At 38.8% G+C, this 44,142-nt stretch carries 58 protein-coding genes, 3 tRNA genes, 1 rRNA gene and 1 pseudogene (1 of these 63 only partly in view); 58 read left to right on the top strand and 5 right to left on the bottom strand.

What is annotated here, in order from left to right; all coding sequences use genetic code 11:
• Positions 1-126 precede the first annotated feature (126 nt).
• From rrf to HMPREF0874_RS04120, 3 genes are all read left to right on the top strand, one after another.
• A 5S ribosomal RNA gene (gene rrf, locus HMPREF0874_RS04130) occupies positions 127-243 on the top strand.
• Between the two features lie 756 nt (positions 244-999).
• Positions 1,000-1,075 (top strand) — tRNA-Trp (locus tag HMPREF0874_RS04125).
• 112 nt (positions 1,076-1,187) lie between these two features.
• Positions 1,188-1,264 (top strand) — tRNA-Arg (locus HMPREF0874_RS04120).
• On the opposite strand, the gene HMPREF0874_RS09910 is transcribed toward HMPREF0874_RS04120, so the two are convergent.
• The 4 genes from HMPREF0874_RS09910 to HMPREF0874_RS09855 form a co-directional block, all read right to left on the bottom strand.
• Positions 1,227-2,735 carry a recombinase family protein gene (locus HMPREF0874_RS09910; RefSeq protein ID WP_071985080.1) on the bottom strand — a complete coding sequence of 503 codons (1,509 nt, stop codon included), beginning with the start codon at positions 2,733-2,735 and terminating at the stop codon, positions 1,227-1,229. The two genes, HMPREF0874_RS04120 and HMPREF0874_RS09910, sit on opposite strands and share 38 nt — an antisense overlap.
• 204 nt (positions 2,736-2,939) lie before the next feature.
• Positions 2,940-3,683, bottom strand: coding sequence for a type II toxin-antitoxin system PemK/MazF family toxin (locus HMPREF0874_RS04115; protein ID WP_008601744.1), 744 nt, complete (start codon positions 3,681-3,683; stop codon positions 2,940-2,942).
• A gap of 13 nt (positions 3,684-3,696) precedes the next feature.
• Positions 3,697-4,266, bottom strand: a complete 570-nt coding sequence (locus HMPREF0874_RS09860; RefSeq protein WP_008601741.1) for a zinc-ribbon domain-containing protein — start codon at positions 4,264-4,266, stop codon at positions 3,697-3,699.
• Positions 4,267-4,491: 225 nt separating this feature from the next.
• Positions 4,492-4,878: a helix-turn-helix domain-containing protein gene (locus tag HMPREF0874_RS09855; RefSeq protein WP_008601738.1), complete on the bottom strand. Its 387-nt coding sequence runs from the start codon at positions 4,876-4,878 to the stop codon at positions 4,492-4,494.
• A 122-nt stretch (positions 4,879-5,000) separates the two neighbouring features.
• Between HMPREF0874_RS09855 and HMPREF0874_RS04100 the strand changes: the two genes are divergently transcribed.
• The 51 genes from HMPREF0874_RS04100 (at position 5,001) to HMPREF0874_RS09835 (ending at position 39,913) form a co-directional block, all read left to right on the top strand.
• Complete coding sequence (locus tag HMPREF0874_RS04100; protein ID WP_039965104.1) at positions 5,001-5,243, top strand: helix-turn-helix transcriptional regulator; 243 nt, start codon at positions 5,001-5,003, stop codon at positions 5,241-5,243.
• A 36-nt stretch (positions 5,244-5,279) separates the two neighbouring features.
• Positions 5,280-5,546: a hypothetical protein gene (locus HMPREF0874_RS04095; RefSeq protein ID WP_039965102.1), complete on the top strand. Its 267-nt coding sequence runs from the start codon at positions 5,280-5,282 to the stop codon at positions 5,544-5,546.
• Between the two features lie 104 nt (positions 5,547-5,650).
• Positions 5,651-5,932 (top strand): hypothetical protein, encoded by a 282-nt coding sequence (locus HMPREF0874_RS04090; protein WP_008601734.1) that lies wholly within the window; start codon positions 5,651-5,653, stop codon positions 5,930-5,932.
• Positions 5,933-6,134: 202 nt separating this feature from the next.
• Entirely contained in the window at positions 6,135-6,341 is a 207-nt protein-coding gene (locus HMPREF0874_RS10020; RefSeq protein WP_156780608.1) for a hypothetical protein, read from the top strand.
• Between the two features lie 339 nt (positions 6,342-6,680).
• Positions 6,681-6,815 carry a hypothetical protein gene (locus HMPREF0874_RS10145; RefSeq protein WP_255324078.1) on the top strand — a complete coding sequence of 45 codons (135 nt, stop codon included), beginning with the start codon at positions 6,681-6,683 and terminating at the stop codon, positions 6,813-6,815.
• Between the two features lie 4 nt (positions 6,816-6,819).
• Complete coding sequence (locus tag HMPREF0874_RS04080) at positions 6,820-7,356, top strand: hypothetical protein (RefSeq protein ID WP_008601725.1); 537 nt, start codon at positions 6,820-6,822, stop codon at positions 7,354-7,356.
• 25 nt (positions 7,357-7,381) lie between these two features.
• Entirely contained in the window at positions 7,382-7,735 is a 354-nt protein-coding gene (locus tag HMPREF0874_RS04075; RefSeq protein WP_008601723.1) for a hypothetical protein, read from the top strand.
• Positions 7,736-7,739: 4 nt separating this feature from the next.
• Positions 7,740-9,350 (top strand): PcfJ domain-containing protein, encoded by a 1,611-nt coding sequence (locus HMPREF0874_RS04070; protein WP_008601722.1) that lies wholly within the window; start codon positions 7,740-7,742, stop codon positions 9,348-9,350.
• A 4-nt stretch (positions 9,351-9,354) separates the two neighbouring features.
• On the top strand, positions 9,355-10,296 hold the full coding sequence (locus tag HMPREF0874_RS04065; RefSeq protein ID WP_008601720.1) for a YqaJ viral recombinase family protein: 942 nt from the start codon (positions 9,355-9,357) through the stop codon (positions 10,294-10,296).
• A 16-nt stretch (positions 10,297-10,312) separates the two neighbouring features.
• Complete coding sequence (locus HMPREF0874_RS10015; protein WP_156780607.1) at positions 10,313-10,468, top strand: hypothetical protein; 156 nt, start codon at positions 10,313-10,315, stop codon at positions 10,466-10,468.
• Complete coding sequence (locus tag HMPREF0874_RS04060) at positions 10,468-11,352, top strand: recombinase RecT (protein ID WP_008601717.1); 885 nt, start codon at positions 10,468-10,470, stop codon at positions 11,350-11,352. Before HMPREF0874_RS10015 ends, HMPREF0874_RS04060 begins: the two co-directional genes overlap by 1 nt.
• A gap of 9 nt (positions 11,353-11,361) precedes the next feature.
• Positions 11,362-11,568: a hypothetical protein gene (locus HMPREF0874_RS04055; protein ID WP_039965096.1), complete on the top strand. Its 207-nt coding sequence runs from the start codon at positions 11,362-11,364 to the stop codon at positions 11,566-11,568.
• Positions 11,569-11,580: 12 nt separating this feature from the next.
• Positions 11,581-12,576: a Lin1244/Lin1753 domain-containing protein gene (locus tag HMPREF0874_RS04050; protein WP_008601715.1), complete on the top strand. Its 996-nt coding sequence runs from the start codon at positions 11,581-11,583 to the stop codon at positions 12,574-12,576.
• Positions 12,479-13,210 carry an ATP-binding protein gene (locus HMPREF0874_RS04045; protein WP_008601713.1) on the top strand — a complete coding sequence of 244 codons (732 nt, stop codon included), beginning with the start codon at positions 12,479-12,481 and terminating at the stop codon, positions 13,208-13,210. The genes HMPREF0874_RS04050 and HMPREF0874_RS04045 overlap by 98 nt, the downstream gene beginning before the upstream one ends.
• 11 nt (positions 13,211-13,221) lie before the next feature.
• Positions 13,222-13,458 carry a hypothetical protein gene (locus HMPREF0874_RS04040; protein ID WP_008601710.1) on the top strand — a complete coding sequence of 79 codons (237 nt, stop codon included), beginning with the start codon at positions 13,222-13,224 and terminating at the stop codon, positions 13,456-13,458.
• Positions 13,459-13,460: 2 nt separating this feature from the next.
• The gene (locus tag HMPREF0874_RS04035) at positions 13,461-13,892 is read left to right on the top strand and encodes a hypothetical protein (protein WP_008601701.1); all 432 of its coding nucleotides are present in this window, start codon (positions 13,461-13,463) and stop codon (positions 13,890-13,892) included.
• A gap of 42 nt (positions 13,893-13,934) precedes the next feature.
• Positions 13,935-14,162, top strand: coding sequence for a hypothetical protein (locus tag HMPREF0874_RS04030; RefSeq protein ID WP_008601699.1), 228 nt, complete (start codon positions 13,935-13,937; stop codon positions 14,160-14,162).
• A complete protein-coding gene (locus HMPREF0874_RS10010; RefSeq protein ID WP_008601697.1) occupies positions 14,159-14,308 on the top strand; it encodes a hypothetical protein in 150 nt (49 codons plus the stop codon). Before HMPREF0874_RS04030 ends, HMPREF0874_RS10010 begins: the two co-directional genes overlap by 4 nt.
• 4 nt (positions 14,309-14,312) lie before the next feature.
• Positions 14,313-14,732 carry a hypothetical protein gene (locus HMPREF0874_RS09850; RefSeq protein WP_050760768.1) on the top strand — a complete coding sequence of 140 codons (420 nt, stop codon included), beginning with the start codon at positions 14,313-14,315 and terminating at the stop codon, positions 14,730-14,732.
• Complete coding sequence (locus tag HMPREF0874_RS04020; RefSeq protein WP_008601694.1) at positions 14,732-15,160, top strand: hypothetical protein; 429 nt, start codon at positions 14,732-14,734, stop codon at positions 15,158-15,160. Before HMPREF0874_RS09850 ends, HMPREF0874_RS04020 begins: the two co-directional genes overlap by 1 nt.
• Entirely contained in the window at positions 15,157-15,444 is a 288-nt protein-coding gene (locus tag HMPREF0874_RS04015; RefSeq protein WP_008601691.1) for a hypothetical protein, read from the top strand. The genes HMPREF0874_RS04020 and HMPREF0874_RS04015 overlap by 4 nt, the downstream gene beginning before the upstream one ends.
• Before the next feature lie 19 nt (positions 15,445-15,463).
• Positions 15,464-15,985, top strand: a complete 522-nt coding sequence (locus HMPREF0874_RS04010) for a DUF1492 domain-containing protein (protein WP_039965093.1) — start codon at positions 15,464-15,466, stop codon at positions 15,983-15,985.
• A gap of 198 nt (positions 15,986-16,183) precedes the next feature.
• Positions 16,184-16,273: transfer RNA gene (locus tag HMPREF0874_RS04005), tRNA-Ser, on the top strand.
• Between the two features lie 28 nt (positions 16,274-16,301).
• Positions 16,302-17,039 carry a ParB N-terminal domain-containing protein gene (locus tag HMPREF0874_RS04000; protein ID WP_008601687.1) on the top strand — a complete coding sequence of 246 codons (738 nt, stop codon included), beginning with the start codon at positions 16,302-16,304 and terminating at the stop codon, positions 17,037-17,039.
• The gene (locus HMPREF0874_RS03995) at positions 17,026-17,889 is read left to right on the top strand and encodes a hypothetical protein (RefSeq protein WP_198001852.1); all 864 of its coding nucleotides are present in this window, start codon (positions 17,026-17,028) and stop codon (positions 17,887-17,889) included. Before HMPREF0874_RS04000 ends, HMPREF0874_RS03995 begins: the two co-directional genes overlap by 14 nt.
• Positions 17,890-17,892: 3 nt before the next feature.
• Positions 17,893-18,264, top strand: a complete 372-nt coding sequence (locus tag HMPREF0874_RS03990; RefSeq protein ID WP_008601678.1) for a hypothetical protein — start codon at positions 17,893-17,895, stop codon at positions 18,262-18,264.
• Complete coding sequence (gene terL / locus HMPREF0874_RS03985) at positions 18,257-19,681, top strand: phage terminase large subunit (protein ID WP_008601677.1); 1,425 nt, start codon at positions 18,257-18,259, stop codon at positions 19,679-19,681. The genes HMPREF0874_RS03990 and terL overlap by 8 nt, the downstream gene beginning before the upstream one ends.
• 15 nt (positions 19,682-19,696) lie before the next feature.
• Positions 19,697-21,055: a hypothetical protein gene (locus HMPREF0874_RS03980; RefSeq protein WP_008601676.1), complete on the top strand. Its 1,359-nt coding sequence runs from the start codon at positions 19,697-19,699 to the stop codon at positions 21,053-21,055.
• Positions 21,048-22,631 (top strand): polymorphic toxin type 50 domain-containing protein, encoded by a 1,584-nt coding sequence (locus tag HMPREF0874_RS03975; RefSeq protein ID WP_039965091.1) that lies wholly within the window; start codon positions 21,048-21,050, stop codon positions 22,629-22,631. The genes HMPREF0874_RS03980 and HMPREF0874_RS03975 overlap by 8 nt, the downstream gene beginning before the upstream one ends.
• Positions 22,628-22,828: a hypothetical protein gene (locus HMPREF0874_RS03970; protein ID WP_008601671.1), complete on the top strand. Its 201-nt coding sequence runs from the start codon at positions 22,628-22,630 to the stop codon at positions 22,826-22,828. Before HMPREF0874_RS03975 ends, HMPREF0874_RS03970 begins: the two co-directional genes overlap by 4 nt.
• A gap of 156 nt (positions 22,829-22,984) precedes the next feature.
• Entirely contained in the window at positions 22,985-23,620 is a 636-nt protein-coding gene (locus tag HMPREF0874_RS09845; RefSeq protein ID WP_008601669.1) for a hypothetical protein, read from the top strand.
• A 25-nt stretch (positions 23,621-23,645) separates the two neighbouring features.
• Positions 23,646-24,599 carry a major capsid protein gene (locus HMPREF0874_RS03960; protein ID WP_008601667.1) on the top strand — a complete coding sequence of 318 codons (954 nt, stop codon included), beginning with the start codon at positions 23,646-23,648 and terminating at the stop codon, positions 24,597-24,599.
• 11 nt (positions 24,600-24,610) lie between these two features.
• On the top strand, positions 24,611-24,928 hold the full coding sequence (locus HMPREF0874_RS03955; protein ID WP_008601664.1) for a hypothetical protein: 318 nt from the start codon (positions 24,611-24,613) through the stop codon (positions 24,926-24,928).
• A 5-nt stretch (positions 24,929-24,933) separates the two neighbouring features.
• Entirely contained in the window at positions 24,934-25,398 is a 465-nt protein-coding gene (locus HMPREF0874_RS03950) for an HK97-gp10 family putative phage morphogenesis protein (protein ID WP_008601662.1), read from the top strand.
• Positions 25,399-25,410: 12 nt separating this feature from the next.
• Complete coding sequence (locus HMPREF0874_RS03945; RefSeq protein ID WP_008601660.1) at positions 25,411-25,797, top strand: hypothetical protein; 387 nt, start codon at positions 25,411-25,413, stop codon at positions 25,795-25,797.
• Positions 25,798-25,800: 3 nt separating this feature from the next.
• Positions 25,801-26,262, top strand: coding sequence for a hypothetical protein (locus HMPREF0874_RS03940; RefSeq protein ID WP_008601659.1), 462 nt, complete (start codon positions 25,801-25,803; stop codon positions 26,260-26,262).
• Positions 26,262-26,732: a phage tail tube protein gene (locus tag HMPREF0874_RS03935; RefSeq protein ID WP_008601657.1), complete on the top strand. Its 471-nt coding sequence runs from the start codon at positions 26,262-26,264 to the stop codon at positions 26,730-26,732. Before HMPREF0874_RS03940 ends, HMPREF0874_RS03935 begins: the two co-directional genes overlap by 1 nt.
• Before the next feature lie 25 nt (positions 26,733-26,757).
• Positions 26,758-27,144 (top strand): hypothetical protein, encoded by a 387-nt coding sequence (locus tag HMPREF0874_RS03930; RefSeq protein ID WP_008601655.1) that lies wholly within the window; start codon positions 26,758-26,760, stop codon positions 27,142-27,144.
• A 107-nt stretch (positions 27,145-27,251) separates the two neighbouring features.
• On the top strand, positions 27,252-27,482 hold the full coding sequence (locus HMPREF0874_RS03925; protein ID WP_008601654.1) for a hypothetical protein: 231 nt from the start codon (positions 27,252-27,254) through the stop codon (positions 27,480-27,482).
• Positions 27,482-30,640 carry a tape measure protein gene (locus HMPREF0874_RS09840; protein ID WP_008601653.1) on the top strand — a complete coding sequence of 1,053 codons (3,159 nt, stop codon included), beginning with the start codon at positions 27,482-27,484 and terminating at the stop codon, positions 30,638-30,640. The genes HMPREF0874_RS03925 and HMPREF0874_RS09840 overlap by 1 nt, the downstream gene beginning before the upstream one ends.
• A 2-nt stretch (positions 30,641-30,642) precedes the next feature.
• Entirely contained in the window at positions 30,643-31,209 is a 567-nt protein-coding gene (locus HMPREF0874_RS03915; protein WP_039965085.1) for a DUF2460 domain-containing protein, read from the top strand.
• 11 nt (positions 31,210-31,220) lie between these two features.
• Positions 31,221-32,072 carry a DUF2163 domain-containing protein gene (locus HMPREF0874_RS03910; protein WP_008601651.1) on the top strand — a complete coding sequence of 284 codons (852 nt, stop codon included), beginning with the start codon at positions 31,221-31,223 and terminating at the stop codon, positions 32,070-32,072.
• Entirely contained in the window at positions 32,069-32,581 is a 513-nt protein-coding gene (locus HMPREF0874_RS03905; RefSeq protein WP_008601650.1) for an NlpC/P60 family protein, read from the top strand. The genes HMPREF0874_RS03910 and HMPREF0874_RS03905 overlap by 4 nt, the downstream gene beginning before the upstream one ends.
• 1 nt (position 32,582) lies before the next feature.
• On the top strand, positions 32,583-35,804 hold the full coding sequence (locus HMPREF0874_RS03900; protein WP_008601649.1) for a phage tail protein: 3,222 nt from the start codon (positions 32,583-32,585) through the stop codon (positions 35,802-35,804).
• Positions 35,805-35,824: 20 nt separating this feature from the next.
• Positions 35,825-36,130 (top strand): hypothetical protein, encoded by a 306-nt coding sequence (locus tag HMPREF0874_RS03895; protein WP_008601648.1) that lies wholly within the window; start codon positions 35,825-35,827, stop codon positions 36,128-36,130.
• Positions 36,117-37,109, top strand: a complete 993-nt coding sequence (locus HMPREF0874_RS03890; RefSeq protein WP_039965083.1) for a hypothetical protein — start codon at positions 36,117-36,119, stop codon at positions 37,107-37,109. Before HMPREF0874_RS03895 ends, HMPREF0874_RS03890 begins: the two co-directional genes overlap by 14 nt.
• 11 nt (positions 37,110-37,120) lie before the next feature.
• Positions 37,121-37,441, top strand: coding sequence for a hypothetical protein (locus tag HMPREF0874_RS03885; RefSeq protein ID WP_008601646.1), 321 nt, complete (start codon positions 37,121-37,123; stop codon positions 37,439-37,441).
• Positions 37,442-37,658: 217 nt separating this feature from the next.
• Positions 37,659-38,375: a lysyl-tRNA synthetase gene (locus tag HMPREF0874_RS03880; RefSeq protein ID WP_148528761.1), complete on the top strand. Its 717-nt coding sequence runs from the start codon at positions 37,659-37,661 to the stop codon at positions 38,373-38,375.
• 22 nt (positions 38,376-38,397) lie between these two features.
• On the top strand, positions 38,398-38,943 hold the full coding sequence (locus HMPREF0874_RS03875) for a phage holin family protein (protein ID WP_008601644.1): 546 nt from the start codon (positions 38,398-38,400) through the stop codon (positions 38,941-38,943).
• 21 nt (positions 38,944-38,964) lie between these two features.
• Positions 38,965-39,387 (top strand): D-Ala-D-Ala carboxypeptidase family metallohydrolase, encoded by a 423-nt coding sequence (locus HMPREF0874_RS03870; protein WP_050760766.1) that lies wholly within the window; start codon positions 38,965-38,967, stop codon positions 39,385-39,387.
• 133 nt (positions 39,388-39,520) lie between these two features.
• Entirely contained in the window at positions 39,521-39,913 is a 393-nt protein-coding gene (locus tag HMPREF0874_RS09835) for a hypothetical protein (protein ID WP_148528760.1), read from the top strand.
• 307 nt (positions 39,914-40,220) lie between these two features.
• Here HMPREF0874_RS09835 and HMPREF0874_RS03860 read toward each other — a convergent pair whose 3' ends face one another.
• Positions 40,221-40,499, bottom strand: a complete 279-nt coding sequence (locus tag HMPREF0874_RS03860) for a helix-turn-helix transcriptional regulator (protein ID WP_039965081.1) — start codon at positions 40,497-40,499, stop codon at positions 40,221-40,223.
• 168 nt (positions 40,500-40,667) lie between these two features.
• Here HMPREF0874_RS03860 and HMPREF0874_RS03855 point away from each other — a divergent pair, with 168 nt between their 5' ends.
• The 4 genes and pseudogenes from HMPREF0874_RS03855 to HMPREF0874_RS10165 all read left to right on the top strand — a co-directional run.
• Positions 40,668-42,368, top strand: coding sequence for an efflux transporter outer membrane subunit (locus tag HMPREF0874_RS03855; protein ID WP_008601633.1), 1,701 nt, complete (start codon positions 40,668-40,670; stop codon positions 42,366-42,368).
• 21 nt (positions 42,369-42,389) lie between these two features.
• The gene (locus tag HMPREF0874_RS03850) at positions 42,390-43,430 is read left to right on the top strand and encodes an efflux RND transporter periplasmic adaptor subunit (protein WP_039965135.1); all 1,041 of its coding nucleotides are present in this window, start codon (positions 42,390-42,392) and stop codon (positions 43,428-43,430) included.
• A gap of 111 nt (positions 43,431-43,541) precedes the next feature.
• Positions 43,542-44,027, top strand: a pseudogene (locus HMPREF0874_RS10170) (ABC transporter ATP-binding protein); the annotation flags it as partial.
• Positions 44,028-44,132: 105 nt separating this feature from the next.
• Positions 44,133-44,142 carry the 5' portion of an ABC transporter ATP-binding protein gene (locus HMPREF0874_RS10165; RefSeq protein WP_369759074.1) on the top strand. It continues 1,097 nt past the right edge of the window, so 10 of the gene's 1,107 nt are visible here — the first part of the coding sequence; it begins with the start codon at positions 44,133-44,135; its stop codon lies off the right edge, out of view.

Raw genomic sequence — 44,142 nt, 5'->3', positions numbered from 1 at the left:
GGCTTCGACGCAATCCTCCAGACGTGTACTTTGAGTATGGGACGCAACATATAATAAAACATTAAGCAGAATGTGCAACAAATATATATACTTCTATGTGGTTTTCAGAGTACAAACTCTGACAGATTCAGTGGCGATGGCTATGAGGATCCACCTGTTCCCATCTCGAACACAGTAGTTAAGCTCATAAACGCCGAAAGTACTTGGCTGGAGACGGCCTGGGAGGATAGGAAGCCGCTGATTGCTTAAAGGCACACCTGAGGGTGTGTCTTTTTTTGTATATGGCTTCCTATCCTCCCAGGGGGACCTGGTAAGCAGGGCAAGTTAAAGGTAAAAAGAATAAAACGACGACAGATTCACTGCATCGCTTAGTTCATTATTTTTTAATTATATTATCAATTAATTGATAATATAATTAATGAAGGTCTAATTATAAATTTTAATAATTACTATTTATTACATATTCTATTCATGCATAGAATTATCACTTTTTTATATAGGTCCCTATCTAGCCTAGTAAATACGTGCTTTATAGCTATCTTTCTGATATTTAATAATATACCAAAATGTACCAAAAATTACTCGTTTTGATTATATTTCATATCACTTTCACTATGTTTTCACGAACTATCTATATACTAGCTATAGTTGATTGAGATCAACTAAGGAAATGGAGGTCTACTACTAATAACTTTTACCTGTCCCTTTTACAAATAATACAAACAACACAAAACAATACAACACATAAAACAACACTTAAATACACAACAATACTCTCCCTGTGTATAAACAAAACAATACATATACAAAACTCTCTAATTATATATACCATCTCCCGTATATATAAAGGTAAAAGTTAGGTAGACATAAGAGCCCTTGAAAGAGGGCTCTTTTCCTTTAATATTTCTTATTATTTATTGATTAATAAGCCTATATTTCTTGACATAGTATGTAATATTTGTTAAACTAATCAAGTATCAAGCAAAGCTTGATGAATATAGGGGTATAGCTCAATTGGTAGAGTAGCGGTCTCCAAAACCGTTGGTTGTGGGTTCAAGTCCTACTGCCCCTGCCAAAATTTGGATGGCGGTCTTCGGGCCGCATGTCCATAAAATTACTCAAAAAATATTAAAAAATGCTTGCGTAGCCGCAATCATTATGTTAATATAAGTGAGTACCTTGTACATGACTCAGTAGCTCAGCTGGATAGAGCGTTTGACTACGAATCAAAAGGCCAGGGGTTCGAATCCCTTCTGGGTCACCAAATCATTTAAAAGCGAACTTTCAAGAGTTTTATCATGGAACTCTGAAAGTTCGTTTTTATAATTAAAGACAATTTCAATGTGATCTTCATATATAGTCACATGATGAACAAAAGCCTCTATAATCCTAGCACGCCCACGTAGGGTGCTAGGATTTTCTTTTGCCATTTTTAGCAAAAAGAAACGGATATGATCTTCTGTAAGTTCTACAGGGATAATGGTATTTTCGAGGTTCGTTTTTATCTCAATCTGGTCTTTTAACTCTTGTTCGGTAGACTCAATTCTGTGTTTTAATACATCAGAAATGAATCCATTTGCAATGGCGGTCATATAATTGTCTAATGATTTTTTCAAATCACGAATATGAGCGTCAATTATATCAATTTGTGCAACAGTTTCGCTTTGAAGATTTTTACCTGAGCTGGCAGCATATTTAGCTATTTTATTAACCACATTAGGTTTATTTAGTATCGCAAGGGTTTGGCTTATGACAATATCATCAAGGGCATCTCGTCTAATATTTTGAGCCTTACAGGCATTTTTGCGACGTCTATTGCTGCATACGTAATAATGGTGCAGGGCACCTGTTTTAGATGTACCCGTTGAGCCCACATAATTTCCTCCGCAACGTCCGCATTCTAGCTTTCCGCATAGTTGGTATAGCTCACTTCGATTGCCCTTCTTTTTAGCACGTAAATTTCGTTTGTGCTGTGCTTTTTCAAATATATTTTTATCTATGATAGGGGGAATAGCATTTTCTATGCGTTCTGATCCCCAAGAATAGACTCCTATATATTTTTCATTGCTAATAATGGCCTTAATGCTGTTTGTATTGAATGGCTTGCCTTTATGGGTTAGATGTCCATTTGCATTCATATAGGACGCCATTTCGCTAAGTGTATGACGTTGTAAATACATATCAAATAATTTACGTACAACATTGGCTTCATGTTCGTTGATTTCTAGCTGCCTATTATTAGATAATTTGTATCCATAGGGGACAACGGTGCCTACCCATTTACCCTGTAATACGTTGTCAGTCATTCCACGCATTACTTTTTGTGACAATTCTGCTGAATAATATTCGGACATGCCTTCTAATACCGATTCAAGGATGATACCACTAGGGTCATCTTTAATATTTTCTTTAACGGATATAACTCGTATCCCATTTTTTCGTAACTTTGCTTTATATATAGCGCTATCATATCGGTTTCGACTGAATCTATCTAATTGATATACCAGCACATAATTAAAGGCTTGCTTATTGCTATCTAGGATCATTTGGCGGAATTCGGGCCTATCATCTGTTTTAGCACTCAAAGCACGGTCTATGTATGTATTTGTTATTGTGATCCCTTCACGTTCTGCATAGGCCATGCATTCTCTTATTTGGCCGTCTATAGATTCATCACGTTGTTTGTCCGAGGAATATCGGGCATAAATAACACCTATCTGAGTAGTTTCGCTCATATGTTCGCTCCTTATGACAAATAAAAAAGATAAGGCCTTGAACGTATAAGAACAAGACCTTATCTTTTTTGCGGCTAAACCGCTTATAATAATTTTAGTTTGAGGCTTAACCTCTTTGTTCTTATATTATAGATTTTTTGTATAAAAAAATCAACAAATTTGTCAATTTTTCTGTAGAAAATTACAACTTTTATTGCATTTTTTCTATTTTATACCGTGAATTTCCTTAATTGCTTGGCGGATTTTGTCCGTTACATGCTTCTCCACTCGCATATTAAAAAGGGCATCTTGTTTACATGTAGGGTTTTGAATTCGTATTTTGCTAACTGTGCGAACTTGTGAGGCCACAGCTACTGTACCTGAATTTAATCGTGCCACTTCTTTCATAATTATTTCGTGTTTAATTAACATTTTATGTGCACTTTCAATCTGTTCAGTGAGAGTGTGTAATTGAGATTTGGATAATGTTCCAACTTCGATATTTTCTAATCGCCTTACTTCTGCACTACATGTATCTAGTAATTTCCCTGCTGTGGAAAATAAAACTGTAAATAATTCAGATCCCAAATAAATGTCTGTTTTATATAATGTAGTTGGTTTTTCTTTATGTGGTTTCAGTGATCTTAGAGGCACAACGGTAACCATACCACTCTTGTTTGTGCTCGGACTTAATACTATTGCATAATGAAGTCCACCAAATTCATTACCTATTCCAAAGCCAAAATCTACTTTTACAATATGACCGGGTTGAAATGTTGGAAAATACTTAGCGTCGAAAGCCTCCTCTTGTTTTATGTATTGTAAATAATTACGTAACCAATAGTACATTAGGGCCGCTTTATGGTGATCTTGATTTACTAAGACAATCAAAAAAGTACGTATATCATTTGCTAGAGTTTTAATTTTATCAATTAAGGTAACCTTGTTTTCTGGCCTCTTTAAATCCATATAAATCTCCCTTTTATATGCTCCACTTGTGCCCGCATTTTAAGCATACGCCTTTTCGTTTGTTTTTACCATGAAATCCGGCAACCAATCCTATACCACTTGTTAATAATCCGCCAACTAATGCTTTGGTTCCGCTAAAACCCTGTTTATCAATTTCGATTTGTGTTGAATGGCATTTCGGGCACCGTAATTGTCCGTCATCAACGTTAATATTTATAGATAGGGGCTGGCCGCTTTGATATGCCATGACAATGCTTTTTAATGATGGATCATTAAACATTTGGGTGGCTGCATTTGAGGATTTTAACATGCCCGCCCCCGTAATTTTCTTAATTTCATCAGCTGTTTCTATTGTGGCGGTAAATCCGGACTTTTCGAATAATCTAGTATCTAGTGTCACCTGTACTGCATTGAATGTTACCCCGTTAACCTCTTTTGGATACTCCGGCATAGATGGCATCTCATTCACTGGTTGTACATTCGGCAATGGAGCAGGTGGGGGATTACCCGTTACAGGTGTCCCACAATTAGAACAAAATTTTACATTATCATCTAGTTTAGAACCACAATTTGAACAATACATAAACATTTCCCCTTTATTAACGATGATGTCTTAATGATTCTATATGATTGACCTTATGCGGTGAATCATGATCTGCAAAATTAATATGGCTCAGTTCATGCAAATAAGTTTTTTGATTTTCTGCATGCGATAATTTTGCATTCAGTATTACTGTATAGGTATCATCTTCGTTTTTCCTAACATATCCCCCGCAGCCAGTCGGTAAATTTACTAGCTTAACTATAATCACTCGTAATCGTCCCCCCGCTCCCTTTGTAATAACGACTTCGTGATATTTATAATACTTTCCATCTCGCTTTTTGATAGGCTCCGTTTTGCGTCTAATAATAACCGCAAATCGGGGTCATTTTTTATTTCCTCCGCTAATTCCGCCACTTCCGGATCATAATAATACCCATCATCCGTAGTAGGGTGTTCACCCGTTAGGAGGTAATCGATAGAAACGTTGAAAACGTTGGCAATTAATTTAATCATTTCAGCAGAGGGCATTCTTGCATCTGTTTCCCAAAGTGAGATTGCTGAACGGCCTACATTTAATTTTTCACCAAGCTCATCGCCTGTTAAATGTTGAAATTTTCTTAATTGCTTGATGCGTTGGCCTAATGTTTTCATTTAGAACACCTCCTTAGGTTGATTGTAACAAATTGTAAACAAAAATAAAACTACTCATTGAAAACTTTTATAAAAAGTTTATTTGACTTGTTACTAATTGCAAACTATAATGAGGTCATAAGATGTTACAAAATGAAAACAAAAAAGGAGGTGAGATAATGTCATATAACAAGCTGGCTGTGTTTAGACGAGAGCTGAATTTTAGTCAGCAAGAAGTTGCAAATATGCTTTCTATTTCAAGAGCTGCATACTCTTTAAAAGAAAATGGACACCGCAAGTTTAGTCAAAAGGAAATGGGAATTATATTTACAAAGTTTAAAGAAAGATATCCTAAATTAAATATGCAAGATATTTTTTTAACTTAAAAGTTTACTAATTGAAACTATATTCAGGAGGGTGATATGAATTACAAAGCAGGTTGGGGCTTTAAACCCATGGAAGAGATAAAAGAATATTACGAACGTACAGGGATGATTATTATTACTCACTGGGCTTATACCAAAAGCGACTTTGAACGTGAAATTTTAAGATTTGAGAGTGCGGTATGTAACCAAAGATATGACGAATTTCATTCAATAATTCCGCTGGGGGAAAGGGAAGAAATCAAGCGGCGAAATCAGGAGTATCTACATCATCTGTATACGATTAAATTTGAACTTGATTTATAAGGAGGTGAATATTATGTCGTTAATCGATTTAGGCATGAACATTGCGCTATTTGCAGCATTGGTAGCTAGCATATTGTCATTATTGGGTATGTGAGGAGTACTAAATGTCGAATTTAAAGAAATATTTAAAGGCCCGCATGAGAGCCATCAAAAGAGATCTTGATAGTGGGAGTGAAGAATATGCACTTAGAAATATGCAGACCTGTTATGAGCTGGCAGCCATAGCGTATGTGGCTAAGTTTGGAGAATTACACCATAAGTATATGGAGCTGTTTCACGAATTTAGAATTCGTAGAGATGAATTAAAAAAGGAGAGTGATGAAGATGTCAGACGCTTTATCAATGCTTGCCGATTTACCCCTCGGAATGCTGGACCAAATGAGTGATATTCGAGATACGCTCAAAGCATTTGGCAAAAATGATGTTCAAATCATTATTACTTCTACAAATATTGATGTAAAACCAATCAATGCAGGTGGTGATTTTGAATGAGCTGGGATGTAAGGCCTTGGCTGGTTGAAGATATGATTGATTTCTTTAGCCGGCCCGGGATATTAGAAGAATTTGAAGAATGGAGGGAAGAATATCATGCAAATGGCGGACAGAACGGAAGCATTGAAATGGCGACATTACCGAATTACACAATATCGACGTCGCAGATCCGAGAGGCGGAATATGATGGCCCCTCAGCTTGCTGATATAGTTGAAGGCTTTATCTTTGGCACGTTGATTATGTTGCTAGTATGGGGCGTTGCATATTGGTGGGTAACTGGGGAGGCGTTAATTCGATGGTGAAGCGTTGTTACCATTGCGGCTACAAACTAACAAACCACTTAACATATCACATTTTTAATACCGCAATCGGAAAGGTCGTTTGTGTTTGTAAAGATTGTCATACGACATATTTACGAATGCGAGCAAAAGAAAGAAAAAGGGCTGCACTTGCTGGAACAAGCACAACCCTAGTTAAATAATAACCTAATCACATTATATCATAGAAAATTTTAAAGGAGCAAAAAAATAGAACTTGAACAATTAACTTTAAAATTAAACGGTAATGTAATAGAACCGTGGTTTATCAAGGCGAGCTATGAAAAAGTTGGAAATTTCCCAACTCCTTATGGCTGGATGACTATGAGCTATTTAACTAATCGAATTGAATATCTGAAAAATGAAAGATGCTCGACGCCATTGGTTGAAATTCGTGTTCATATCGATAACGTTATTAAAACAATGGAAGCTATTAAAGCATATTTAGAAAAGGAGTAATATCATGAACCAATTTACAATCGAATTCAAAAATCCAAAAGACTTAGCAAAAAAAATTAGCGAGTACAACGAATTAATGAATGGATCTGTTACAGAAGCTGAGCCTACTAAAAAGGCTACACCAGCAGCAAGTGCTTCCCCTAAAGAAGTAGTAACACCACATTGTGATGTAGCTGCATTAGGACCAAAGAACGCTACTCCGGGCGAGCCTGTGGAGATTAAGAAACCTACTGCAGAAGAGGTAACCGTTATTAAATCTGTTGAAAAAATAACAAATGATACAGAACCTAAAGAAGACCCCGTAGTAGTGCAAAAACAGACAGATGCTAGGGAACCCGTTCAGGATACAACCGATGATGATAAAGCTGCAAAGAAACAGGCTCTAATTGATAAGGCAAAAGAATGGTTATTAGCAGACCAAGCAAATCGATTGACACCATATATGGCATTAATGGGCAAACATAAAGTACCGGGCAATAAAATTACAGTTGATAATTTAACAAAAGAATTAGCGGCTGAACTAATTACATTGATTGGTTAATTGTTGTTTAAGAAGGAGTATATACATGAATAATAAGAGCAATTACACACGAGTTGTGGAAATATTAAAGGCCGATAATAAAACATTGGAACGGGCGATGCAATTATCGCCTGAGGATGCTAATGAGTTTCAAGAGGCCCTAGATTACAATAATGCGGTTATTAAAGCATCGCAATCTATTATTAAGGCCATTGATATTGTTAGTGAAGCCGATAAAAAGGCTGCAATTAATGATAAGCAGGCCAGTGGAAAGAAGCGAGCTGCAGAGTTGAAAGAAAAGGCGAATAATACGCCTAAGGATCCTACACCAGCACCTGAGCCTGAGCCAGCTAAAGCAGAAGTAAACACTGATATTGATATTAACGAACTATTTGGTTGATACTATGGAAATATTGTATTCGTTTGAAATTCCAAAATTACATGATAGTGTAGTTCGCTATCAGGGATGGCAAGCGCCTAAAACTGTAATCTATCATGCTGATTGTGATGCCTCATTCTCTGCTACATGGCCTGAATATTACCATCCGGGCAATGGGTACTGTACACGAGCACACTATTATGTATGTCCTTTCTGTGGACATCGTTCTAATCCTTCTCGTGAACATGTAGGGCTTATTATTAATGAATCTGATGCGATTCCTATTGATATTAGATTCTCTATTGTTTCTTGTAAAGATTGGGTTGACCTTCAAATGCAAGGACATCAGGTTGTATTGATGGGCGACCAGCTCATCAAACAACCTAAGCGTTTTTATCAAACAATCCGCTTTGATTTTAAAAATTTGAGGGTTCTTTTTATTGATGATTTAAGAGGTGAAAAGAAAGTCAGTATTTATGATTTAGAGCATATTTCAGGTACTACAAATAATCTATATGGATATGTTGGCATGCTGCATCAATGTAGGACTAGATCTGCAGCGATTAACTATGCCACCCAATTTAGAATGTTATTTAAGGTGCTTCGTTTAGAGTTTGAAAAACGAATGTCAGCTATTACAGGTTATCGGGTTAAGGATGTTTATCAAGCAACTGGAGTGTCTAATGAGCATGGGTATGGTGCTGGAATGATTTTCAATATGGCATGGCGAATGGCATTCCCTGATGGCCCTGCATTAACAAAACCATTGTCCTTTCAACTTTGGGAATGGAGCAGAGCAGGTAATAAAGCCATTAACGCTGATGTTATTAATTTAGGCCGTCGTTATCATTCGTTCTATGATGCCTTAATCAGGGGACATAATATAACAGATTTAAAGCCGTTTATGCGTCGCTGGTTACACAAAAATCCGGGTTCAATCACAGCTTTTAAAGGGATTGTTATGTTGAGCGATGATATAAATGAGCAGCGATTATTGTTAGATGTGCTCAGTCGTAAGCAACATCTCTTACTCAGAATATTTGATGATGCCCAAGCGTTAGTATTCTTGAAAAGGTTTAGAAAGGAATATAAAAATCAGCTTATCCCGTTTTTAAGCAATCATTTTGAATGGGACATCATAACTATGTATTCACAGTTAGAAGCTGAAAACAAAGCATCATTCTGGGAAACACATCCCAAATTAAGGGATGTACATGATGAGCTGGTTAATATTCTAAATAAACAACGTTTTGAATATGTGGAGTTGCTAAAGGCTGATGGATTAGCTGAAAAGTCAAACGGATTAGAATTTGTTATCCCTGAAACTGGGGCGGATTTAGTGAATATTGGTGTTGCGCTTAAAAACTGCGTTAGATCTTACACGAATAAAATTCAGCAGGGGCAATGCATTATTGTGGGTGTTAAGAAAGCCAATAAATTTGTAGCTTGCTTAGAATTAAAGCCACTACAAGGCAATGGGGCATTGCTGGTGCAAGCAAAATTATATGCTAATAAATCAGTACATACTAATAAAACTATCAATAATAAGGTTCTTTCATGGGCATATCGCCATAGAATTGCGCCTAATACTTCGGATATTGATGTTAAATTGTTTGAAAAACAGAAGGGAGCTTAATTATATGGCTTACAAAAAGGTGTTTGATGCTAATAAAGCCACTCGTGAGGAATGGTTAGAGTTTCGTAAGAGTGGTATAGGCGGTTCAGATATGGCCGCTATTTTAGGCCTAAGCAATTATAGATCTGCACTTGATGTGTGGATGGATAAAACAGGCCGGACAATACCATCTAAGGACGATGGAAATCGATTTACATATTGGGGGACAAAGCTCGAAAGTATTGTTGCAGATGAATTTGCTATTCGCACCGGGTATAGTGTCAGAAATAATAATTTCACGCTACAATCCGTTGAATATCCGTTTTTATTAGCAAATATTGATAGGGAAATTGTAGGCATTGATGCGGGGCTGGAGTGCAAAACAGCCTCCGCATTTAAAGTGGATGAATGGCAAGGGGACAGCGTCCCTGATGCCTATTACATTCAGTGTCAGCACTATATGGCTGTCACTGGTAAAAAGAGTTGGTGGATTGCTGCATTAGTTGGTGGCAATGACTACTATTATAAAGAAATTCCTCGTAACGATAACGTTATAGAGGCAATTATTGAAGCGGCGCAAGAGTTCTGGTCGTTTGTATTAACTGACACTATGCCAGCGGTTGATGGATCTGATTCATGCCAAGAGGCATTACGACAACTATATTCCAGCACTCAACCTGAATCAGTTCAATTAGAAGATACCGCCGATATTTATGCTGAAGCGTATTTAAAGGCTAAGGCCGATAAAAAGGACGCTGAGGAACGGGCTAAAGAGGCCCAAAATAATCTATGCCAGCTATTAGCCAATAATGAAGTAGGCTATACCCAAAATCATAAAATCACATGGAAATATAAAAAGGCGATTGATGGATTTGATAAAAAAGGATTGGCAGCAGATTACCCCAACATTTTCAGCAAATATGTAATTAAAAATGAGCCAGTACGGAATCAATTCAGTTGTAAATAATGGAGGCTATATTAGTATGACGGCAGAATGGCTTAAATCATTACTTGAAAAAGTCGATGATGATTATGAAATTAAAATTTTAGATTTTCGCAGTGAATTAGAGCTAGATATTAGCAATGTGCGAATTGATCTCGAGAATAAAGTAATCGTATTTGAGGAGGATATTAAATAATGGCAACAACTAAAGACGTAACTCTAAAAACAAGCAAATTAGCACCTGCAAAGCAAGATAACTCCCTTAAAGGAATGTTATCAAACGACAATATTAAAAACCGATTTAACGAAATTCTTGGTAAGAATTCGGCAGCTTTTATTTCGTCTTTATTGGCGGTCGCTAATAATAACGAATTATTGATGAAGTCCGACCCAGCCACCATTATTGGTGCTGGTGCCACGGCGGCTGCAATGAACTTGCCTGTAAATCAGAATTTTGGGTTTGCTTATATCATTCCGTTTCATAATGGAAAGACTAACCGTTATGAAGCTCAATTTCAGTTGGGCTACAAAGGCTATATACAACTAGCTATGAGAACCGGGCAATATAAGGCTATCAACGCCGTGCCTGTATACGAAGGCGAAGTAAAGTGTGTTAATCGCTTTACGGGTGAATATGAGTTTGGGGAACGTACTGGGGATGAAATCATTGGATACATGGCCTATTTCAAACTTATTAATGGGTTTGAAAAGTTCCTATATATGGATATTGAGGAAATGCAGGCTCACGCCAAAAAGTATTCTAGAAATTATAAGGGAGGTACAGACCGCTGGGGCTTGACTGACTTCCATACGATGGCGGTTAAGACTGTACTCAAACGATTGTTAAGTAAATACGGTATCTTGTCCATTGAAATGCAAGGATCTAATGCGTTAGCTACTGCACTAGAAAATGACGGCGGTGTAATTACGATTGATAGTGAAGGTCATACAGTTACTGACTTTGATGGGGAAACATTAGATGCGGCTGGTGATACTTTTATGGTCGGTAATGATATTGTTGATGCGGATACAGGGGAAGTAATTGATGATAATAACATCGATGAAATGTTTGATAAATAAGGGGGATATATGTTTTTACGGAGTGATGTATTTCACCGCTTATTACATAATAAGCAAATGACATTACTGGATTTTATGAAAGAGGCGCATTGCTCGCCTCTAACACTTGTGAAGGCATTGAGTGGCAAAGATGTGGTTCAATCTTCAACTCGATTTCGATGGGCACAGGCTTTGGGGTGCTCGGTTATGGATATATTTGTTACTAGATGGAAGTAGAGGGATGATGTTATGGCTAAGTTGACAAACTATTTCAGTCACGACGTTAGCGCACTAAGTGATCCAAAAATCATGATTATGATTTCATTACACGGCATGGTGTCATATGCGTGGTGGTGGATTTTAATTGAACGCTTGGCTGTTGAGGAAGATTGCAAACTTCCTTATAACAAATTCACCTTTGCTGGGCTTGCTATAGCGTTTCAAATCTCAGACAATTTGGCTTTTTGGAAGCAAAATATAGCAAATGCTAAGCAAAACGTAGCAAATATAGCAAATGCTAATTTGCCAGATTTGGTAGAAAAATTTATACAATCATTAATTAAAGATTGCAATTTATTAGATACTGATGGAACGTATTTTTGGTCGCCATCTTTACAGCGCAGAACTGCAGAACGTTTAGCAAAAACCAATGCAATTTTGGAAAAACGTAGAGAGGCTGGGCGTTTAGGCGGCTTAGCAAAAGCTAGCAAATATTTAGCAAATGCTAAGCAAAACGTAGCAAATGCTAGCGATAACTATAGCAAAAGTTCTAGCAAGCTAGCAAACCTGCCTAAAGAAAAGAAAGAAAAGAAAGAAAAGAAAGATATTATATTCTATTCTACTGATGAGCACGATGAAGTTAAGCAAAACGAAGCAAATGCTTCAGATGATATTGACATCAATGATCTGTTTGAAAAGTCCGACAATAAATTAAATGATACTCAATCTAAGGTCTATAGAGTCTATATGAGCGAGATAGGAGAAATTAGTTCTGTTACTAAAGAGCGCATTGATGATTTAGTTGTTGACTTTGGGGCTAATGAGGTAGTTAATGCCATATCTATTGCTAGTGAGCGAGGTAAAGGCAGTATAGGGTATATAACAGCTATTCTTAACAATAAGGTTAAAGAGGAAGTGATAAAGGGAAATGGAAGCAATGGACGTAACGGCGGAAATAGAAAAAATAAGGCAGCAACAGACAGCAGTGAAGTCGACTGGGATAAAGAAACAGGAGAATGGATATGAGTTCTATACTCCACATTATCCACCACCTGTTGCAGTTGAGTGTCAAAAAGATCTATCACAGTATGGCATAAAAGGTCGATACTTAGATATGACATTTTCTAAATTAAAGCAGCTAGGAGCACCGCCCGAAGATAAGGATGCATATAACTGTGCTTTGAAGTATGCTGTTCATCTAAATGAGCATATCAAAAGTGGAAGGGGCTTGATTATGATGGGGCCAGTTGGAACTGGTAAAACATCATTAGCTATCAGCATATTACGACAAGCGATTGAACAAGGGTATAATGGCTACCTTATTTCAATGATGAGCTTACTCGACACATTGCTCATATTGAGTAAGGGACCAGCTGAACACTATCTTGAATTTGAAAATCGCATTCGTAATTGCCCTTTACTTGTGCTGGATGATTTCGGGGCCGAATACGATAATAAATGGGTTTCAAGTAAGGTGGATTCAATCATCTCTGATCGAGTTGAACGTGGGAAGGCGACTATTATCACTACAAATTTATCTGTTCAACAAATTAAGAAGTGCTATGATAGCCGTATTTATGATCGATTGAAAGAAACGTCATTTATTCTATCGTTTAAAGGCAAGTCTAAACGGGACCCGCTGGATATTTCACAAATTTGAGGAGAAATAAAATGAAACCAAATACCAAGATTAAGATAGAAGTTTTTGATAATGGATGCATTAAAGTTGGAATGGAAGGACAATTCACTGATTTAACAATCGGATTTTGTGCAGGAGTTGCACAGGTAGTTCAATTAGCATCGAAGAATGCTAATAAAACACCGGAAGAACTATTAAATATTGTTACTGCTGAGATGCGTAATGCATTAGGTAGTGTATTAAGTGAAAAAGGAAAGGTTACGCATTAAGAATGAATAAGCTTGTAATTTATGGCCGACCAGCAACAAAAAAGAATAGTTCGCGAGTCGTATACGCTGGGAAATATCCTCGTGTCTTACCATCAAAAGCCTTTGAGGAATATCAAGCATTAGCGCTTAAACAGTTGCAATTCTATCGTAAACGAGCGTATCATTCTGGCCCTGTGTCCTTACGGTGCCGCTATTACATGCCTAATTGGGCGCATTGGCCTGACTTGGTCGGTCTATTACAAGCTACATCAGATATATTGACTGAAGCTGGCATTATTGACGACGATATGTGGGTTGCAAACTATGATGGATCTGAAATAGTTGGAATCGATAAAGCGAATAGTAGGGTCGAAATTGAATTTATACAAGTAAAGGAGGGAACGATATTATATGAGTTGCGAGACAGGAGGCATACAAAAAGAGCCAAACGATAGCTGTTTATATTGTTAGACAAATGCTAGGTTAGGAGTCAAAAAATGAAATGGCATAAATTTAAAAAGTGTTTACCGCCACCTGATACAGTTGTGATAGTGCATGTTAGTGAATATGATTACGTAATAGGGACTTTGGTAGCTATTTCGGGTGAAAGGTTAGACGAATTTTCGATTTTACCACATAGCGATAATGGCTATTGTGTCGAAGTTAAAGATTGTAAAGCCTGGGCGATATTTAATAAACGCAGTCCATGGGAGGGTAAAAAATGACAGTAGCAGAACTAATAGAGGCATTACAGGAGTGTGATCCTGATGAGCAGTGCTATGTTAGAATCAATGGCAATTTTTTAGAAATCGATGATGTTTATGGCGTTGCTGATGCAAATTATTATGTAATAGATGCTTATGAGGAGTGATAAAATGCTAGTCGAAGATAAGAATGAATGGTGTTGGGTAGATGTGGCTCATGGTGACGCAGGAATACCCTGCAATACAATACAAGGTGCAATCGATAATTATTTTTTAGATGAGCCGGACAGAAAAGGGGCGACCATTGTAAAAATAGGACATCCTAATTATTGTATCCCGGAGGTTGATGCCGAATATGTAATCGAAGATATAATTAATCATCAAATTGACGATGAGATTGCTGAGTGGTCCGAAGATTATTTGACAGATGTTAAGAAAGAACATATTGATGAATTGAGTGATGCATTGACAAATATCTTTCATAAATGGGAAAAGAAACACGGCTATGAAAATACTGGCTATGTAGTACTTGAAACCAAAGAATACAAGGTAGATGCTAACGGTGTTCTTATGGAGCAGGAGGTCAAATAATGATTACAGATGAACAAGGGAAGAACTGGCTATTACAAAAGTTATATGATAATGGCTGGAGATATTTGGCTGAGGATTATTGTGGTAGAGTATGGTTGGCTATAGAAAAACCAGAATTCAATGAATTTGGAAGTTTAAAATTTGTTGGTAAACATTCAACGGTTACTTGTATTAGAGATATACTTCCTAAAACAAATTTAAATCAATATTTAAGTATTGCAAAAGAATTAGGGATTATAGACTGGGCAAACATTCCTGTTGATACACCTGTTCGTGTATGGAATAACGCATCAACGACAAAAGAAAAAAGACATTTTGCAGGATATGAAAATGGGTATGTGTTAACGTGGTCTCATGGCGGGACTTCATGGAGTAGCCCAAAACATTGCGTAAGTGAATGGGATCATGCTGAGTTGGTGGAGCTATGAAAAGAGCAATATATATAGCGTTGGTTAAGCTACTAAAATTATTAGATAGCCGATACAACATCTCTGATGAGATGATTATTGCAGGTGCTGTGTCGGTATTGGATGAAACACAAAATATGCTTGAATATGAAGCTAAATTACAATTACAGTTCTTGGATGATTTGCAAAAAGAAACTGCAGAAGACTTTACTCCGATTAGAGGATTTTTAACAGGGTTTCATAACAGATCCATTAATTGGTGTAAAAAGCAGCGTAATTCATTAGCTACACAAAGCAAATTATAGGGTTGTGGGGGTGTTAGAATTGGAACAGTTGCAGGTGATAACTGATATTGATACGGTTGTCAAATTAGCCACTGAAACGGCTATAGAAATTTATGAGCAGAGGATCGAGAAAGATCATGCTAAAAAGCGGGAGCAGGCAAGAAAGAATACAAAAAAGCTATTGGCTGGGTACAATGAGCTCAAAGAGCATTGTGAAAATGCCATAGCTGACATTGAAAGTAGCGTTCCGACTGATCTGCAGTTACTTTTAACGGAGTTGTTTAACCGTAGAGGAGTATTGCGTGTTGAATCCATTCTCGCTAGCAAGCGACGTACAGAATTGATATTGGAGCATGTCGATAATATGCTTGATGTATATCGAAAACAATGTAATTATCGCAATCAACCGTACTTTAAATCGCTAGTGTATTTTTACATTGATAAGCTAGATGTCGATGCTGTAGCTGACAAATTGAATGTTGAAAAGCGGACAGTATACCGCTATTTAGAACAGGCGGAGAATGACATGGCATTATTAATATGGGGAATCCAAGCAGTTTAATTGCATGCAATCGAAACTTGACAAATTGTCACAAAACTGTCATTTACATGTCATTATGGGTGTTTTATAATGATAGTGTCGATAAATTGTAAGTGGCTCCTAATGACGAAATCGACACGACTATATACACCTTCTTGCATACAGTTTTGTGAAGAGGACACCGAATCAGGTGTCCTTTTTTCATGCCTAAATTTACATGGTAGAGTACCCAAGAGGTCAAAGGGGACTGCCTTGAAAGCAGATAGACGTGTAATGCGTGCGTGGGTTCGAATCCTACCTCTACCGCCATATATTAAATTATAGAAAGGGAATTATCATGAATATTGTTGAAATGCAATTATCAGAATTAAAGCCGTATGACAATAATCCAAGGCATAATGATGTGGCTGTGCAACCGGTAGCCAATTCAATCAGAGAATTTGGTTTTAAAGTGCCTATCGTAGTTGATGCAGATAATGTGATTATTGCAGGTCATACCCGATATAGAGCAGCTCAACAGTTAGGATTGGATACTGTTCCTTGTATTGTGGCCGATGATTTATCTCCGCAACAGGTGAAAGCATTTAGATTAGCCGATAACAAAGTATCTGAATTCGCTACGTGGGATCCTGATGCTATGATGGAAGAATTGCAAGGAATCCTTGAAATTGATATGTCGGAATTCGGTTTTTTAGATGATACAGAGGCCCTTGATGAGGTTGATGATACCTATACTACTGATATTAATATCCCTCAATATGAGCCATCAGGCGAAGTAGTACCGCTCGAAAGTTGTATTGATGATTTAAAAACAGAAGCTTTGTTAATGGAGATTGAAGATAGCAATCTGAGCGATACGGAAAAAGATTTTCTCAGGAAAGCGGCTCAACGACATAATCAATTTAATTACAAGCGAATTGCTGAATATTATGCAAACGCTAGTGCTGAAATGCAGGATCTTATGGAACGGTCAGCATTAGTTATTATTGATTATGATGATGCCATTAAAAATGGGTATGTGCAGTTATCTAGTAGCCTTGAAGAGATTTTAGGTGATGAAAATGATGGACAATAATTTTGCAGTGTTTATTTTGAGTCATGGTCGAGCTGGTAATGTTAAAACATATCAAACTTTAATCAATCAAGGGTATACAGGTAAGATATACATCATAATTGATGATGAGGACGATATGCGCAACTCTTACATTGATAAGTACGGTGAAGATATTGTGCGAGTATTTAGTAAAAAAGATGCCGCAGTACTTGTAGACCCTGCTGATCTTGAACCGGAATTAAAAGGCGTTATCTATGCTCGAAATTATTGCCATACTATTGCCGAAGAAATGGGACTTATCCATTTTTTAGTGTTGGATGATGATTATAATCTTTTTGCTCATCGATATGAGTGCAATGGCAAACTATTGTCATGTACAACAAAACGACTGGATGACATTTTTATGGCTATGGTAAGGTTCTTAGACCAAACAGGTGCAATTACAGTAGCATTGGCACAAGGTGGCGATTATATTGGCGGTGTAGATAATGGCAACTTCAAAAAGAAATTACTACGCAAAGCCATGAATAGTTTTTTCTGTCGAACTGATACTCCTTTCAAGTTTTATGGCCGTATTAATGAAGATACAACTATGTATGTTCGATATGGAGAAACTGGGCATTTAATATTCACGACGATGGATTTTATGTTAAATCAAGGCCAGACACAAAAGAATAAAGGGGGCTTAACAGAAATGTACCTTGATAGTGGTACTTATGTTAAGTCATTTTATTCTGTCATGTATTCGCCTTCATGCGTTAAAGTTGCTGCAATGGGTGATAAGCATATGAGGATGCATCATTGTGTTAATTGGGATTGTTGCACACCTAAAATTCTCAATCAAAGGTGGAAAAAATCGAAAGGGGGTTAAGAGATGGCAAGAACTGGTAGACCGAAAAAAGTCATTAAGCAGGAACAGTTTGAAGCTATGTGTCAGATACAGGCGACACAGGACGAAATTCTGCTTGTGCTCGGTGTTTCTGATAAGACGCTCAATGCTTGGTGCAAGCGAACATATGGAAAGACTTTCTCCGACATTTTTGCAGAAAAGAGAAGTGCGGGAAAGATAAGTTTACGACGTAAGCAATGGAAACTCGCTGATAGATCTGCAGCAATGGCAATATTTCTTGGCAAGCAGTTCTTGGGACAAAAGGACCAAACTGAAATGGAACTTAAAGCTCAGGTCAATAACCCTTTCGATGGTGTATCTACCGACGATATTAAGAAGTTGATAGGCCATGACTAAACAAGATAAAATCATAGTTCAAGCAAAAAGAGAACTCGCACGACGTGAGTTCTTTTATTATTGCCATCTGCTAGAAGGCGATTTTTATAGGACTGACCGCCAATATTTAGTAGAGCTATGTAATGCCCTGCAAGAGTTCTATGAAAGTGATATTTACAATGTGCTTATTGTAAATCTTCCTCCTCGTCATGGCAAAAGCCGCACCGCTCAGAACTTGGTTAAATGGGCATTTGGTAAAAATCATAAAGAAAAGATTATGACTGGCTCATATAATGCCACGTTGTCAAAGTCGTTTGCAAAGGGTGTGCGTGATTCTATTAAGGAAATTAAGGCAGACGATAATATTACTGTATTTTCAGATGTCTTTTGTGGTGTAGAAATCAAAGAGGGCGACGGTGCTGCGCACATGTGGTCGTTAAAAGATGGCTATAATAGCTATTTAGCGACCTCGCCCGATGGTTCATCTACTGGCTTTGGTGCTTCGCTTTTAATTATTGATGACATCATTAAAAATGCTGAGGAAGCACATAATGAAAATGTTAAAGAAGCTCACTGGAGTTGGTTCACCAATACGATGCTTTCCCGTTTAGAGGAAGGCGGAAAAATAATCATCATTATGACTCGTTGGGCCAGTGATGATTTAGCTGGCCGAGCCATTGAACATTTTGCTGATGATCCCAAATTTAAGCCTAAAGTTATTATGATGAAAGCCGTGCAGGATGATGGCACTATGTTATGTGATGACGTGTTATCAAAAGACAGCTACCTTTCTAAAGTCAGAGCGATGGGTGAAGATATTGCATCAGCTAACTATCAGCAAGAGCCTATCGATGTTAAGGGTAGGCTATATACATATTTCAGTACTTATAAGGATATCCCAAGAGATGATAAGGGATATCCTTTATTTTCTGCAGTCAAGGCATATGTTGATTCTGCTGATACTGGCGAAGATTGGCTATGTGCTATTGTGTACGGCGTTTATAACGATAATGCTTATATATTGGACATTCTATTTACTGATGCGCCTATGGAGATTACCGAAAGGAAAACCGCAGAATTATTGCATCGTAATGGGGTGAATGTTAGTGATATTGAATCTAATAACGGTGGCCGTGGATTCGCTCGTAATGTTAAGCGAATTCTTAAAGAAGAATATCCCGGCAATCGTACTAAGATTGTCACGTTCCATCAAAGCAAAAATAAAGAGGCTAGAATATTATCTAACTCTACACAAGTTATGGATCACGTATTATATCCGGAAAACTTTAAAGAACTATGGCCGGAATACTATTCGGCCATGTACAAATATCAACGTAAGGGGAAAAATGCTCATGATGATGCACCGGATGCAACAACTGGTGTTGTTGAGCGGTTAAATGCTCCAGTTATTAAGTCCATTAATTCCGATATTTATTAGGAGGTTAATCTATTCATGTATATTAGTAGCGAACAGAAATATGCATACAAGCTTTTGCATGATGCATATTATGGTTCCGGGCTGTTCTCGTTAGGGCGAGGATTAAAACAGCACCCAAGAGAGAGCCTAGATAATTATAATTTTCGGAAGGCATTGTCTAGCTATTCCAATCATATTGCACCGATTGTTAATGCTAACGTTGACCCCATTTTCAATGATGAGATTAGACGTGAGTACAATTCTACAGCAAAATTTGATGTATTTTTAAAGAATGCTGATAGATTGGGAACATCATTACAAGAATATATCCAACAGCAGGCTTTAATTGCAAAGCTATATAGCGTGGTTTATGTTATTGTCAACAACGTGGCTGAATTTGGCGCAAGCGTCGCCGACAATGTGAAGGATAGACGGCTTCCTTATTTGCTATCTGTTGCCCCTGCTGATGTAACCGGTTGGAAATTAGATAATGAGGGGCGCATTATTCGTTTTGAATATAAAGAGTCAATCATTGATGATAATGGTGGCACAAAGATTATTTATCACGAGTGGACTGATACCGACTGGAAAATTCGAGACAAAGGGAAAGGCGTTATTTCAGAGGGACAACATAACCTCGGCCGTGTGCCTGTAGTCCAATGGTTCGGTCGGAGTACTAAAAAAACTACAGTATTGCCTCATCCAGAATTTTACTCACTTGCTCAAAAGAATTATCGTCTATATCATTTGGATAGCTTGTTAACGCAAATACTTAATTCTCAAACCTTCTCTACTTTAACAATGCCATCAGATGAAAGTGTTGAGGATCTAACCCTTGGGGTTAATAATGTATTGTTGTATCCATCTGAGTCTAGTCATCCGCCAGCATATATTGCGCCGGATAAAGGACCAGCTGAGATTATTATGGAAGAAAAAGCCTCCGAAATTAAGGAGATGTACCGTATTGGTGGAGTTGATTCTGTAGTAGGGGTTCAGCAAGAAAAATCCGGTGTCGCAAAACAATGGGCTTTTAAACGAACCAACCAACGGCTGGCGAATTTTGCAGTACAATGCGAGAATGCGGAAAAAGCAATCATTGAACTATATGAATTGTGGACAAGTGAGAATTTGTCATATAAATGTGAATATCCAAGAGATTTTGATATTAATGATGTAGCTGATGTATTATCGCAGGGGCAACAGGCATTAGATCTTGGCTTTAAATCTAAAACATATTATACGGAAGTTGTTAAAAGAGTTATCGATGGATATATGCCAAACATCGATGACGAGGTTTATGACGATATCATTAAAGAGATTGAGGATTCAACACAACAAGATGTTCTTGATGTCACATATTCAAACAGTAGTGAGGGCGATGATGTAGATGAATAAGACTACAGAACAAACTATTCAGGATACCATAGATAAGTTTGAAAATGAAATTCGACGATTATTAGAAGCTGGTTATGCCCCACAAACTGCAGTACGAAAAGCGTATAATAAATACCCCGTTATGGATGCCATGCGGGGTGTTTTAATATCTGAGTTAATTCGTGAATGTGCCAAAGGATATGGGGTTGATATTGGCGTAACCGGCAATGCAATTAAAAGTGCTATTATAAAAGGCATGCCATATAGTCTAAAAACGATTTCTAAGGCCATGCAAGATGCGTGGGCACCTGATGGCTTAAACTTATCTGAGCGACTACATAATGCGTCTAGTCGTGTCAAAAACGATGTTTCAGAAGCAATATCCGATGCAATGAAGAAAGGACAGGATACATTAGCTACAGCAAAGGCTATATTCGATGGCTATGGTGGTAATTCTGTAATTTCAAAAGCTGAGTTGCCTTATTTTTTGGAGAAGCTTCGCAAGTTGCCCATTCCGTTGCCTAATGATGAAGCTGGGAAAGATATGCTTAAATATCAGCTTCGTAAAGTCCGCCGATTAGTTGAGCAAGAAACTACTCCGGGACTTAGAGCCGCATATGGTGAGTTGATTGATGCTATTGAAAAGAGCAATACAGCAGCTTTAAATCATGCCATATATGTTGCGACACAGGAAAAGGCTCGTTATCATGCTGAACGTATTGCTAGAACTGAAAGGGCTCGTGCATATGCAGAGGGTGAAATTGCAAGGCATATGGATGTTCCTGATGTAGTTGCATTTCAATGGAAATTGAGCACACGACATCCTGTGGTTGATATATGTGACGTTTATGCAAATGCTGATTTATATGGACTTGGGAAAGGCATTTACCCTAAGGATAAATTTCCTCATTTACCTGCACATCCGCATTGTATATGCCGAATTAAGCCAATTATAGAAGGCATGATTGATACTGCATCAGCCAAGCCAAATATAGAAGCTGGAGGGCTAGCGTATTTGAAGTCGTTACCAAAGAGGGAACAAGAGCGCATTTTAGGCGTAAATGGTCGCAATTTAGTAATGAATGGGCACGCATCATGGACTGAGGAAGCTAGGGGGTGGGATGGTGCTGTATTCAAAAGCAGACTGCCTGTTATTGAGTCGTTGAAAGATTATATTAAGAATGGAAAAATTAATATTGAGGATCTTTCAAAGCGTCGGGAGTTTGAAACAATAGATGATGTTAGACATCGTGTTATTGATTACATTAACTCACCATACTTTAATAGTAGTTATGTGATGCGGCAAAGCATGCATATAAAAGGTGGTAAGCTTTACGATAAAACGCAAAATAAAAGCTATTATAGCCATGAAATACCTCATGCTGATGTTATAAAGGCGATACAGGAAGGCGTTTATAGTGGTATTAGGTTTACTCGAAAGGGCGATTGGAATCATAAAATAATGGTTGATATATCCCCTCATATTGGGTATGATGTAAATGCAAGGAGAGGAACAAAGCAGAAAACTAGCCTTGCAACTGTACATGTATCAGGAAAGGGTATTCATATAGTGCCAAAGGGAAGTGAACGGAAATGACAGAAGAACAACTTTATAAACGCTATAATGAGATTCGTTCAGAAGATGTAGAAGTCAGATTCGTTGATGGTGACACTATGACTGGTAAATTAGATTCGTTTACATCAGGTGCAAATAATGAGCCTGATGAAGCATCAATATATGTTGACGAATATGAATTGTATGCCAGTGAAATCGCAGAAATACGAGAAATTTAAAACTTAATTTAACCAATCAAGCACTTGCTTATGCAGGTGCTTTTTTATTTGCCTTTTTAGTATCGCAGGCGAAAAAGAACGAGACCGCAGTCGTGTGGTGTGGCACACGAAAATAAAGCGAAGTGGGAAAGGTATATTTTACAGGAGGTCATACAGATGACAAAAGAGGAATTAATCAAGTTAGGATTAACAGAAGAGCAGGCAGAGGCGGTGACTAAGGATTATGGGGAGAATTATGTGTCCAAAAGTCAATTTAACGCCAAAAATGATGAGGCAAAAACGGCTAAGGCGGCAAAAGAAGCCTCCGAACGTTTGCTTGCTGAGGCGCAAGGCAAGTTAGAAAAAATTAACTCCACAGGGATTAAGGATGATGCCGGCATCGTTGCCATGCAAGAACGGATTAAAACCTTAGAAGATTCCGTAGAAGCCGAACGTAAAGCCCGTGAAGATGCTGATGCACAACGTATCCAATCCGAAATAGCTGCAGCAGTTGTAGATTCTTTAACAAAGCGCAATGCTATGGATCCAAAAGAATTTTCCAAATTGATTGTTAGCAAAATTAAGGTCAATGAAGATGGCACTTATGGATATGTTAAATCTGACGGGACCAGTGGAACTGTTGACGATTGCGTTGATGAATGGCTTAAAGGGAAAGACTATGCGATTAAAGATAGTCAAAAACGTGGAAGCGGTTCAGGAAACGGTGGCGCCGGTAATGGTGGAGAAGGCAACAAGCCTGCTGGATTAAAAGGGGCTGTAGCGGCAGCTATTGAAGCCCAACAATGTGAATAATTTATTTAATGGAGGTATTTAACTAATGGCAATTACATTAGCTGAAGCAAAACTTAACGTACAAGACGATTTGCAAATGGGGATTATTGATGAGTTCCGCAAATCGTCCTTTTTATTTGATAACTTAACTTTCGATGATTGTGTATCTCCTACCGGTGGTGGTGGCACGTTAACATATGGCTACACTCGCTTACTCACTCAACCTACAGCAGATTTCCGTGACATTAATTCGGAATATACTCCACAATCTGTTACTCGTAAACGTTATACCGTTGATTTGAAAGTATTCGGCGGTGCCTTTGATATCGACCGTGTAATCGCTAAGATGGGCGGTATTGTTGATGAAACTACCTTGCAAATTGAGCAAAAGGTAAAAGCTGCAGCTGCATTATTCAATGATACGGTTATCAATGGCGATTCAGGCGTTAATTCTAAAGCGTTTGATGGCTTGGATAAAGCGCTTTTAGGCTCCTCTACTGAATACACACCAACAGCAGCAATCGATTTATCTGATAGCGCTGCTATTGATACAAATTACAAAGCATTCCTTGATCAACTTGATGAGTTCCTTTTGGCCTTGGATGGCACACCATCTGCAATTATGGGTAACACCAAATTGATTGCTAAAATTCGTGCAGTTGCTCGTCGGTCTGCGATGTACTCTACTAAACTAAACGAATTCGGACAACAAGTTGAATACTATGGCGTAACTCCATTGGTTGATCTTGGTGCAAAAGCTGGTTCCAATGATCCTGTAATTGGCATTAACGGTCAGGGCGAAACATCATTGTATGTTGCTCGTCTTGGCATCGATGGCTTCCACGGTGTTTCTTTGGCTGGCGATAATGTGGTTAATTTGTGGTTGCCTGACTTCACCAACGCTGGTGCAGTTAAAAAAGGCGAGGTCGAAATGGTTGCCGCTGTTGCATTAAAAGCATCTAAGGCAGCAGGCGTATTCCGTAAAATTAAGGTTAAATAAGGAGGTCAATTATGCCGATTATTAAATCTCCAGTACCTGATTATACAGGTCAAACAGGTTCAGTTGTATTTGTGAATGGCGAAGGCTTCACCGAAGATGCCAACCACATTGAATGGTTTAAAGAGCACGGCTATGAAGTTGTGGAAGATAAACCTGTAAAGGAACCTAAAAATACAACCTCAAAGGCTGATAAAGAGCCTAAGGATAAAAATCCTGAGGATACAAACCCTGAGAATAAAGATCCTGAGGACAAAGAGCCAAAGGATGAGGGTCCTAAGGATAAAAATCCTGAGGATAAAACCTCCGGCAAGGGTTCCGGTAAAAAATAATTGCTATGAATAGCCGGGCTATATTTGAAAAGCGTATTCGTCAGGCTGTAAAAGCAAGCACTATAGATGTGAGAGAAACTGCGCAAGAACAACATAGATTTACCTCTCAAACAGGTAATCTTGAAAAGGCGATTGATTATCAAATTTCTAATAGTGGCATGCAAGGGGTCGTATTTCTTGACATTGATGTTGCGAAATATGGCCCTTTTGTGCATGAGGGAACGCCAGCTCATGTGATTAATCCACGATTCAAAAAGGTATTAAGATTTGTCCCTCGTGGTGGGAATGGCTTCGTGTTTGCTCGGAGGGTATTTCATCCGGGAACGGCACCTGATCCATTCTTATATGATGCGTTGGAAAATAATATACCAAACATTATTAATATATTTTCACAATATACAGGCCATGCCTTGGATGATGTGGCTCGTGGGTTAGTTAAAGACGAATATTTAATAACATTTAATATATAAGGGGTTTTAAATATGCTGTACAAATTTGAAGATATGGCGGAGCTATTTAATGATGAGTTACTAGGCGATGAAGTAACGGCCAGTACTGTTGGAAAGGCCGAACAGTGGTTATATGCATTTGGTAATCGATTAGGTGTAAAGCCGGATAAGATTATTCGTAGTTTTACCACTGACGAATTAGTGCTCGCTTATATCTATCGTGAAGTATGCGTAAATAAAGCATTTGCATTGCCGGGTTCTTACAGTAATAACGGCTCAACAGACGACTTTTATTCTAAAAAATTAGAATATTATGAATCTCGTATCAAGCAATTAGAATCTCGTATCACGCCTGAACAGTTAACCGGCAACCCTACTGAATATAAGGGATATCGTTCCGTTGAAATATTTAGGGGGTGACATATGCAATGGTATGAATTAATGCAGCGCATACAAGATGTATTTAATGGCACTAATTTAGGTATTGATACTCGGCTAGGGCTTACAATACCACAGAATGCTGGAGTAACGGCCAATGGTGTTGTTATGATTGGTCGGGGACAAGAGCAAAAAGATGATGATGTGCATTTAAAAGTTACGTTGTATCTTGAAGCTTGGACTAAAACAGGCACAAAAGAATTCGATAAAGGTTATCCACAATTAGTTGATCTCGAGAATAAGGTTGACGCTATATTATTAGCGTTCCGTAAAGCATGTGGAGAACTTAATGAAGATGTATGCGTATTAGATTGTGGATTTCAAATCGTTGATCTCCATGTCGTAAATAAAGTAGGCGACCATGATAGTATACGCCCATTATTGGGCACTCAGTACACTATTGAGGCTCGCCTTTTTGATTTGAATGAAAGAGAGGATATATATTAATGCCAGAACCAGCAAAAAATTTAACTGCGTTAAAGCAAAGCAAGAAATCTCTTGTCGCTATGGGTAAAAATATATTGATCTACATCAATGTTGGTACCGATGAAACTACCGGTGCAAAATGGGAATTGTTGGGCGGTCAAAGAACAGGCGACTTGAATTTAAAGGCGGACTCTATTGACGCTTCTCATAAAGGTACAGGCGGTTGGAAAACTACATTACCGGGCATGAAAGAATGGTCCACCGAAGTTGAATCAATTTTGATGCTTAATGATGAAACTTTAAAAGTCGTATATCAGGCGTTCTTGAATGATGAACGTATTCATATCAAATATGAATATCCTGATAAATCATATGTTACAGGCTGGGCATCTATCACAGATAACTCTACGACTGGCGCACACGATGATGTGGCTACTCGTAAAATCACACTTAACGGCGATGGTCCATTGTCTGAATTAAAAACCGTTTAATTTATAATCTCAGGAGGCTTTTATAATGAAACGAATCCCATGTGAATACTTTGGCGAAGGTGAAAAAATCTATTTTAATATTGGGCGTATTTTACAGCTAGAAGCTGTATTGAAAAAGCCTATAGGTCGTATTCTTGCAGAAGGCTTAGGCATGACGGAGGTATTGGTTGCCTTTGAAATTGGGCTTGCGCACTACAAACGACGTTCCTCGGTATTCTATCAAGAAAAAATTCAGGAAATGATGAACAATACGGACTTCAATTTCAATGAATTGATGATTACTGTACAAAAAGCACTCATCGCCAGTGGCGTTATGGGTAAAAAGATTTATTATCAGGAGTTCCCTGAGGAAGCCACCGAGGAAGATAATGCAAACATTGAAGCTGAGGAGGCTTTAAACGAAAAAAACTAATAGAGGGGGCTGATGCCCCCTCTTTTTTTGAGTGGTATCGATTCAATGAAAAGAATGCATATGGAGTACTGCAATTAAAACCTTGGGAATATAAGCGATTATCGGTTATGGAGTTTTATAAGCTATTAGAGGGCTATGAGGCTAGAGCAAGGCGAGAACATAGTATTCAAGCATTCTTTTTTTCATTATTAGCTAATATGCAAATTGCTAAAGGCAAAAAAATTACCGTAGAGGATCTTATGAAACATATTTATCCACCTACGGAGCTTGACAGAATGAAAGAGGAAATAGAATTCAAACGTGAATGGATTGAATCGGGAGGGGGTGAAATCGAATAATGGCAGATAAACAAATTAATGTCAAAATTAATGGCACTTCTGCTGGGGCTGTGCAAGCTATTGATAGAGTCGGTCAAAAAGCTGATGAGGTTCTTGGCAAAAAGCTTGCGGAATTAGGCGAGAAAATGTCAAAAGGCCTATCCATTGCGGGGGCGGCTGTAGGTATAACAGCAGTTGCAACCGCTACGAAAGAGGCTGTAAAGGCGGGGGCTGAACTAAGTGATAAATATGCATTAATAAAAGCCCGCATCAATATGATTAATGACGGTACACAGTCTACTGCTGAAATTATGGACAAGGTATATGCAGCTGCTGAGCGTACTCGTGGATCATACCTTGATATGGCAGGCGCTGTTGGTAGGCTGGGAATTTTAGCAAAAGATGCGTTCTCTTCAAATGATGAAACCATTGCTTTCGTTGAACAGATGAATAAACAATTTAAGATCGGCGGGGCATCGATTCAAGAACAAACCTCCGCTATGTATCAGCTCACACAAGCAATGGCAGCTGGTAAGTTACAAGGGGACGAATTTAGGTCCATTATGGAAAATGCTCCATTATTAGCACAAGCTATTTCACAAGAAATGGGTTTGCCTATGGGCCAGCTAAAAGAAATGTCCTCACAAGGCTTAATTACAGCAGAGGTTATTAAAAATGCAATGTTTAATAGTGCCGATGAAACAAACGCTAAATTTGCTGAACTTCCTATGACTTTTGCAGAAGTAGGGAATGCGATTCAAAACCAAGCAATACAAGCGTTTCAGCCAGTATTGGAAAACTTGACGCAGATGACGGCTGGCAGTGAATTTAAAGAAGCATTAAACGGGATTGGTGTGGTATTTCAAGGCTTGGCAGCTGTTGCCCGTGTTGCTATTAGTGGCATATCAGGAGCATTTTCTTGGGTTACTACTGCGGTTAGATTAAATATACAGGCATTGCAAAATTTTGGATCTGTATTAGTTGCTATTGGCCCTCCAGCAGTTGCTACATTTGCTGGAATTACAACATATATGGTTGCTTCTCGCATTGCTGCGGCTGCATTTACTAGAACAATAACCGTACAAGGGGCTGCAATCGCCACTATAAATGCAGTTACAAAGGCTTGGGCGGCTACAACAGGTACAGTAAGGGCTGTATTTTTGGGAATAAGAACAGCTATTGCAACAGCCACAGCAGTTATGGGAGCATATAGGGCTGGAATATTGATTCTTAATGCTGCACAAGCTGCACATGCTGTTGGAGCGTTAGCGTCGGCAGGGGCAACGGCTGTATTTAATGCTGTATTAGCAGCCAATCCGATTGGTTTAGTTGTTGCAGTTTTAGCTGTATTAGTTGCTGCACTTGCTTCCAGTGAAATTGCCACTAATGGTTTTGGCGCTACTATGAAAAGCATATGGATGGGAATCGTCCATACAGTTACATGGGCTATTAATGGTATTCTCAGCATGATTAATGCGCTCATTCGTGGCATTAATGCTGTTTCAGGTAAAATTGCATCTGTTTTCAATACATCAGCAAGTAAAATTGATGAATTAAATTTGATTGATGCACAGGCGGCTGAAGATTTTGGCAATAATACTGCAGATTTATTCGGAAGTATTGGTGATAGCCTAAACCCTTCAACTGGTGGTGAAGTAGATTTCGGAAATGCCGGCGGTGATTATGGAACTGGTGGCAAAAAAGGGAAGAAGGGCAAAGGTGCTGGCAGTCACAAGGATGCTGAAAAAGAAGCAAAACGATTGCATCGTCAAATCCTTGAATCGTGGACAGAGATGTTCGGGACCCGTGCTCAATTAGCGGAGCAATGGCGGGATAAGGAACTTGAAGAGTTAGAGAAATCTAAAGCAAACAATATCCACTATGAAGAGGATAAGCAAAAAATCATGGAAATGTATGCCCGTAAGCGTGAGGATGCGATGCATGAAGAGGCCAAGCGATTGCGTGAATTACAAAACTCTATCCGTGATATGAATGTTGCATTTAAGTTTAATACTGCTGAACGTGATTCAACTGGGGCACAATCGCCACTAACTAAGTTAGCTAAAGAGCAAGATGATGCGGTTAATTCGATTAAAGACAAATATCAGGAATTATCTGATAAATTTGCTGAAATGACGGAACGTGATAGGGCTGCATACATTAAGATGTTGCAAGATACTAACACGCCATATGAATTAGTGGGCAATCGTCTTACATTTAAAGAGCGTGAAAATGCAGAATTAATGGCGATGAATGAAAACTTTGAAAATCAAAGGCTTGATTTAATTCGTACAAGTGCCGAAGAAGAATGGGCAATTAAAGAAGCAATGCGTACGCAAAATTTTGAAGCGCTACAACAGGCTTTGACTGATGAATATGTAGCGACCCAGCAAAATTATGAGTTACGAAAACAGCTTCTTGAAGAGTATCAGCAGGCGGTTATGGATAGCCATTTTAATAGTCAGCAGATGTTCTTTGATATGGCGAATGCAGGCATTGATAGCATGCAAGAGGGCATATCTAAATTGATACAGGGCACGCAAAGTTTAGAGAAAGCGTTTCAAAATATTGGAAATGCTATTTTAAAAACAATCGCGGATACTGTAGCTAAATGGATTGCGGCTCAACTTCAACAGATGATCTTCGGTAAGATGATGGCTAGCCAAACGGCTGCAGCAAATAATGCTGCATTACAGGCTCAGTTACCGTTAGCAACTCAACTAGCTCAACAAATGGCAATGGCTACATGGGGCGCTAGTGCTACAGCCGGCATGGCTGCATGGAGTGCTGCATCGGCTACAGGTGCTGCGATGAGTTCTGTTGCATCACTAGCTGGACGACTTGGCAATATTGGTGGAGGCTTTGACATTGGAAGCGGTCCACAAAAACTCGTACCAAATTTGAAGTTGGCAAGTGGTGGCCTAGCATATGGACGTACCTTTGCAGAAATTGGTGAAGGTAATTATCCAGAAGCAGTCGTTCCATTATCTGAACAGGTATTCGGACAAATTGGTGAAGGTATTTCAAAGGCTGGAGGCGGTGGCGATGTGCATGTGCATGTCAATGCTATGGATGCTCAGTCGTTTATGGGATGGCTTGAATCGTCAGGCGGTCAAACCATACGTCAATTTTTAGTAGATAATAATCGTGAATTTACATCAACAGCGGGGACGTGGTAATTATGGCAGAGTTAAAAAAATTCCCTAACATCAATACGTTTGCATGGGATTCAAGCAAAATGCAACATTGGGATGTAAAAACTAAGCGGAGTGGATCCGGTAGATTACGTACAATGACTACTCAGCAACTGCCACAATATACTATTTCCGCATCATTTGCCGTATTGAATCAAGAGCAGTATGAAACGATGATGGGCTTTTATGCCACTGTAAAAGGTGGCTTAACCCCGTTTTTATGGCTTGACCCTGAGGACCATACGCAAAAAGGCATTCGACTTGGGACCGGGGCCGAGAATGAATGGCAAGCTGTTCGTAAATTCGGTGATTATATTGAACCTGTTGCATATGTTGAAAACGTTAAGCTATATGCTGACGGTCAAGAGGTTAGATGCACCACTGATAAAGGTGTTATACGTCTAGCAAGTGGGCAGACTGTATCTCCTACCGCAATTATTACGGCTGACTATACATATTATTGGAAGGTCGTATTTAGTGGCGACTTTACAGCCGACTTGAAATATAGAAACGTTTATAAATCTAAACCGTTCAAATTAGTTACAGCATGGTGAGGTGATAAAGTATGAAGCACGTTGATGAAATTCTTAATAGTCATCTCAATACGAATAAATCATTTGTTAGCTGTGATCTATATGAGCTGCAATTAGTGAGTGGAATCTCGTATTACTGGGCCGATACTGATGCTAATGTATCATATGGCGGTAAGTTATATCGAGGTGATGGGCCAATTATTACTCGGAACCAAATAAAAACACGCTCCGAAGTGGCCGTAGACAAATTAACGGTCAATATTTCTTGCAACAAGGATGACAAAATTGGTGGTGTTCCGATTATGGCGGTAGCTCATAATGGTGGATTCGATGGCGCCACTCTATCTTTAAAGAGAGCTTTTTTCGATGAGAAAAATCATATTATTGGGGTTGTTTCTTTGTTTACTGGAGAAGTTAATGTCAAACAGGGTGGAGGCCTTACATTACAGCTTGATGTTAAATCAGTTGTGCAAAGGCTCAATACTGAGTTTCCGGGTAAGCGATATTATCCTCAATGTCCCTATAGCATTTATAGTTCTGAGTGTGGCGTAGATATTAAACAGTATCGAAAACGCATAAAAGTTGTATCAGTTCCAGCTACAAATACAATTACGATTGACTCTTCATTTAGTAATGGCTATTACAATGCTGGAGGTATTGAGTGGATAAATGGCCCTCTTGCAGGGCAATCTACACAAATTATGGATAGTCAGAACGGACGTATTCGATATATGACTCCTGCCGATGCACAGCCACAAGTTGGTAATGAGGCCTATATATATCCGGGGTGTGCAAAAACACCTGAGGAATGTCGTTCAAAATTCAATAATTTTAATCGGAATAGGGCAACTCCATATGTTCCGTTAAAGGAGAGCATTCGATGAATATTATCAAACTACAGCGAGCAGATAGCGATAAGCCAAATGCAAATGAAAGTACAGGCCAAAAAATCGCAAATGCTGCAATCAAGTGGCTTGGTACTCCTTATCAAAATAATGCAATGGTAAGAGGCGTTGGCGTTGATTGTGCGTATTTGCTAGTGGCTGCAGTTGTTGAATCCGGGCTTATGCCAAAGGATAAATTGAATATTGAGGATTACTCGAATGAGTGGCATTTGCACCATTCAGAAGAGAAATATCTCAAATATGTGGAACAGGTAGCCGATAAGGTAGATCTTGAAAATGACATACTTGAAATTGGTGACTTTTTGCTCTATCAATTTGGTCGTTGCATTAGTCATGGTGCAATATACATTGGCAACGGGTTAGTTATTCACGCATTTGTTGATTACGGCGTAATATTCTCAAAGCTGGAAGATGTAATATTTAATGATAGTCGAGGGCGAAGCCGATTACGTGCCGTTTATCGATTTCGAGAGGAGGTGACACCATAATATGGGTTTTTGGCGCAGTCATAACTCAACTACAACAGCTGAGCGCATCAATGAATTTCAAATTAATAGTGCTTCGTATGGTGAAGTAGTTCCTGAAGTGTTAGGGACTACTCGACAATCCGGGAATGTAATTTATTATGACGATTTCACCGCTCACGAACATAAGTCTACTCAACGAACTGGTAAAGGCGGGGGCTCGAAACACACAAATATTACATATACATACTCGGTAGCATGTGCTATTGGTTTGTGTGAAGGACCTATATCCGGGATTGGTAAAGTGTGGATAGATAAAGAAATATTTACATACCCACAAAGTGAAATCCAGCTTACTCTATTTGATGGCAGGCTAGGGCAGCAACCTTGGCCGTATGTAGTCAGCAAGCACCCTGAAAAGGCATTGCCATATAGTGGACTTGTATATATGGCTGGCGTTGTAGATCTTGGAGAGCGTGGGAGTTTACCAAACTATAATTTTGAGGTCAAAGGCAAATTATTAGACACCGGTGATGGCATTGATGTGAATCCCGCAGATTATATTGTGCATATCTTAAAAGGTGTCGGTATTGATGCATCTCAAATTGAGGGGTTAGATAATTACAGACGGTATTGCAGGGCGGCTGATATATTGATTTCTACACCACCGAATGAAGGTGCAAAAAAAGCACAGGCCATAATTAATGAGATCGCAGAAATTACAAATGCGATTTTATTTTGGTCTAATGACCGCTTAAAAATAGTACCTCTTGCAGATGAGTCAATCCGTGACTGGGATCCGCATTTACAGGTTCAGTATGATTTAACTGCAGATGATTTAATTCCGGGAAGCGATGGGCAACTAGTAATTTATAAGCGGAAAGACACCTCTGAATGTTACAATCAGGCAACTGTTGAGTTCTTAAATCGTGCTAACAATTATGAGAAAGAAACAGTATCATTCGAGGTTGTGGCTGATGTACAAAAAAATGGAATGCGTCCGGCATCGACTAAGCAAGCCCATTATTTGTATACGAAAGCAAGAGCTCAGTATTATGCCGAGCAATTAGCAATGAAACGACTATATAGTCGTAATCAGTATACATTCCATTTATCATGGGAATTTTGCAGACTGGAGCCCGGTGATATAGTGACCTTAACAGATGATATTTGTCAGTTAAATAAGCAAATTGTCATTATAACTGCTGTATCAGAGGCGGCAGATGGGCAACTTGAAATTACTGCAGAGGGGAAACCACCCGGCACATATGCTCCAGCCAAATATAACGTTCATGAGAATGAACGACCTTTCATTGATTATAATATTCCGGCTCCATCTGTCAATGACGTAGCAATATTTCAGACAGTTGGAGATGTTGGAGGAAATCAAGTATTCGTAGGCGTTAATGCTCCTGATAATTGGGGCGGGTGTTCTGTGTGGCTGTCCGATGATAATCAACGTTATCGTCAAATTGGAGAAATAACCCAGCAGGCTCGCATGGGGCGTATGAAATATGGATTCAGCTCAACTAATGATTTTTGCAATATAGTTCTTAATCGAGGAGTATTGCAAAATTGTACTCATATAGATGCGGAGCGTGGCAATACGCTATGCTGGGTAGATGGTGAGGCATTGAGCTATGAAACAGTGGAAATGCATACGGATAATTGGTATACGCTGAAAGGCCTTGTGCGGGGACAATATGGCACAAAGGCGATTTCACATAATGCTAATGAACGATTTATTCGTGTGGATGAAGCTATATTCAGAGCACCATATCGTCCTGAAGATGTTGGGAAAAAGATATACCTTAAATTCTCATCTCGCAATATGTTTGGTACTAATGAGCAAGGACTTGATGAAGTGCAAGCCTATGAATATACGATTACTCCTTACTATATCCCTGAGGTCAATGAATTAGCTTTATATACAAAGTATTACAAAATAGGCGACGGGGTGCTGTCATATGATGTAGTTGCTACATTTACTGCTCCGGATTTAAACACGTTTGATACTGCTGAAGCATGGTATCGCGAAGGGGCCGGCGAGTGGAAATATGGCGGCAATGGTAATGGGCAAATCGTTATTAGTGGGTGTGAACTAGGTCATACGTATGAGGTCAAAGTTAAGGTCAAGGATTCTCATGGAAACTATTCACAGGGAATTACTAAGAGTATTCTCGTGCAAATGAAAAGTGATGTACCAAATACCCCGCAAGGTTTTTCAGTAACATTTGGATCTGTAGCACAATTTAATTGGTTGGAAGTCCGCAATGCAGACATTGATTATTATGAATTGCGCACAAATCTTAATCCGGGACAATCCGATGGATTAATTGGACGTAGTAATAATACGACGTATGCTGGAATGCTAACCGAGCGACAAGGAAAAGTATATTTATATGCCCACAATCCATCTAAAGGATATGGAGCACCCGCAAATGTAGAATATAATGTTCCTGTTCCTAAATCACCTACAACATTTATTGCTAGAGCTGGCTTTGGTAGTGTAGGGGTACTTACAAATGCGATTCCAGCTAATTGTAAAGGGATGAATGTATATATTAATGAAACCGTGTATTTTTCAGCTACAAATGCAGTTACATTTCCATTGAATGTCGGTATATATCGAGTGCGGATTGCCTTTGTTGATATTTTTGGTGAGGGTGCTAAAACGGCAGAGCAGCCAGTAGCGATTTTAGAAAAAATTCCGAAAGAATTGCTTGATACTGAAAGCCTTGGGCTGGATAAAATGGATAAAGCTATTGAATCCATGAAAAATGATGTATCAGCAGTTAAAAAGGTATCTGATGGCTTTGAATCCCGACTCACGGATTTAGCCAATGGGACTACTAAATCAATAAGCGATTTAAATAAACATGTTGAAAGTCGATTTACACAGCTGTCTGATGGATTTGATGCACGTATTACGGAAGCATTGGGCGAAATCGATGGTGATAAATTAATCGCACGTATCAATTTGAGTAAATCAGGCACACGTATTGATGGGAGACTATTCCATGTAACAAGTAAAACTGTATTTGATGCCAATGTAATTGCTAAAGGTATGATCCAAGCCAATGCAGTTACTGCGGAGAATATTGATACTCCATCTCTATCTGCTATTTGTGCAACTATCGGAACATTACGAACTCGAACAACTGGGGCTCGGGTAGAAATTGAGGACAATTTAATCTCAGCTTATGACGAGGAAAATAACGTTAGAGTCAAGCTCGGGTGCTGGTAAATGGTAAAGGAGTATAAATAATGACACCTCATATCATAATATATGATAAAAATGGCAATATCATATTAAATCTAAAAGAACGTTTGACACGCATTGAAGGGCGTCAATATGTAAGTGCGGTGCCTAACGTTAAGAATACGATACGTGTTGAGGGACTGCAGTCCGGGCAAAAGGTGTGGGCTGCAGCTATGGGGCAGTACCTAGTGGCAGAAGTTAAAGATGATGTTATTACATGGTACTTTTCTGTAACTCGTGAAACAGATTTATCTAATGGGCGGATTAATGGCTTTCAATATGAGGGGTGGGTTGTTTATGGAGTTTATTAATGTTAAAAACGAAGCTGGCACAACTATTATTAATGATAGTTATGATAATTTAGTTTATCTCAGCTTACCGAAACAAAAAGAGGCTGTATTGTGGACCGGAAGCAATAGAGCAGTGTCAGCTGATGTATTAATTCCTACGCAACTTAAAACGTATACTCCATTAATGGTGCCAACTATGCTATATCAATACGGAAATGGTGGTTCAAACGCTATTCGTATAACGTATATTACTCAGCCAAATTATCATGGTGAGGCTCCACTTATTGCAATATCTGTTCCACAGGGATATGAATTCAAAGCACAATGGATATGTCGCAAAAGAGAGAGATTCATAGCCCTTATTGTTGATGTTGTTAAGGGTGGAGCAATAATTACACAAGAAATGATTAATGAGGTAAAAAATGGCATTAAGTTTTATTGTTTCGGATATTTCGAGGACGTTGCAGCCAATGCGAACACCCCTCGCATCAGATTCGTTGATAAGGTAGGAAGTAGCAAACCCAATATAGCTTTACAAGTCTTAGGAAAGCATAAATTTTTCAAAGCAAGTTGGAAGGATGAATACAATATTAAAAATGATGTGATCTATGATAGTCGTATTCGATATTTAAGGGTAATCGACCAATATCATCAAGATTGGTACAGTACATTGTCTAAGTATTCTCCTAATGAGCATACTAAAATGACTGTGCCATCTAAGTCATATGATTGTGATATTGCTGTAATCCCTATGTCGGTAATCGATGCTGCAGTATGGGGACCTAATATTACGAAAGGCGATAATCAATCACATACTGGGAGTGTATGGCAAACTGTTCATTTTACAGGTAAACGAAGTATCGAAATAAAATCTTATCAAAAAATTTATTGGGATACTGTAACACCATATCCTATGGGGTGTGCTGGGCAGACGGCTACTCAATATATGGTTGTCGATGTTACGGGCTATGATAAAGCATCAGGGATGCCATTTAATTAAAGAGGTGATCTATGAACACAATAAAATATGTATCTGAAACGATACATATAGGTTCTGATTTTAGGCGCGCTTATATAGTGCAGGGGGATGTTGATCTAACAACCGCTACAGCTATTTGTAAAGTGCGTTCTCTAACAGGCAAATTGTTGGCAACAGCTGAATGCCATATTAGGGAGGATACAATTATTGTAACCATTAGAGGAAAAGATACATTAAAGATCTCAGACTCTATAAAAAAGGGGCAATATGATGTATTTATTGTTGGTAAAGATTATTCATATAAGTTAGTCATGGGCGATATTGAGTTCATCCATGACATCAGTTTACATTAAAAGGAGAGTAAAAATGGCTATAAAAGGAAGTGTGAGAGCACCATATGTTATTGAAGTTCATGTTCCTGAGACAATTAACGTGAATGTAAATATACCCGGATTACAGGGGAAACCGGGTGAGGGAATATATGACTTTGTCAAACGGCATGGCTTTACAGGCACTGAGGAGGATTTTTATAATTCCCTTAAACCTCAACAGCCTGATTTAGCTGGAATTGTGGCGGACCTAAAAAGCAAAAATATTCTTGTTAATAGTGGCATGCTTGATGCGGTATTATCTGCTATTGTTCATGCGTTGGCTGAACAGCCGTATACTCCACTTACATTTAACGAACCAAGAAAAGGGGATACGGAACTTCGCATATCCGGCCAAGACGGCTTTAAAGTTCGAGTGAGTGGTGAGGCAGAAGCTGTTGAAATTCAATCCGGAAGTGCCACTATTAGAATTCAGCCTTATGGCGCAGATGATATTTATCTTGAATACCTTAACTTAATTGAGCATGTCGTTGACACTGTTAAAATCAAAGGTCTTGTTGAATTCAATCCGGAAACGGCTACAGAGATTTTGCCTAAGCAATTCTATGGCCGTAGCGATTTGGAGGGCGAACTTACATGCCCGAACGTTGTTAAAGTTGGTGCATTAGCATTCGTCGGAACCGACCACAATATTATTAATTTGCCAAAGGCCACTGATATTGATAGGGATGCTTTCGCTAACAGTTCTCTTGCGGTAATCAATATCCCTGCATTTGTATGGGCGGGTGATAACCTTGATTTAAAATCTTATGATCTCATTAGGGTTAATAAAATGACTGTTAGTGAGGAATCTCACCCACCGAGAGAAGTCATGATGCAGAAAATTTCATTAGAGGTCTACAATCCAGATCACACCAAGAAATGGAATCTTTACAGTGAAAAGTGGGAACAGGCATAATTCAATAATAGGGGAGAGTTGAATGAATACATTATTAGTATCTATTACTGATTTTATTCAGTTAGCTTGGGAGCGGCTCACTGATGGATTTGCAATTAAAACTGTAATGGCGATATTTGCTACTATTGGCATATGGCTTTTAGGATTAAAGCATGTTCAGGTGTTGGGAATTTTTATTTGTTTAGTGTTCATTGATTTGCTTACAAAATGGGTAGCTATTGCATATCAAATGTTGTTAGATATGGGGGCGAGTCCGGAAAATATCAGAATGACAGATAAATACTGGGCCATTCCTGCTGCATTTGGGAAAGGACTCATATCATCTAAGCACATGCGCAAACCATTTGGTGATAAAGTATTGTCCTATGTATTACTTACGTCAGCAGCATGGTGCTTTGATTATATGGCACAGCCCTACACGTTCGCTGTAACCCTTGTATGGACTTATTTGGGTGGTACAGAATTAACCTCTATATTGGAAAATATGCGGGATGGAGGCAATCCGCTTGCGAGCAAATTATTGGATATAGTTAATGAAAAGCTTGATTCTATTTTAAAAAGGAAATAATTTTTTTAGGCACTGGCATATATGCTGGTGCCTATCTTATTTAAGGAGGAAATGCATATGAAAATTGGTAAATACTTTGACGATTACGAATTTTCATGTCGGTGCGACCGACATGGGGTTGATGCTGATGGACATAAAATTTTAGATCACATAATTGATAAGCGACTTGTCGATGTATTGGATAGAATCCGGGAACGGTTAGGGGTTCCGATTACAGTTAATAGTGGCTATCGATGCCCCGAACACAATGAAGAGGTTGGGGGCGTTTCTGATTCTCAGCATGTGCTAGGGACGGCAGCAGACATCACCTATGATGGTATTGACGTTGACTATCTTGCAGAAATTGCCGAGGAATGTGGGGCCGATGGTATCGGAAAATACTACTATCAGGATTTTGTACACATTGATGTGCGGGGATATGCTGCACGTTGGGATGATTTATAATCGGAGGTTGAAATGAATGAAACATCAATCATTACTAAAATTAGAAATTTGTTTCAAAAGCCTATTGTTCGTGATATTTGTATTGTTGTTTTCATTGTTGTTTTCTTGTACAGTTTTTGCAGAACAGCCGAATATGTCTACACAAACTGGTTTGGACGAACCAACCATAACCGTGCCATTGACGCAGTGGAACAGGGTAAAAAATCAAACGAGTCAAGCGTTGAGCTTAATAGACGCATCCAGTCTGAAATTGACCGAAGCACAATCCTTAACCATGAGGCAGAACGACGAATTGAACAAATTGAAGTCTATCAACGAGAAGCAAGCGAACGAATTGATGAAAGCAAAGCAAGACTCGATGAAGCAAGAAGATTACTTGAATCAAACCAACAAATATTTAGAGATTGCGAACAAGGAAATCCAGCAATCAAAGAAAACGGAGGCTCGACTCCATAGACAACGGGATATATGGGCCGTTGTTGCTGGTGCAGCTACTTTAGGGGCCATAGTGGTTGCAGCTAAATAATACTATTATATATATAAAGCCTGTTAGAATATTTTTGATGTTCTAACAGGCTTTATTTTTTTTGCCTAAATAATATTATGCTTTCAATTTCTTGTTAGATAAATAAAATTCTAGGCTAATTGGATATTTTGAACGTCTAATTATACATACAAAGTTCGTATTTAGCTTAAAACGGTTCACCAAATTAAAGCATCACAGTAATGTGGTGCTTTTTTATTTTGCTTTTTATATGTATATAAAGGACCCTACATATTTATGTAGGGTCCTTTTATGAGCTAATGATCTTTATTTAATTAACTAAGTTTTATTATTTCGCATGTGGCTGATCTGATTCAGCTACTACGTTAACGACAATTTCTTGATCTGCAGAAATAAGATTCATAATGATGGGGATTGGCTGTTCGATGGCTTCAGCTATACTTTTAATTTGTCGCATTGCAACAGGATAAGGTGTCATTCCATCGCTTTGAAATAATTCTTCCAATTGGGTGATTTCTGCTTGACTTAGATTCGATTTGTTTGCGAATTCTTCGATCGTCATATTATGTTGTTCGCGATAGCTTTTAATGATTTCACCGATATACATAATCGCCTCCACTTGAATTATATTAATACATTCTTATTTTATGTGAAAGTTCGATAAAACTCAAGTTAGATTGAAATGATACTTCATATTATTGATACATAATGGTTTTATATTATAAGATGAACATATAATGATACTGATATATATGGAAATGAAAAGAGGTTTGCTATGAAGACGAATAGAAAACAACTTTTAATTGTTTATATATGTTTAGCATTAGGGGCTTGGAGTGCTAGCGCGGGCATCAGCTTTAGTCAATCAAATAGAGATACGAATCAAACGCGTCGAGATAATACGACAGTACAGCATGGGTCTGAAAAAACTGTTGACGATTTTGACCAAGGCAGTCCTGTTATTGCATCGTATTACAAAGATGGCAAAAAAAAGAAGAAAAAGAGCACTGCTGCTGATGAGACTAAGCTTTCAGAGAAACAAAAAGCAACTAAAGAATTGAATGAACATTCTTGGGTAGAAGAAGCGGGAAAACATCCCTTACCGTATGCGGTTGTGGAAGGGAACGCGGTCAGTGAAGAAGAGTTAGCCCACTGGTGGAAGGTTTTTAATGATCCCGTATTGGATCAATTAATTGATTTGACCCTCAAAAATAATCGGCAGTTAGAGGTAGCTCGTTCTCGAGTTAGACAAGGGCGGTTACAGTTGGGTATTGCTGAAGCACAGCGATTACCTTGGCTAGATGCTTCCGGTTCATGGTCGGCTAATAGAGGTCAGGGTGAATGGGATTCAGACCGAGAAGCGATAAAGAATTTACCTATATCTGATAAGATGACGAGAAATGTAGAAACCGGTAAATTGGGAATTGATGCGCGATGGGAAATTGATATATTCGGAAGACAAAAAGCAAAATCACGTGCTGCATCGAATTCGTTACAAGCATCACAGGCGGATTTATATTCCACCTGGGTATCTTTGAGCGCGGAAACCGCATTACAGTATATGTCGTTAAGAACTTTACAGGAGCAATTGCGCATAACAGAAGATGATGTGAAGCGTCAACAGGAAGCGTTGGAACTGATTAAGATAAATAATCAGTCTGGTATTATTAATGAATTACCTGTGCAACAGGCTACATATGCATTATCTCAGACTCAAGCGGAGATTCCTTCATTAAAGAAAAATATAGCTTCCACAATGGCTGCTCTTTCTATATTGACAGGAACAGTTCCAGGCGAGATTGACGGGTTATTGATGGAAAATACTTCATTACCTACGGTGAATCCACACATATTTATCGGCATACCGGCGGAAGCTTTACGACAACGGCCTGATATTCAGGCGGCGGAACGACGTATTGCGGCGCAACAACAGAAAACCAAGGCTGCAAAAGCTGATCTTAAACCTAGATTTTCACTAAATGGCAGTATAGGCTTGGAGTCGTTTTCATCGGGAGGTCTTATTTCGGCTATCGGTAAAATGATAGGAATAGGACCATCTATCACTATGCCTATTTTCAATGCCGGTGCTATTCGTAAGAATATAAAAGTACAAACGGAAAAGGAACAGGAATACTTGGCACTTTACGAAGAGACTGTTTTGAAAGCTGTAGGAGAGGTCCGAAATGCGGTAACGGATGCATCTCAGGATCATATTAAGTCTGAGGAATTGAAATCTGCTGTAGAATCTGCACAGCAAGCGGAATCTTTGGCGCAAACCAATTTTGACTCTGGTCTTAGCGATTACTTAAGTGTTCTTGATGCACGAAGAAATGTATTGTCTGCAAGGCGGCAATATATCATGAGTCGGGGGCAAGAGTTTGCTGATACCGTTCGTTTATTCAAATCCTTAGGCGGTGGTTGGGAAGCCATGGACATGGATCAGGAGGCAGAGGCGGACTCGCATGCTAAGAAATAGTGTGAGAAACGGGGAATGATTATGAAAGAGAAACTTGATGTCCTTAAAGGGTGGATGGCGAATAATAGAAAAAAGTGCGCAGGTATAATGATTGCCTTTCTAATAATTTTGGGTGGAGTAAGTTATTATGCTTATAATCAATACGAAGCGTACATTGCCTCTCATCATATTGTGTTGCAAGGCAATGTGAATCTGCGTGAAGTTAATGTTGCATTTCGAGGAAGTGACCGGATTGCCAGCCTTTTGGTGGATGAAGGTGCGGTGGTGAGCCAAGGGCAGATTTTGGGGTATTTACATTCTGATGAATTGAATCTTGCTGTACAGCAGGCTAAGGCTACCATTGCAGCACAGGACGCTATAGTGGCCAAGTTGCAGGCCGGCAGTAGACCAGAAGAAATCGCTCAAGCATCGGCACGAGTTACATCTGCAGAAGCTGCGTTAGCTCAATCGAAACAGGAAGCAGAGAAGTTACAAAAATCCTATAATGCTTCAAATGGTAAGGCCGTTAGTCGACAGTCTGTAGATGATATACAGGCGAAGGTGAAAGTATCGGAAGCCAAATTAAACGAGGCTCAGCAAGCATACAATTTAGCTGTCGCAGGGCCAAGACAGGAAGATATAGCACAGGCCCAAGCCCAATTGGATGCGATGAAAAGCGAACTGGCCCGTCAGGAGTTTTTGTTAAACCAAACCGTATTAACAGCTCCTATAGACGGTGTTATAACGGCCCGATTATTACAGGTCGGTGATATGGCTTCACCGAATACACCTGTATTTAAATTGGCTGAGAATACTAAGAAATGGGTACGTGTATATGTGAACGAACGGGATTTAGGAAAAATTTATAACGGTATGGATGCAAATGTAACAACGGATACATATAAGAACGAACCGATTCACGGTACAATCGGATATATATCCTCCGTAGCGGAATTTACACCTAAATCGGTAGAAACGAAGGATGTGCGTACTACACTTGTATATGAAGTGCGGGTATATGTAGATGATCCTGATAATCGTCTCCGTTTAGGAATGCCTGCCACTGTTTCCATTGATATATAGAGGTGTGCGGTGAATGATGTATATGCAATCGAAGGGTCACAATTATATAAAGAATTTCCCCTTGTCGGAGATGATCCTATAATAGCATTGGACCATTTGGATTTTAAAATTCGAAAAGGCTGTTTAACTGCGTTGGTCGGGCCAGATGGGGCGGGGAAAACGACTTTGATTCGTTTGATAGCCGGTTTATTGGATGCCACGTCTGGTTCTTTAGATGTCCTCGGAATGGATGTGAAAGCACATTCACAGGCAGTTCAAGATAGACTCAGTTATATGCCTCAGAAATTTGGGCTTTATGAGGAATTATCCGTCAGCGAAAACATGAATCTCTATGCAGATTTACACGGTATTCCTTTGCATGTGAGAACGAAGCGGTTTGAAAAATTACTGCATATGACAGGGCTAGCCAAATTTACTAAGCGTCAAGCCGGTAAATTGTCAGGCGGTATGAAGCAAAAGCTTAGCCTAGCTTGTACATTGGTTCGTTCTCCGGAGCTATTACTGCTCGATGAGCCTACCGTAGGGGTCGATCCATTTTCAAGGCGGGAGTTATGGGAAATCTTAGAGTCGTTAGTACGTACAGATGGAATCAGCGTACTTGTTAGCACTGCATACTTAGATGAGGCGGAGCGTTGTAAAGATGTTTTCGTCCTCAATAAGGGGCGCTTTTTAGCAACCGGGACACCGCATGAGTTGACTCAAATGTCTGAGG

The organism is Veillonella sp. 6_1_27, from assembly GCF_000163735.1.
GTDB classification, from domain to species: domain Bacteria; phylum Bacillota; class Negativicutes; order Veillonellales; family Veillonellaceae; genus Veillonella; species Veillonella parvula_A.
The sequence above is the reverse complement of the archived record's forward strand: the minus strand, read 5'-3'. Positions and strand labels throughout refer to the sequence as shown.

Excerpts from the sequence above, each read along its gene's own strand:
- HMPREF0874_RS09910 (WP_071985080.1), bottom strand. The coding sequence starts at position 2,735 with ATGAGCGAAACTACTCAGATAGGTGTTATTTATGCCCGATATTCCTCG.
- HMPREF0874_RS04115 (WP_008601744.1), bottom strand. The coding sequence starts at position 3,683 with ATGGATTTAAAGAGGCCAGAAAACAAGGTTACCTTAATTGATAAAATT.
- HMPREF0874_RS09860 (WP_008601741.1), bottom strand. The coding sequence starts at position 4,266 with ATGTATTGTTCAAATTGTGGTTCTAAACTAGATGATAATGTAAAATTT.
- HMPREF0874_RS09855 (WP_008601738.1), bottom strand. The coding sequence starts at position 4,878 with ATGAAAACATTAGGCCAACGCATCAAGCAATTAAGAAAATTTCAACAT.
- HMPREF0874_RS04100 (WP_039965104.1), top strand. The coding sequence starts at position 5,001 with ATGTTACAAAATGAAAACAAAAAAGGAGGTGAGATAATGTCATATAAC.
- HMPREF0874_RS04095 (WP_039965102.1), top strand. The coding sequence starts at position 5,280 with ATGAATTACAAAGCAGGTTGGGGCTTTAAACCCATGGAAGAGATAAAA.
- HMPREF0874_RS04090 (WP_008601734.1), top strand. The coding sequence starts at position 5,651 with ATGTCGAATTTAAAGAAATATTTAAAGGCCCGCATGAGAGCCATCAAA.
- HMPREF0874_RS10020 (WP_156780608.1), top strand. The coding sequence starts at position 6,135 with ATGCAAATGGCGGACAGAACGGAAGCATTGAAATGGCGACATTACCGA.
- HMPREF0874_RS10145 (WP_255324078.1), top strand. The coding sequence starts at position 6,681 with ATGAGCTATTTAACTAATCGAATTGAATATCTGAAAAATGAAAGATGC.
- HMPREF0874_RS04080 (WP_008601725.1), top strand. The coding sequence starts at position 6,820 with ATGAACCAATTTACAATCGAATTCAAAAATCCAAAAGACTTAGCAAAA.
- HMPREF0874_RS04075 (WP_008601723.1), top strand. The coding sequence starts at position 7,382 with ATGAATAATAAGAGCAATTACACACGAGTTGTGGAAATATTAAAGGCC.
- HMPREF0874_RS04070 (WP_008601722.1), top strand. The coding sequence starts at position 7,740 with ATGGAAATATTGTATTCGTTTGAAATTCCAAAATTACATGATAGTGTA.
- HMPREF0874_RS04065 (WP_008601720.1), top strand. The coding sequence starts at position 9,355 with ATGGCTTACAAAAAGGTGTTTGATGCTAATAAAGCCACTCGTGAGGAA.
- HMPREF0874_RS10015 (WP_156780607.1), top strand. The coding sequence starts at position 10,313 with ATGACGGCAGAATGGCTTAAATCATTACTTGAAAAAGTCGATGATGAT.
- HMPREF0874_RS04060 (WP_008601717.1), top strand. The coding sequence starts at position 10,468 with ATGGCAACAACTAAAGACGTAACTCTAAAAACAAGCAAATTAGCACCT.
- HMPREF0874_RS04055 (WP_039965096.1), top strand. The coding sequence starts at position 11,362 with ATGTTTTTACGGAGTGATGTATTTCACCGCTTATTACATAATAAGCAA.
- HMPREF0874_RS04050 (WP_008601715.1), top strand. The coding sequence starts at position 11,581 with ATGGCTAAGTTGACAAACTATTTCAGTCACGACGTTAGCGCACTAAGT.
- HMPREF0874_RS04045 (WP_008601713.1), top strand. The coding sequence starts at position 12,479 with ATGGAAGCAATGGACGTAACGGCGGAAATAGAAAAAATAAGGCAGCAA.
- HMPREF0874_RS04040 (WP_008601710.1), top strand. The coding sequence starts at position 13,222 with ATGAAACCAAATACCAAGATTAAGATAGAAGTTTTTGATAATGGATGC.
- HMPREF0874_RS04035 (WP_008601701.1), top strand. The coding sequence starts at position 13,461 with ATGAATAAGCTTGTAATTTATGGCCGACCAGCAACAAAAAAGAATAGT.
- HMPREF0874_RS04030 (WP_008601699.1), top strand. The coding sequence starts at position 13,935 with ATGAAATGGCATAAATTTAAAAAGTGTTTACCGCCACCTGATACAGTT.
- HMPREF0874_RS10010 (WP_008601697.1), top strand. The coding sequence starts at position 14,159 with ATGACAGTAGCAGAACTAATAGAGGCATTACAGGAGTGTGATCCTGAT.
- HMPREF0874_RS09850 (WP_050760768.1), top strand. The coding sequence starts at position 14,313 with ATGCTAGTCGAAGATAAGAATGAATGGTGTTGGGTAGATGTGGCTCAT.
- HMPREF0874_RS04020 (WP_008601694.1), top strand. The coding sequence starts at position 14,732 with ATGATTACAGATGAACAAGGGAAGAACTGGCTATTACAAAAGTTATAT.
- HMPREF0874_RS04015 (WP_008601691.1), top strand. The coding sequence starts at position 15,157 with ATGAAAAGAGCAATATATATAGCGTTGGTTAAGCTACTAAAATTATTA.
- HMPREF0874_RS04000 (WP_008601687.1), top strand. The coding sequence starts at position 16,302 with ATGAATATTGTTGAAATGCAATTATCAGAATTAAAGCCGTATGACAAT.
- HMPREF0874_RS03995 (WP_198001852.1), top strand. The coding sequence starts at position 17,026 with ATGATGGACAATAATTTTGCAGTGTTTATTTTGAGTCATGGTCGAGCT.
- HMPREF0874_RS03990 (WP_008601678.1), top strand. The coding sequence starts at position 17,893 with ATGGCAAGAACTGGTAGACCGAAAAAAGTCATTAAGCAGGAACAGTTT.
- terL (WP_008601677.1), top strand. The coding sequence starts at position 18,257 with ATGACTAAACAAGATAAAATCATAGTTCAAGCAAAAAGAGAACTCGCA.
- HMPREF0874_RS03980 (WP_008601676.1), top strand. The coding sequence starts at position 19,697 with ATGTATATTAGTAGCGAACAGAAATATGCATACAAGCTTTTGCATGAT.
- HMPREF0874_RS03975 (WP_039965091.1), top strand. The coding sequence starts at position 21,048 with ATGAATAAGACTACAGAACAAACTATTCAGGATACCATAGATAAGTTT.
- HMPREF0874_RS03970 (WP_008601671.1), top strand. The coding sequence starts at position 22,628 with ATGACAGAAGAACAACTTTATAAACGCTATAATGAGATTCGTTCAGAA.
- HMPREF0874_RS09845 (WP_008601669.1), top strand. The coding sequence starts at position 22,985 with ATGACAAAAGAGGAATTAATCAAGTTAGGATTAACAGAAGAGCAGGCA.
- HMPREF0874_RS03960 (WP_008601667.1), top strand. The coding sequence starts at position 23,646 with ATGGCAATTACATTAGCTGAAGCAAAACTTAACGTACAAGACGATTTG.
- HMPREF0874_RS03955 (WP_008601664.1), top strand. The coding sequence starts at position 24,611 with ATGCCGATTATTAAATCTCCAGTACCTGATTATACAGGTCAAACAGGT.
- HMPREF0874_RS03950 (WP_008601662.1), top strand. The coding sequence starts at position 24,934 with ATGAATAGCCGGGCTATATTTGAAAAGCGTATTCGTCAGGCTGTAAAA.
- HMPREF0874_RS03945 (WP_008601660.1), top strand. The coding sequence starts at position 25,411 with ATGCTGTACAAATTTGAAGATATGGCGGAGCTATTTAATGATGAGTTA.
- HMPREF0874_RS03940 (WP_008601659.1), top strand. The coding sequence starts at position 25,801 with ATGCAATGGTATGAATTAATGCAGCGCATACAAGATGTATTTAATGGC.
- HMPREF0874_RS03935 (WP_008601657.1), top strand. The coding sequence starts at position 26,262 with ATGCCAGAACCAGCAAAAAATTTAACTGCGTTAAAGCAAAGCAAGAAA.
- HMPREF0874_RS03930 (WP_008601655.1), top strand. The coding sequence starts at position 26,758 with ATGAAACGAATCCCATGTGAATACTTTGGCGAAGGTGAAAAAATCTAT.
- HMPREF0874_RS03925 (WP_008601654.1), top strand. The coding sequence starts at position 27,252 with ATGGAGTTTTATAAGCTATTAGAGGGCTATGAGGCTAGAGCAAGGCGA.
- HMPREF0874_RS09840 (WP_008601653.1), top strand. The coding sequence starts at position 27,482 with ATGGCAGATAAACAAATTAATGTCAAAATTAATGGCACTTCTGCTGGG.
- HMPREF0874_RS03915 (WP_039965085.1), top strand. The coding sequence starts at position 30,643 with ATGGCAGAGTTAAAAAAATTCCCTAACATCAATACGTTTGCATGGGAT.
- HMPREF0874_RS03910 (WP_008601651.1), top strand. The coding sequence starts at position 31,221 with ATGAAGCACGTTGATGAAATTCTTAATAGTCATCTCAATACGAATAAA.
- HMPREF0874_RS03905 (WP_008601650.1), top strand. The coding sequence starts at position 32,069 with ATGAATATTATCAAACTACAGCGAGCAGATAGCGATAAGCCAAATGCA.
- HMPREF0874_RS03900 (WP_008601649.1), top strand. The coding sequence starts at position 32,583 with ATGGGTTTTTGGCGCAGTCATAACTCAACTACAACAGCTGAGCGCATC.
- HMPREF0874_RS03895 (WP_008601648.1), top strand. The coding sequence starts at position 35,825 with ATGACACCTCATATCATAATATATGATAAAAATGGCAATATCATATTA.
- HMPREF0874_RS03890 (WP_039965083.1), top strand. The coding sequence starts at position 36,117 with ATGGAGTTTATTAATGTTAAAAACGAAGCTGGCACAACTATTATTAAT.
- HMPREF0874_RS03885 (WP_008601646.1), top strand. The coding sequence starts at position 37,121 with ATGAACACAATAAAATATGTATCTGAAACGATACATATAGGTTCTGAT.
- HMPREF0874_RS03875 (WP_008601644.1), top strand. The coding sequence starts at position 38,398 with ATGAATACATTATTAGTATCTATTACTGATTTTATTCAGTTAGCTTGG.
- HMPREF0874_RS03870 (WP_050760766.1), top strand. The coding sequence starts at position 38,965 with ATGCTGGTGCCTATCTTATTTAAGGAGGAAATGCATATGAAAATTGGT.
- HMPREF0874_RS09835 (WP_148528760.1), top strand. The coding sequence starts at position 39,521 with ATGTCTACACAAACTGGTTTGGACGAACCAACCATAACCGTGCCATTG.
- HMPREF0874_RS03860 (WP_039965081.1), bottom strand. The coding sequence starts at position 40,499 with ATGTATATCGGTGAAATCATTAAAAGCTATCGCGAACAACATAATATG.
- HMPREF0874_RS03855 (WP_008601633.1), top strand. The coding sequence starts at position 40,668 with ATGAAGACGAATAGAAAACAACTTTTAATTGTTTATATATGTTTAGCA.
- HMPREF0874_RS03850 (WP_039965135.1), top strand. The coding sequence starts at position 42,390 with ATGAAAGAGAAACTTGATGTCCTTAAAGGGTGGATGGCGAATAATAGA.